This window comes from Aliirhizobium cellulosilyticum, assembly GCF_014198105.1.
GTDB lineage: Bacteria > Pseudomonadota > Alphaproteobacteria > Rhizobiales > Rhizobiaceae > Neorhizobium > Neorhizobium cellulosilyticum.
Map to the genome: position 1 here is coordinate 1 of NZ_JACIGW010000013.1, position 48,368 is coordinate 48,368.

The window sequence follows — 48,368 nt, forward strand, 5'->3', positions numbered from 1 at the left end:
GCAAAGACCGAGGTCTGCGAGACCGGCCTCTGGCGGTATTCGCGCCATCCGAACTACTTCTTCGAGTGGATGTTCTGGTGTTGCTGGTTTTTGTTGGCCGCCTCGCCGAGCTGGCTGTCCTTGTTGGCGCCGCTCCTGATGTACTGGCTGCTTGTGCATGTCTCCGGCATCCCGCCCCTCGAAGATCATATGCTGCGTTCGCGCGGCGAGAAATTTCGCGCACTTCAGCGGCGTGTGAATGCTTTTTTCCCCGGCCCGAGAAGGCAGGATATCCACCCAGAAGGAGAGTTGAAATGAACATGCTGGCCTTCGCTATCAACACCGCCGAACGCGCGCCTCTGACCGACGGCATGACGCTCGCGGGTATCGACTTCCTCTGTGGCCGCACCAAGCGCCGGCTGGCCGCCACGGCAGCAACGCAGGAAAATCTGTTTGTCGACGCAATGAACCAGTACCCCGTGGCGGTTCATGCGGACGAGGCCAACCGCCAGCATTATGAAGTACCCGCGGCTTTCTTTTCGCGGGTTCTCGGCCCAAGCCGAAAATATTCCTGCTGCCTTTATCCAACCGAACATACGACACTGAAGGAAGCGGAGGTTCATGCCCTCGCCGAAACGGTGAAACATGCCGCGATCGAGGATGGCATGACGATCCTGGAACTCGGCTGCGGCTGGGGCTCGCTTTCGCTTTATCTGGCGGCGCAGTTCCCGAACTCGCCTATCGTCTCCGTCTCCAACTCCGCCTCGCAGCGCGCCTTCATCCTGGCGACGGCCAATCAGCGGGGGCTGAACAATCTGTCGGTGGTCACAGCAGACATGAATGATTTTTCGATCGACCAGCGCTTCGATCGTGTCGTCTCGATCGAAATGTTCGAGCACATGTCGAACTGGCGGAAACTTTTCGAGCGTGCCCGCGACTGGGTGAAGCCGGAAGGTCGGCTTTTCCTGCATGTCTTCACTCACAAGGACCGCTCCTACCGCTTCGACCACGACGATCCGGCAGACTGGATCGCCCATCATTTCTTCACCGGCGGTATCATGCCGGCGCATGACCTGCCTCATCGTTTCGAGGATCTGTTCGCGGTCGAGGAGGAATGGCGGTGGTCCGGAACTCATTATCGTCGTACGGCGCTCGACTGGCTCGCCAATTTCGACCGGGAGTCCGATCAGATCGAACCTATTTTCGCAGAGGTTTACGGCAAGGACGCACCGCTCTGGCTACGCCGCTGGCGGCTGTTCTTCCTCGCGACCGCCGGTCTGTTCGGTCACGATGACGGCGATATCTGGGGTGTAGGCCATTATCTGCTGAAACCGGCAAGGCCATGAGCGCGCAACGAGTTCCTCTCGATCCTCTTACCCAGGCGACTGTTACGATCGCTTGGGTCATATGTCTCAACAAGCCATTTTACCCGCTCTATGTCTGGTATCTCGTCGGTGATGGCATGGCCGCGTCACTTGGTTCGCTGATCGCGGCTCCGCTCTTTCTGGCAATTCCGTTCATCGCCCGTCATTCGCCGATCATTGCGCGGATTTCGCTTCCCCTTGTGGGGGCACTCGACACTTTCTTCGAGACGCGGTTGTTCGGCCAAAGCTCAGGAACAGAATTGTTCTTCGCTGCCTGTATCATGCTCGTCGCAGTTTCCTTTCGGGCGGAAGAGAAATGGACCCAACGCAGCCTGGCAGCGCTCGTTTTCGCCATCTTTCTTCTGTCACGCCATACCGGTGGACCGCCGTTGCATGGCTGGAGCGATGCCGATCTTGCCATTTTTCTCGATCTGAACGTTTTCGCGGCCGCATGCCTGATGGCTTTCATCGCCATTAGATACGCGGGGGGTGGCGATAAGCGCGGCCCCCACGAGCCGGACGAATTGATAAGGAAATAAACCGGAGGATCACATGCTGAACTTTTGGAAATGCCTCGTCGGCGTTCTCTTGCTCACCGGATCGCTCGTATCGCATACCGCCACAGCAGCAGAGCCTGAAGTGGCCAAGGTCGGCGCCGACCACTACCGCGGGACATGGCTGGAGATCGGCCGTCGGCCAATGTGGCTGACCGACGGCTGCGTCGCCGGTTATTCGACCTATCGCCGCGGCAAATCACCTGATGAAGTGCTTGTCGAAGATGGTTGCCGCATCGGAAATCCGAAGGGTCGATTAAAGACTATCCAAGGAACAGGGCGCATAGTCGATTTTGACAGCGAAAAGGCGAAGATGCGTGTTCGTTATCCTCTGCTGATCACCTTCAACTATTGGGTTCTTTACAAATCACCGGACAAGAGCTGGTTCATCAGTGCCGATCCGGACATGACCAATCTGTGGATCTATGCACGCACTGTACCTTCCAAAGCCAAACTTGACACAATGGTTCGAAAGGCAAGCCAGCTTGGTTACGATGTGAGAAAGCTGGAATTTCCCGAAACATGAAGACACGCTCCGGCCTTCTATCGCCGGAACGTGCAACCTTTGCCAAATGCTCACATCGGAGGAACGACGCCGTTGGTGCCGACGACGACGCGTGAGGTGGAGATTGAACCGTCCGATGCCTTTTCGGAAGGGACGAAGACAGTTGCACCGCTCTTCAGATCCGCCACTTCGGCCGGAGCGAACGTAACGACCGGCGTGTCCTCCGGGATCGAAATCTTCTTTTCTCCGCCCTTGTAGGTCACGGTCAGCGTATGGCCATCGACCGACTTCACGGCATTGGCGACCGTGGCGTTTGTCATCGAGCTGTTGGGTTTCAGATCCCAGGCATAGCTGCCTTCGCCGGTGCCCTTCATGGCGGCAGGGAAGATCAGAACCTCGAGAGCACCGTTGCCGCCATCGGCAGTCGGCAACGAGGCGATGCCGACGAAATCACCTTCCTTGATGTCGTTGACCGAAGCCTTGGCGACGCTCGAAACCTTCCAGCCGTCCTTGAGCATGATCTTGGCGTCGGTGCCTTCGCGGGTCTTGACGGAAAGGGTCGAGCCGTCAAGGCTTTCGACGGTGCCGCGGACACGGATCTGGTCGGCAGCATGGGCGGAGAAGCCGATCGTGGCTGCGATCAGCATGCCGGCGAGCACCGGAAAACCGGCCTTGTAAATAGAGGACATTGTCTTCTTCCTTGTTGAAAAACCCTGTCGTTTCAATCGCCGGCGAATGCGGGATGAAAATCCGCCGGCATCGTGGGACAAAGCCTTCGCGGCCTGCCCCGCGAACTCTCAGATCCCGGCGTACCATTCGTAGCCGCGGTCTTCCCAGAAGCCGCCATTGCCACCGTAAAGGCCGGACAGATCTGCAACAGCTTCGATGCGCATCAGGTACTTGGCCTGTTTGTAACCGAGCTGCCGCTCGACCCTCAGCCGTAGCGGCGCGCCGTGCGGAACCTCCAGATCACGGCCGTTCATCGAATGGGCGAGGATGGTCTGGGGGTGGAAGGCATCGACTAGGTCGATGCTCTCATAATACCAGCCGCTGCCATCAAGCGTCTTTTCGTATTCGTCGGCGCAGTGGAAGACGATGTAGCGCGCCTCCGGCTTGAGGCCGACCTTGTCGAGAACGGCGCCGAGCGGCACGCCGGTCCACTGACCGATGGCGCTCCAGCCCTCGACGCAGTCGTGGCGGGTAATCTGCGTACGCGACGGCATCGCCTTCAACACTGCAAGCGACAATTTTGTCGGCCGCTCCACAAAACCGCCGACCTCCAACTGCCATGTCGAGAACTTCCGGCTGAGCAGATCCTGATATTGCTTGCCGTCAGGCATGCTCGTGCCGTTGGCGCGGAAGGTCGGCGAGATGTCGGCCATGGTGAACTCGCGCGCCAAAGTGTCGTCGCCAATCAGGGCGCGCTGTGTCTTCATCGTCAGGCCCTCGGCGACCTTCAGGACCGACTGGACCTTCGGGCTTTCGACCAGCGCATCACAGCCGCTGAGACCGAGTGCCGAGGCGGTGAGCGTCGAGCCGATCAGGAACCGACGGCGAGTGATGATGCGGCTCATGGCTTTACCTTCGAAAGGTCGTCGACATCGATGGCGTAACGGCCGGTGATCATCGAGCGCATGTTGTTGAAGACGCCGGACACCAGAACCATCGCCACATGCACGACGACGAAGGCGACCAGCGCGCTGGCGGTGATGAAATGCAGCGTGCGGGCCGACTGCCGGCCGCCGAAGAGGTCGATCAACCAGGGCGCGAAGGCGTCGAGACCGGGCGACATGGTGAGGCCGGTCGCGATCATCACCGGCAGGAGAAGGAAAATGACGAAGAGATAGGTGAGCTTTTGCAGTGCATTGTAATGCCGGGCCTTTTCGCCCTTTGGAAAACGCAGGCGTGCATGATCGACGATTTCGTGCCGAAGATTGCCCGGCGCAAGTTCACCCTGCGCGGGCAGAAGATCCCGTTGAAAATGACGGGCAAAGAACCCGTAGGCCATGTAGATCAGCCGTTGATGACGAAAAGCCAGGCAAAGAAGAAATGCCAGCGCCGCCCGGTCGCGAGGTCCTGATAGCTCGGCAGCGTGATCCAGGCCGGGAAACCACGCGCCGTCGCCTCGCCGTCGACATTCGAGACGCCGAGGACGCCGGTGGTATCGAAGGACAAGCCGCCGATCCGGGTCTTACCCTTGATCGCATCCCTTTCTTCGACCGCTTCCATCGACAGGACGGACGGATCGTTGTCGGCGCCATACTGACCCCAGTACAGGGCCGGATGCGCGTTGAAAATCTGCAAGCCGCTGAACAGCAATACCGTCATGCAAAGGACGTTGAGCCAGTGCGACAGGCGCACCGTAAGGCTGTGCCGGCGGATCAGCACGCGCCTGCCGCCGATCCTGTGGGTTAGCGCATCGATGTTTTCCATGAGTGGCCTCCGGGCAGATGGTCTTCATGCTGTACGGTGACGCCCTCGCCGAAGTTTCATTGGCGAGGGCGCAACCAGCTTATTTCATCGCGTCGCAATGCTTCATCATGTCGGCCTTCTTCATGCTGTCCTTCTCCATGCCGGCCTTGTGCGTGCAGTCGGCTTTGCTGCCCATCTTCATGCTGTCGGTCTTCATCGGATCGGACTTCATGGTGTCTGTTTTCATCGTGCCCGATTTCATGCTGTCAGGCTTGCTCATGCTGTCCGTGCTGGTCTGCGCGCTGGCGCTGCCGGCCGTGACACAGAGGCCGAAAAGGATTGCACCGGCTGCGGTAGCGCATGAACGAATGGTCATGTTGATTCTCCCGTTTTTCATCTGCTCGCCGCAGTCTTGCGGTGGGCGTTACGGAAGGCTCATTCGCTGCCGGCCAGGATCGGTTACAGGCATCATTCCGATAATCACGCCCATGTGATAGCAGCAGCTGTCTCGCTTTTATTTCGAGCGGCGTGTAACGGTTTCGCGCTGCCTGCGTATGAGGCTTCGATAACATGAAGCAACTGACCGAGCCCGAGCTGAAAGCGCTGATGCTCTCGTCCCTCGACGGGGACGAGCTGGCCTACCGTTGCCTGCTCGACATGCTGAGGCACCTTCTCGTGAACTACTACGGTCGGCGGCTTGTCCGCTCGGCGGCCGCGGACGTGGACGATCTGGTTCAGGACACCTTGCTGGCGCTGCACCAGCGCCGGATCACCTATGATCGTGGACGGCCCTTCACCGCCTGGTTCTTCACCATCGCCCGCCACAAGCTGGTGGATCACTTCCGCCGGTCGGGCGACAGGCAGAATGTCGGAATGGAGATGCTGGAGGACATGGCCGACGAATACCGCGAGGACGCCGTCTCGGCCGGCATGGATGTCAATCGTCTGCTGGCAAGCCTGCCCGCTTGGCAAGGCGAGATGATCCGCCAGGTCAGGCTGGAGGGACATTCGGTGGCCGATACGGCAATGAGGAGCGGGCGCAGCGAGGCGGCGGTCAAGATCAATGTTTTCAGAGGCATTCAGGCGATGGCCGCGAAACTGAAAGGCGAACGCAGTGAAGACGGATGATCTGATCGACAGGCTGGCAAGTGATCTGCGGCCGGTGCCGCGCGGCGCGCTGGGGCGTCTGCTGTTTTTTGTTCTTATCCCAGGCCTCGTGTTGTCGGCGGCGATGATCCTGTTCGGACATGGACCGCGGCCCGATCTGGCCACAGCCATCCATCTGCCTGCCTTCTGGGTAAAGTCGATCTATCCGCTTGCCCTGACCGTCATCGGTATAACAGCGCTGATGGTGGTTGCTCGCCCAGGAGGCCGACCCCGAAAGGCAGGCCTGGCATCGCTCGCCATCTATCTCGTACTCGTCGCACTCGGTCTTTGGCAGCTCCGCATGGCGCCAGCCGAAGACTATCCGAGACTGATTTTCGGAATCTCCGCCTGGATCTGCCCGTTCATCATTGTTGCAGCAGCGCTTCCCGTTTTTGCCGTAATTGTTTTCTTCCTGCGCCGAAGTGCCCCAACGAACCTGCCTTTGGCGGGCTTTATCGCTGGATTGGTCGCAGGCTCAGTAGGTGCTTGGACCTACTCCTGGGGCTGCATCGAAAACGGGCTTCCTTTCGTCGCTCTCTGGTACACGTTGGGGATCGCTCTATGCGGCATGCTTGGGTTGGCTTTGTCGCGCCCTCTACTTCGTTGGTGAATGGCGGGCGGGAACTAACTCGGTCCGCATTGATCGCCGGTCTAAGGTCTTGAAGGGAATCGAACCCTAATTCCTGAATCCGAAAAATAACGTATTGAAATCGTGCAGGAATCGAGTCTTCGTGATCCTCAGCACTTTATGTGTGACAGGCTCCGTGAGCATAACGGCCACCGCGGCACCAGGCGCGGCCGGCTTGTGAAACGAGTTGATTGCGGTTGTCCAACTGGGTGCTGTAATGCTTTAGCCTTCAGAAGCCCGAATCTTTTACATAGGCCGGATACCCGCGCGTCGGCGCCGAGATCCGGGCCGCGCCAATCTCTAATGAGATCGCTCGTTGCTCGGCAGATGTATTAGCAATCTGAAATCCGTCAGAGTCGACAGTGAAGTCGCCTCCCCTGAAGGTATCTTGATATCTGGCGCAGCCAGCAGATCACCCCTGTACTTTGTCTGGATAGGGCTCGATGTCTACTGACCAATGCTGCCTCAGTGATTACTTGCAGATCACTGTTATGTGATGACTGGCTGCATTTTACGCCCACGCAAGTTTGATCTACCTCAATGGAACATATCTGATATGCAAGATATATAAGGGTGAGGATTTTTAGCATTGGGCGTGTAGAGACGCGCCTGAATTCGTGGGGGCGAATGGGAATGCCGGGAGGATCGTCTGCAAATTCAAGGAGAGCCGGTCAGGCCGCTGGCACCGGCCATGCGATGAATGCCTCGCAGCTCATCCATCTCCGACTCCGCAACGAAATCATATCGATGAGCCGGCGACCGGGCGAGACCGTCCACGAAAAGGACATTGCTCAGGTTTTCGGCGTCAGCCGCACGCCGGTCCGAGAGGCGCTTTTGCGCCTGTCTGAAGAGGGACTGGTCGATATCGTCGCCAAGTCCGGAACGATCGTTTCGCGGATACCTGTCGATGAACTCCCCGAAGCAATCCTGGCGAGAAAAGCCATCGAACAGATGACGGTGCGCATGGCGGCGGAATTTTCCGTCAAGAGCGACATCCTTACGATGCACGCCATTGTCGAGCGCCAGACCGAAGCCCTGAGGTCTGAAGACGTCAACGGTTTTCACGAGGAAGATGAAGCTCTGCACCATGCGATCATGGCTGCGGCAGGGTATCCCGGCATCTGGCGTTTCGTCGAAGAGATCAAGGTGCAGCTCGACCGGTTCCGGCGGCTGACACTACCGCAGGCGCACCGAATGGAACGGGCGCTGGCCGAGCACATCGAACTGGTGGCCGCCATCGATGCCAGGAACCAGGAAGCCGCGGCGGCGGTGATGGGCAATCATCTCGATTGGCTCGGAGAAAGTCTAGCCGAAATTCAGGATATCAACCCGGACTATTTTTCCGGAAACCCTCGGGATGCGCATTTTCGATGGACCAAAAGGTCACGTGCGCAGGCTGCACAGCCAATGGAATCTGGAGGCACCCTTTTCAGCGAAACCAATCGTGATCCTCAGATGAGGCACGTGCAAATCAAGGGCCAAGAAGGCGCTTGAACCGAGCGTATGCCCGCCTCAGGCGCCGGCTGCGCTTCTTTCAAAACGACTGCACTTAAGCGGAGGAATAAATGAAGTACACATCTTATATTTCAATGATTGCAGGGGCCGTTGCTCTTTCCGCCATCATTCCAGCCGGGATCAGCGCCGCATCGGCCGCATCGATGAACTTTGAAATAGCCTTCAACCAGACGGAGACTCATCCTCAGTTCAAGGCGTTGCAGATGTTTGCCGAAGGGCTCAAGGAGCGCACCAATGGTGAATACACCGCCGAAGTCTTCCCGAACGAACTTCTGGGCGCCCAGAAGGAAACCGTCGAGATGACCCAGACCGGCACGATCGCCATGTCGGTCGCAGCCGCCAGCCTGCTGGAAAGCTGGAACTCGGACTTCTCGGTGTTCAACCTGCCTTATCTCTTTAACAGCATCGAAGATCAGAAGAAGGTTCTCAACAACCCTGAGATCGTCGGCGACCTCTACAAGTCGGTTTCCGACCAGAGTGTTATCGTTCTCGGCTCCTTCACCGCGGGTGCACGTTCGGTCTATCTCAAGGACCGCTTCGTCAAGACCCCTGCCGATCTCGCAGGCCAGAAGATTCGCGTTATGCAGTCGGATACCAATGTCCAGATGATGAAGCACATGGGCGGCGTCGGTATCGCCATGGGTCAGGGTGAAGTCTACACGGCGATCCAGACCGGCGTTCTCAATGGCGGCGAGAATAACGAAATCGTCTTTTCGTCTCTGAAGCATGCCGAAGTGGCGCCGCATTTTTCCAACACGCGCCACCTCATGATCCCGGATTATCTGGTCATGAACGTAGACCTCTACAATGGCCTGCCGGAGAACATCAAGACGATCGTCAATGAAGAACTGGCCAAGGCCTTCGACTACGAGTTCGATGCTTTCGCGGAAGAAGCCGCAAAGGCTCGTGCCGATGCTGAAAAGGTCGGTGCCAAGTTCAGCGATGATGTCGACATGGAAGCCTTCCGCGCTTCGGTCAAGCCGCTCATTGACAGCAAGCTGACCAACGACGTCACCAAGACGATCTACCAGAAGATCGAGGCACTGCGCTGATCTTTCTAATTGCCCAGATCGCCGCAGCAACGCGGCGATCTGGGGGATCGTACGCTTCTCTTCGCCACACGAAAACTGGCAACCCCGGGCATTTGCCGTTTCCGGGACAGGGATTAAAACAATGGAAACTATCAAGCGCAGGGTCGATCAGATCCTTGCTTTCTGCTGCATATTCCTATGCGGGCTCCTCACGGTCATCGTGACCTGGCAGGTGGTCGCCCGCTATCTCTTCAACAGCCCCGGAGCCCAATCGGAAGAACTCGCCAAGATTTTGTTCGTCTGGCTGACATTATTCGCCGCAGCGCTGCTGTTCGGCGAAAAGGGGCACATGAATATCGGCATCCTCAGCGATGCGCTGCCTGCACGCTGGAACATTTCGCTCCAGATCCTGAGCAGCGTGCTGATCTTGATCTTCTGTGTCGCCATTCTTGTTCTCGGCGGCTGGGACGCGGTTGGCCGCACCATGCGCCAGACCAATGCCGCCATGCCCTTCCTGACCACCGGTCAGATCTACATGGCATTGCCGATCTGCGGTTTGTTCTCCAGTTTTTATTGCATTTACAACATCATCGTCGACGTCAAGCGCCTTGCTGCCGTCAAATCGGGCGCAAGCCCGCAGCAGGAGGGTTGATCCATGGCGAACGCAGCAGACATTGGCCTGATCATGCTGATCAGCATTCCGATCCTACTTGCCATCGGCGTGCCGATCAGCATCAGCATGGGTATCGGCTCCGTGCTCGCCATGAGCACGGTCTTCACCTTCGACCGGATGGCGATCACAGCAGCGCAGCGTATCTTCAGCGGCGTCAACAGCTTCTCACTGCTGGCCATTCCCTTCTTCGTTCTTGCCGGCATCATCATGACCAATGGAGGCATAGCCCGAAGGCTGATCGATTTCGCCAAAGCCCTGATCGGCTTCATTCCCGGCGCGCTGATGCAGACGAACATCGTGGCCAACATGCTGTTCGGTTCGATCAGTGGTTCCGGCGTGGCAGCAGCGGCAGCAATCGGCGGCGCGATCGGCCCGCAGCAGAAGGATGACGGTTATGATCCAGCAGCCGCGGCAGCAGCCAATATCGCATCTGCCCCCTCGGGCATGCTGATTCCGCCCAGCAACACTTTCATCATCTACTCGCTCGCAAGCGGCGGCACTTCGGTCGCAGCATTGTTCCTCGCCGGTTATATCCCCGGCATTCTGTGGGGTCTCGCTTGTATCATTCCGGCGATGATTTACGCGGTGCGCGCAGGCTACAAGGCGCAGGGCTTCGCTAAATTCCAGGAGAATTTGCGCGTTACCATCGACGCCCTGCCGGCGCTCTTCCTGATCGTATTGATCGTTGGCGGCATCATTTCCGGCATCTTCACGCCGACCGAAGCGAGCTGCATCGCCGTCGTCTATGTGCTGGTTCTTTCCTTCGCCTACCGCACGATCACGGTACAGATGGTCCCGGGCTTCCTGCTCGATACCGCCAAGACGACCGGCATGATCATCTTCATGATCGGCATTTCCGCAGTGATGGGCTGGATCATGGCCTATGCCAAGATCCCTAACATCATCGCGTCCTCGCTTCTGGGCTTTACCGACAATCCAATCCTGATCATGATCATGATGAACGTCATCATGCTGCTGCTGGGTTGCGTCATGGACCCGACGCCAGCGATCCTGATCTTCGCGCCGATCTTCCTGCCGATCGCGATGTCGCTTGGATTTGACCCCGTACATTTCGGCGTCATCATGGTCTTCAACCTCTCGATCGGCACGATCACGCCACCAGTCGGGCCAATCCTGTTCGTTGGTTGCCGAATAGCCAAGCTAAAGATCGAGGACGTGTTCAAGCCGCTGCTGATGTATTTCCTGATCCTGATCGCAATGCTGATCGTGGTTACGTTCACACCTGCACTTTCGCTGCTTCTGCCCCAGGCCGCAGGCTTGATCCGATAGTGGGAAAAACGCTTAACCCCGTCGCGAAAGGAATTGGAGCCCAACGCGTATGAAAACCGTGCCATCACCTGCAAGGGTGGTGGCACACCTCTCTCAATGTCAAACAGGCATGGGCGACTTAAAAAATGTATCGGCAATGACTTCATCTAGCTGGGCGATCGTTCCAGAACCGTCGCCACAACTCATCCAGCAAAACCTGATGAACAGCATTTTCTCCACGCTGCAATGGTATTAAGCGATACACTTGTCCGTCGTGGGCGACGTTATCTTGTTCGTTCCATATCAAGGAGCAAACGACCGGAGGAATGTGTGTATTCTTTAGCTAAAAGTCATTCGATTATGAATTTTTCCCGGAACCTGCAACCACGCTTATTTTCGTGGACCCTTTCAGCCTTTCGCACCCCTTGTCGGATATCGACGTTCATTGGCGCGGCGTCTGCTTCGCTTGTTCTGTCATCGCCAACGCTCGCCGCGGACACGCATCTGAATATTGACGGCGGTGCGCTGGGGCTGATCTGGGCCGTTCCATTTGTCGGTATGCTTCTGTCAATCGCCCTGCTGCCGCTTTTGGCTTCGCATTTCTGGCACCACCATTTCGGCAAGGTCGCCACATTCTGGGCTCTGGCGTTTTTCGTTCCGTTCATTGCCACGCATGCGTCCGGTATCGTCGCCTCGGAAATGACGCACGCGATCCTTCTGGACTACGTGCCGTTCGTGATACTGCTGACAGCCCTGTTCACTATCGCCGGCGGCATTCTCGTGACCGGCAATCTGCATGGATCGCCCCGTCTCAACACGGCCTTGCTCGCCATTGGAACTTTGCTCGCGTCGGTGATCGGAACGACCGGCGCTTCCATGGTGCTGATCCGTCCGTTACTTCGAGCCAATGATGGAAGGCGGCACAATGTCCACGTCGTCGTATTCTTCATCTTCCTCGTTTCGAACATCGGCGGCTCGCTGACACCGCTTGGCGATCCGCCACTGTTTCTCGGTTATCTGCGCGGCGTGGATTTCTTCTGGACCACAGCACATATGCTGCCTGAAATGGTCTTTGCCGCATTGGTCTTGCTGGTATTGTTCTGGTTCCTCGACAGTTATCTCTACAAGGGCGACACAGATTTTCGCGGTGTTTCCGATCCCACGCCGGATACTCCGAAAATGGGTATTTCCGGCAGGATCAATTTCGCATTGCTGGCAGTCGTTATCGGCGCGGTGCTGATGTCCGGCTCGTGGAAACCCGAAATCTCCGTTCCGGTCTTCGGCCTGCATTGGGAGGTGCAGAATATCGTCCGCGATCTCATCCTGATTGCGGCCGCAATCGCTTCGCTCATCCTGACGCCGGATAGTCTTCGCAAGGAAAATGGCTTCGAATGGGGGCCGATGCTGGAAGTCGGCAAACTGTTTGCCGCGATCTTCATCACCATCATCCCGGTCATAGCCATGTTAAAGGCAGCCGAAAACGGCGCATTCGCGCCACTGGTGGCGCTGGTAACCTCGCCGGATGGCGCGCCGATCAACGCCATGTATTTCTGGATGACCGGTATCCTGTCGTCCTTCCTCGACAATGCGCCGACCTATCTGGTGTTCTTCAATCTGGCAGGCGGCGATCCTGTCGAATTGATGGGGCCGCTTGCCAGAACTCTGGTCGCCATTTCCTGCGGTGCGGTGTTCATGGGCGCCAACAGCTATATCGGCAATGCGCCGAATTTCATGGTCAAGGCGATTGCCGAAAGTGCTGGTGTGAAGATGCCGAGCTTCTTCGGCTACATGGCCTGGTCGGTCGGCATTCTCGTACCGGTCTTCATTCTGGTGACACTGGTCTTCTTCCGCAGCTGATGCTGCGGCAGTCCCGGAGTCATTGCCCCATTAGACAAAAGTCCCGGCCGCCAACTTAGGCGGCCGAGAAATCGATCGAGAATCTTCGATGCGGGATTGCCATCAGGGCCGTTGCAATCGCAGCGATGCAAAACAGAGTGGCCCGGAACCAGATCTGGCGGGCAAGCAGAGAGATCTGCCAAATCAGTTTTGAGCTCATACATCTATCTCCTTTTCATGGGAGATAGATGGAGGCGGGAACAAGGCAATCGGAACATACAGATGTCTTTGCCTTGCGAACGCTTGCCGTTAATGGCCGGTCATTCGTTCAGACGAACGTTTGCCTCGCAAAAATCGGATTTCGTATTCGATCGACGCAGGATCGGGCGGACATACCGCGATCAGCATTTTATTGTCAAGCTGGGCGACAACCTCCGGGACGCCGTTATCGCGAGTCGCTTCAGCCACACTGATTTTGATGATTCCAAGTCCGGCGTATCGCGAGAACTCCGCGACAGACAGTCCGAGCCTTGCCGCCATATCATTTACCGACACACCAGCCTGCGCCGCTCGGATGACGGCATCGTCGTAATTCGATGATGGGTGCCCTCTCAACCGGACGATACTGTCCCCTCTTTTTCTCGCCAAGATGAAGGCTTAATGTTCGCGCCCGCTGCAGCGACGTTCAGCCTTGCGGCTTATGTCCAGCCCGTTCGCCGCGCGCACGCGAACAGTGCTCCCAGTGCGGACTGGGGAATATTATATCACGACATGATGTATTGAAAAGGTTATTGATGGCGGTGGCAGAAGAGACGATCAAGGAAACGGATCTGCCGTCAGCGCTTTACGACGGACTTGCCGGGTTTCGACTTGCCATGCGCCGATTTTTGTCTCTCAGCGGAGCAGCACTCGCACAAGCCGATGTCACCTCACAGCAATACCACGCAATGCTGGTCATCAGGACGGCGCCCGGCGGGCAGATCAGGATGCGGGAGCTTTCGGAATAAATGCTGATGCGCGCCCACGGGGCGATCCAACTGGTCGACCGTCTTGCGAACGCCGGACTTGTCGAACGCAAGCCATCGCAAACCGACAAGCGCAGCATTCTTATCGAGCTAACGCCGGATGGGCGCTGCCTGCTGCAGGACCTGGCACGGATTCATGTGAAGGGTCTCTTGGAAAATCAGGCGCTGCTTGTGGAGTCACTCGGCAAGCTCGGCGACCTTCGCGAACTCGCCTAGCCGCGAGAATGGCAGGTTCTCGTCTGCTTGTCATATACCGCGGATGAACATTGCCATCTGATTGACGATGAGCGCAAAGGGCACAGCCCATACCGCTGTCAAAGCCAGTCCAGTCACCCAGAACAGCGCTCCGATGTGGCGTTGCGGCTCGAACGGTAGCTCACGAGCCGTCGTGGATGCGCTCGATAGCTTCCACGTCAGACCCGCAAAGAACAGAGTGCTGAAGAAGCCACCGAATGTGACGACAAAGCAGTTCCCGGTGACAACCATCCCGGCGAGGAAGCGCAAGCCGAATGAACTGGACGTGGCATCGAAGCCTGCGACTATAACCGCACCGCCGATCAGGATGACCGGCACAAGTGGTAACCACAGAACGAGCCATCCATAGGCATCATCGAGCGCCCTCGCGGTTGCCTTCACGGCCGCTGACAGGCGCGTCGAGCTTGTCGAGAAAACGATCATTCCAGCCTCCTCCCAATCGCGCATTAATATCACGACGTGATGTATTTCGCCATCGAAGCACTGTCGATCCTGGACACAATTCGGTCACAATGAGTTGTGCAGGATATTTTGGAACGATGCCGCTTCAGCGCTGTTGGCTCTTTGTGACCAACAACAAACCTGGAGGCATCCCTATGAAAAGGCTCACGCTTTCCGCCCTCGTCCTTTCCGCCGTGATTCCGGCTGCGGCACTCGCTCAGACGAGCGCGACGACACCCGCTCCTGCAACCGAAGCGCCTGCTGCGACCAACCAGAACAAGGCGACCGGTGGAATGTCCGATCAGAAGCCGATGGATATGGCGAGTGACCAGAGCGCCGAAACGGCGGGACCATTTATTACCGTCCCGGAAACGGGCGCTTGGCGTGTGACCGATCTTGAAGGCAAGGCCGTCTACGGAGCTGAGAACGAGAGCATAGGCGAGATCAATGACGTTCTCGTCAGCCAGGACGGCAGCATCAATGCCGTGATCATCGGTGTCGGAGGTTTCCTGGGGATCGGCGAAAAGAACGTCGCCGTCGATATGAGCGCGCTTCAGTTCGGCCCGGGCGCTGACCAGCAACAGGCCGATGCGGCAAGCGCGGCCGTCTCATCGGAAACCACGGCGTCCACGACCACTGGCAACCCGACAGGCGCCCCGGCCGCAACCACGCCGGCTCCTGGTGGCACAACAGTTCCGCCAGCCCAGGCGCCAACCACGGAAGAAACGGCAAGTGCTGACAACATCAAGATTGGTGAGGACGGCTTGCCGGAGCGCATCGTGCTTAATGTCACGCGCCAGCAACTGGAAGATGCCCCCGCCTTCGAAGGCGTCGAGGCCGCGCCGAAACAGTAAACGTTCAGCGTCACTCACCCCTTCGCGCCATGGCGCGAAGGGGTGTTGGAGGAGATTATGTCGAATATCTCGAAAGCATACATGCGATCGGCCATCTTGGCCTGCGCCTCGCATGCTCTGGGGCCGCAGGTCGCCGCGGCTCAAGATCAATCAAGCTCCCAGGCTTGCAAACAGGGGCAGTTTGCCGGGAGAGAAGGTGACGAAGCAGAGACCAAAAGCGAGGTTCTCGCTAAGTGCGATAGCGTGATCCGTCCGCCTCAGGTCGGGGATCAGGAAATGGTCGAGCCAGCCCCGCCCGTCGGTCGCACACCGGTCATCAAACCGGAGCAAAGTCGATGATGAGGCTGAAAGCGACTGATCTGCTCGGATCCCCGATCCGGGCTGCCGATGGCGATGCTGGCACCGTCAGTGACATTCTGTTTGACGATCGGTCCCTCGCCATCAGATGGGTGGTGGTGCGCACGGGGTCATGGCGGAGCGAAGAGCAAGTTCTCGTAATGCCCCAAAACCTGCTTTGGTCGGAAGCAGATCCCCGGATTTGGGAGACCAGGTTGACGATCGAAGATTTCAGGAAAGGTCGGCCGCTTGAGGATGATCTTCCGGTATCCTTGCCGCGCCTGCGGGAGGCGAAAGTGGAATCCGGTATCTCACCTTTCCACATCGCTCCCTTGGGCATGCCCCCAGTCGTCCGACTGCATTCCTGGCCGACAGGTGACCGCAATCTCCGCTCCATCAGTCATGTGACAGGCTACGACATTCTGGCGGATATTGAATTGGTTGGGCGAGTTGCCAACCTCATCATCGCTCTCCCCGAATGGACGATCGCGGAAATCGAGATTTCGCAGTCCGGCGGCCAAGAGCCGCAGTCTCAAGACCTGAAACCGCCATTGCACATTGATGCCGATCGCAAGGTGGTTGATCTAAGGGACGTTGGGGGGCAAAGCTGCCACCTTGCATGATCAAAGCAGTTCCGGAAGCTTGAAAGCAGGTCGGCGGCCGTTCGGCCACTGACCCATACTCTTTTTCAAGCCGATATCACTGCGGCTTGGTCTGACACCTGCGGCTGAACTGACCGATCACGGGCTCCCAGCAACAAGTCCATCTCTTTGCGATTGCATCCGAACCGCGCAATCAGCCGCGTCGCCTCTGCGATCTCGATCGCATAATGATCGGACAGCGTTTTCGCTGTGTAATCTATATCTGTCTCGCTCTGCATTCGTTGCACTCCTTTCACATGAGAAAGGAACGGCGCGTGGTTGCCACCGTTCCTTCAAGCCTTGCAACAGAAAGCAACGCACGGTGAGCGGGGTACCCCGTCGCCACCGCGCTCCGTCAGACTATACCCCGGATTGGTGCTCTGGTGCGCTGTGAACGAGCTGAAACTCGGGCGAGTGAACCAGATGCAGATATCGTTCGAACTGGGCGAGCACATCGCTGTGTTGATTTCCACTGAGAGCTGGCTCTGACGCACATTTGCTGCTGTGCAGGTCTACGACGCACCGATCAACCGCGCCTGCAGGAGATCGAGTTTTGCTCTTCCGTACATCTGGCGCTTAATGAGCTTCAAGCGTGTGATCTGTCCTTCCGTTTGCCCATTTGACCACGGTGATATGATTGCATTCCTGACGGCTTCGAGGTCTTTTTCGACGCCGCCGGCAAACGATCCGACCAAGCTGTCCTTAGCGGCTTCCAACCACTCGTCGAGCTTCCGCGCTGTCTTCGAGCGGATCATGGACTGGAAGTCACCAATGGCCGTACGGGCGACCACAAGCTCCGGGACGTTCACTTCGATCGCCGCCACCAGGATCGCTTCGGATTTTGCAAGGTCGTCGCGCGCGGTGGTCATGAGCCGTGCGATAACCCGTGCGGACGGCGTTCTGGCGAGCCCGCTCTGATTGGCCTTTTCCGCAAGACGTCGGCGTTGAGCCCATTGCGATACGACACCACTCTGTCCCGCAAAGCCCTTCGTCTTCATCTCACGCCAGAGTGCCGAAGCGTTCCGTGCCCCTTCGTCCCAGCGGCTGTTGAGCCAAGGCAACCAGCTATCCAGAGAACTGGGCCGCGTTCGGAACACGTCGAGACGCTGCCCCCTTAAAACGTCGCGAACGAGCTTCCGGCTATGGCCGGTTTGCCGCACAATCTGCCGAATTGATGTTCCCTTCTTCGACAGCTCCCGAACCGCCTCGTTCGTTTCCTGGCGGCGTAGATACCCCTCATACTGCAGCTTCTCAGCGTAGGTCAGAAGCTTTGGATCAACGACATTGCTGCCGACAGCCTGTCTGATCTGCCTCATCGACTTGCCGACGGCGTCGAGGAAGGCCCGGCTGGAATTCTCCATCAGGTGCCACCGATCGGCGACCTGTTCAGCATTGGGCAACGCCTTCGCTATGGCCTCGCCATAGCCGCCACGCCGATCGCGAGCGACGATGGAGATAGACTGATGCCCAGCAAGCCACGCTCGAGACGTATCCAGCGCACGATCCGGCAACAGGGTGACGGGCTTCCGCCGCTCCAGATCGCAGACGATCGTCCCATAGGTTTGGCCCCGCCGGAAAGCAAAATCATCAATGCCGATGACGGTGAGTTCATCATCCTGGTCGGCAACACGGCGGCGAACCACCCGCAGCAGTGTGTCATTGCTCACTGGTACCATCAGCCGATTGGCAAAGGCCGCCGCCGGTCTGCCACCGAGCGCCAAACCAAGATGGTGAACAATGGTCTCCAGCCGCTGGGTGCGCCGACCGTAACGTGCCAGCACGCCACTATCGAACTGTTCGCAGAAGATACGCCGACCGCACAGAACGGCATCGCACCAGAACCGACGCGTCACGATCGCCAGCTCAACTCGCCGACCGCCAAACGGCAGGTCAGCGGGCCGACGCAGATATCGGCTTTGAACTCGTCGGCTCTGTCGGCCACAGGCTGGACACGTTCCTAAGAGGGCGCGCGATCGCAGCCGAACTTGCACACGCTCTGCGATAATCGTCACATCATCAACTGCAAAACCGGACGGAGCGAGGCTCGCCCGTTGAAATCGTTGCTGCATAGCTGATCCTCCGATGAACCAGCAGAAGCATTATCTTCAACAGCAGCAAATGTGAGTCAGAGCCTTTAATGCTTATAAATTAGGCCAAAGCGGCTCAACGGAAACCCAAATCGTCAATCACATATCAGCTTTGCCGACCCTGCTTGACTTCCGTGATTAACGGGCACATCTTAAAAAGATGTTGATCGAGCCCCTCCACAATATTCCCAAGCGAGTATGCCTTATCGCAGGCATATGACCCCCGGCCCGGTCGTGTCTCACCCCGGTCGAGGGGCATAGGTAGCTTTCCGCAAGTCGGTTGAGGCAGCCCAAAGAGGCGACAGTCTTTCCAATTATTTAATCGAATGCAACGCGCTTTGTGCGTGGCTGCGTACATGTATAGGAAACCAGCAATGGCTGCCGAAAAGAAAACGCATCGCAAGCCGGCCATCATCGTTACCCATTCCGACCACGAGAGGCTCTCACGACTTGCCGAGGCGCACGCAGCGCGCAATCCGGAGGTGTCCGAAGAACTCCTCGCCGAGCTCGACCGCGCCCGCATTGTTCCCGACAACAAGATCGGCATTGATGTCGTGCGTATGGGGTCTACGCTCCAGTTTGTAAGCGACCTCGGCGATGAACGCCTCGTCATGCTCGTTTTCCCCGGCGAAGCCGATATCGCGGCCGGTAAGGTATCCATCCTTACGCCTATTGGCGCCGCCCTGATCGGCCTTTCCACGAGTCAGTCGATCGATTGGACCGCTCGAGATGGTCGCGTCCATCGCCTCACAGTAAAGAGCGTGGAGGCGCCGGTTGTAAGCTTTCCCGCCTCCAGGGGCTTGGTCGAACTGCGGTCCGCATTATAATGCGCTGTCCGCTGCCCTGCCGCCTTTCCCTTTATGGAGGTTGCCTCATCGCAGGATAATCGCCCCCTGCTCCGCCTCAGGCGGACAGGGGATCTCCAGTTCATATTTCATATATGTGCTCCCGATGGAGCAAAGGAGAACTGCGATGTTAGACGATCACTTCATCCTCACCACGAAAGATTTCTCTATTTTGGAGGCGATGGCTGACGACCCGCGCGGTCGCTACCAACTGCTTCTTCCGCTTATTCGCCGTAAAATCGCCAAGGCAGTCGTCGTTTTTCGCGAGGATCTACCAGACGGGATCGCCAGCATCAACAGCAGAGTGAGCTTCCGTGTCAATGGCAGCGCGAGGGATACCCGCGTACTCTCGACCGGTCAGGTCACCGCGCCGATTGGCATGTTCCTGTCCATCACGACTACGCGCGGTCTGTCACTTCTCGGCCTTACGGAAGGCCAAGATATGGCGTTGACCGATCCAAATGGACTGGAAGACCGGATTTTACTCGAGAAAGTGGAATATCAGCCGGAGGCTTCATTGCGCGAACGCAGGGCGCTTAATAAGGCAACCAATGCCTTAAGGCAGAAGCCACTGCTGCGCATAGTGTCCAGCGGGACGGGTCAAGCGCGCCACAAGGTTCCCGCCACACCGGATGCTACTGATGATCCGGGCCCGTCAGCGGCCTGATCCGCCTGATCGTTTGACGCAGCGCGCGTCTGCGCAATAACATGAAGAAGGCTCCAGCATGTCGAATAATTCCCCCCCGGCACAAGAGTTGCCGCATAGTGCGTTCACGCAAGGGCTCCTATGGATGGGCCTCAGCATGATCTCTTTCATCGGCATGTCAGTCGGCTCGCGCGAGCTTGCGAGCACACTGTCCGTCCAGCAGGTGCTATTCTTCCGCGCGATCGTGGGCCTTTTCGTCATCCTTACGCTCGGCCGTGCGCTGCTGCCCGAACTGCGGACAGGCAAGTTGATTAGGCTGCATTTGGCGCGAAATGTCGTGCATTTCTTTGCCCAATACCTATGGACGATCGGCGTCGTGATGCTGCCGCTCGCTTCAGTGTTCGCTCTGGAATTTACCATGCCGATCTGGGTTGCCTTTTTCGCCTTTCTGTTCTTAAAGGAACAGCTGACCAGATTGCGGATACTTGCCACCATCGGCGGCTTCATCGGCGTCCTCGTCATCGTCCGCCCGGGCATCGGCGTGGTCGATCCGGCCGCAGGGCTCGTGCTGATTGCCGCCGCCGGCTACGGTCTGTCACTGATCTTAGTCAAGCAGCTGACGCGGGAGGTTTCGCCGTGCGCCATCATCGTCTGGATGATTGGCATCCAGCTGCCGCTCGGCTTCCTTGCCTCGCTAACAGACTGGCGTCCAGTGAGCTTCGCCGACATCCCCTGGATGTTGGTCGCCGGACTCGGCGCGCTCGCCGCCCATTACTGTCAGGCCCAGGCACTCAAACGTCTCGACGCATCCGTCGTCATGCCAATCGACTTCCTGCGCGTGCCAATGGCTGCTATCGTCGGCTATTACGCTTACGCCGAAGCCATCGATCTTTGGGTCTTCCTCGGAGGTGGGATTATCTTGTTTTCCAACTATCGGGCGGTGATGGTGGAGCGACGGAAAACGACGCTTTGAGAGGCTTCAGCATCGTAGACATCTAGCCGGTGATGTCACGGTAACGCCATTTGAGGAGCGGTTGCGATAGACGCACTTGCATGAACACCTCGCCGATCAGCTACAAGCGCCATCGCTTCCCACCCCAGATCATCGCCCATGCGGTCTGGCTCTACTTTCGGTTTCCGCTGAGCCTGCGCCTTGTCGAGGAATTGCTGCTTGAGCGCGGCATGACCGTCTCCTATGAGACGATCCGCCGCTGGGGAAAGAAGTTCGGCCCGGATTATGCGCGTCGCCTTCACCGCAAGAGGCCTAGTAGGAACGATGTGTGGCATCTGGACGAGGTCGTCATCACCATTGCCGGCAGGAAACACTGGCTATGGCGGGCCGTCGATCAGGACGGGTACGTGCTTGACGAAATCGTCCAGAACCGCCGTAACACCAAGGCTTCCAGGCGATTGCTGACTCGCCTTCTGAAGAAGCAACGTATCGCACCGAAGCGGATGATCACTGACAAGTTGCTCTCCTATGGAGCAGCCCGGCGACAGGTTATGCCGCACGTAAAACACCGATCCCACAAGGGTCTGAACAACCGGGCCGAGAATTCTCATGTGCCGCTGCGAAAACGGGAGCGGATGATGCAAGGCTTCCGATCACCGGGAGGCCTGCGCGCTTCGTCTCTGTCTTCTCCGCTGTCCGTAACCTCTTCGTCCCACCCCGCACACAGCGCTCCGCATTCCAAAACCGCTTCCACCGCATCCAGGCGATAGCAGAGTGGAAAGCTGCGGCCGGAGCCATGGCCTGAGATCAATCCACAATGCCGAACGTCTCCCGTGCATCCGAATTCAAGTTAAGGTGCCATCGCCGCTGCAGCACTTTAAATTATTCCCCACGCCCGAAACCTCCCCCTCCCCGTCATCTCGCGCAGGCCTAAGTCCTCGACGATCCGCAGCGCCGCCCGCGGCGTGACGGCAAGTTCCTTCGCGATCATACCGGCCGACACCAGCGGCCGCGAAATGACCAGCTCAATCAGCTCTGGCAGTTTTGACGATGTACGCTTCCCGACCAGCTTCCGCTCCATCATTGTTCGCGCCAGCGCCAGTCGGTCATGCTCCTTCAGCCCGATTTCGGCGGCCGCGATCAGCCCCTGGGCGATGGCGAGCAGCCGGGTCTCCCGATCACGATGCCGGCGCCGATCGACGGGAATGGTTTTGAGGCCGAGATTGATGGCGGCGAGATGAGCGCCAGTGGTGATGCCGGCCTGCCGCAAGATCGACGCGGCCAGCAGCCGGCCGAGCCAGGGCGCATGTTGCAGCACCGACAATTCATTCCAGGCATCAAGGGCGACCAGCGCCTGCAGCACTGCGGGTAGGTCTTCCGCCTGCCGCAACACGCCGCGCCATTCGTCCAGCCGCTCGTCCTCGTCCCAGTCGAGATCGTAAACCAGTGGATCTTTTTCCAGCGCGCCGGTGTGGACGGGCCGTTTTGCCTGCTCGATTGCGGCGTCGGAGCTAGCCAGCACCGCATCAATGGCGGCAAATTCGGCGTCGAGCGGGCATACTCCATCTTCGACCTCATCTCCCTTCCCTTCTCGGATTACCTCGTCGTCAGCCGACGTGGTGTCGCTCCCGCCCGCAATGCCGGCAGACGCCTCCGTAGCCGCTTGGCCACGCAGGCTGCGAAAACCGTCCGGCGACAGCGCCCAGCCAGATGGCTGAGAGGCTACGCGCCGGCGGGTGCGCAGCACGTCGCGGGCGATTGTGAGCTCATGGGTGGGTGTGCGAATATCGCGGGTGGCGTCATGGAGAACGAGGTCTTCGAGATGAACCAGTTCACCATCGATCCACAGCGATGCGCACGCGTCGGTGAAGTGCGAGCGTTCGATAAAACCCTCGCCCACGGGCGAACGGGCAATGCGCTCGTCGAGCCGGGTCAATGCAGAACCGGCGTCTGAAATCGGCCCTAACAGCGCTGAAATGGGCAATCTGGCAAGATCGTAAGACATTGAAATCATGGTAAATGATACTCTAAGCGGACGCCAGTGGATAGTTTGTGTCCGTCACTGCGTGGTTTCGGTTGGTAGCGTTCTAACCTTCGATAAGTAATGCTTATCGGAAGTGAATAGACCAACTACTTGACCAGCCTCGGAGAGGCGCCTATTTTGTGTCCGAAGCCAACATTAAGGGCGCGCCGATGACGACCACCGTCAAGATTTCCGAAGCGAAGACCCATCTGTCCGACCTGCTGGCTCGCGTCGAGGCCGGCGAGGATTTTGTCATCTCCCGCGGCAATGATCCCATCGCGCGCGTGACCCGCATCGCGAGGGAAAACGACCTGCAGCTGCTGCTCGCCGAAGTTCGTGCCGCCCGCCTCAAAGCGACCGCTTCGACCCATGACGAGATCCTATCGTGGCGTGACGAAGGCCGCCGCTGATGTCTTTCGTTATCGATGCCTCGATGGCGGCCGCCTGGCTGCTGCCGGAAGAGTTTTCCGACGCGGCCGAGGCTGTGATCGCGACGATCGACGCCCCCTGCCCTATCCCGTCGCTGTTCTTCTTTGAAATCCGCAACATTCTGGCGATGTCCGAGCGTCGGGGCCGGATTGCCGCCGGCGCCGCGCTGGTCAACATGGAACGGGTACGCCGGCTGCCGCTCGACGATGCCGGCATTGGCGGTGACGGCTATGTCCTGCTGCTATCGGCAAGTCACGGGTTGAGCGCCTATGACGCAGCCTATCTGGCGCTTGCGCTTAACCGTAGCCTTCCGCTTGCCACGCTCGACCGAAAACTGGCCTCCGCCGCCCGCAAGGAAGGTGTTCCGGTGCCGGGGCCGTTTGCCCATGGCGACTGATTTTTTCACGCTGTCACGGATGGTTTGATGGGAGCGGTGATCAATCGCACTCGAGCGAACAGGCACGACCCCGTGGCGTGTTCCGGTGACTGTGCTCTTTACGGATCGCCGTCTTTTTCAAGAGGGATGAGCAGGCTGGGGAATTCGGTTTCGGCAGGAAGGTCGGCAATTCTCCGCATCAATCGGTCCAGTCGATCTGTCGTAAAAGCCTTGTCTGCGAACCAGATCTCGATTTCGGCCGGATCAAGCGTATCAACCATCGAGGGTGTCGGGACAACGCAGCCCGACGTCCGGATGGTGCGGATATTGTGCTGGTATCGCCGGATGCGCTCCGCCATCGGCAAATCCGGGCCGGTTTTCAAAAGCTTGTCCTTAGGCCATTCGGGCATTGGCATCTCCTCGGGTTCAACGGATAGTAGCAGCATCGCCCGGCCACGCCATTGGCAAAAGACAGGTTCCTGCCGCATTCATCCGCCGGCGACAAGCATCAGCGTCTCGTTGAAACGAAGCCTGGCTGATACTGCGCTATAACCAATCTACCCAGGCCACCTATACAACGCCAGCAAAGGCACTTTCCATGGAAGATCGCATCCGCTTCGCCCTCGAAAAGCTGCTCAACATTGCCCATCAGGATTCTGGCCAGGGCCGGCGGGTGGCGAACTTTCTGCTCGCCTGGTGGAATGCCGAAGTGCATGGCGGCTTTGACCTGACAGAGCTGGCCAATGTCGATCGCGAAGTATCCGAGGACATGGCGACGATCTTTACCTGGCTCGCGCGTGAGGAAGATGTGGTTTACCCCTACGAGTATCGCAGCGAAATCGAGCAGGTGATTGCGCGCTGGCGGCCCCAGGCGGCTGTGGAATGATGGCAAAGTCCCGCAAGTCCGCTCAGGATCTTTCTACCGTTGAGGGACGGATCGCAGAGCTCGACACGATCGCTGCCGTCCTGCCGATGGAGCGTCGCGACGAGCTCGCCGAGCTGTTGACCGACCAGGATGTCGAAACCCTGCGCCATCTCGTCAACGAAGGCATGGGTGAAAACACGCTTCGCGCGCTTACCTCCGATCTGGCTTATCTGCAGGCCTGGTCGCTGGCAGCCACGGGAAAGTCTTTGCCTTGGCCGGCGCCGGAAGCGTTGCTGCTGAAATTTGTCGCACATCATCTGTGGGATCCGAAGGAGCGCGAAACCGATCCGGATCACGGCATGCCGGCGGACGTAGAGCAAAATCTCCGCGGCCAGGGTTTCCTGAAGGTGGTTGGTCCGCATGCACCTGACACGGTGCGCCGACGGCTGGCGACCTGGTCGACGCTGACGAAATGGCGCGGTCTCACCGGTTCCTTCGCCTCCCCTGCCCTCAAGTCAGCTATTCGTTTGGCCGTCCGGGCCACGCCGCGGCCGCGTAAACGAAAAAGCGCCAAGGCGATCACCGGCGATGTGCTGGCGAAAATGCTGGCGACCTGTGCGAGCGGCAGCCTGCGCGATCTCCGCGACCGAGCGATCCTGATGGTGGCGTTTGCCTCCGGCGGCCGCCGGCGCAGCGAGATTGCCGGACTGCGTCGCGAGCAGCTGACGGTGGAACCGCCGATCGTTGTCAACGATGGCCCTCCCCTCCCCTCGCTCGCCATTCATCTCGGACGGACGAAAACATCCGGTGCCGATCACGACGAGGTCGTCTATCTTACCGGCCGGCCGGTCGAGGCGCTGGAAGCATGGATGACGGCGGCAAAGATCGACGCGGGATCCGTGTTTCGAAAAGTCGATCGCTGGGGGAATGTGTCCAAGCGGGTGCTGGATCCGAAATCGGTCAACGATATCGTCAAGCAGCGGGCGGCGATGGCCGGGTTGGAGCCGGGAGAGTTTTCGGCGCATGGACTGCGCTCGGGTTATCTGACCGAAGCTGCCAATCGCGGCATTCCGCTTCCTGAGGCGATGGAGCAATCGCGGCATCGCTCGGTGCAGCAGGCATCTAGTTACTACAATAGCGCGACCCGGCGGAGTGGCCGAGCGGCTCGCCTTCTCTGATGACTGCAGTCGGCCCAAACCGGTCATTGATGTCGTCCATGTAGGAACGCCAAAACCGCAAAACACTGCATCGTCGCCGCCAGGATAAACACGGCGGGGTCGGAGATTGTCCTCACAAGGCCGAACACCGCAGGTGCGAGGGCATAGGTCCCCTGGCTTAGCGCGACAATCAGTGGCACCACACGAGTGACATCGGCCTTGTCGAACTCGACTTGGGCGATGAGGGGCGGCAAAGATGTTGCGTTGCCAATGCCGAGGCCAAAAAGCAGGACCCCGATAATAATCTTTGCGGCATTGTCGCCGCAAGCCAACAGCAATGTCAAAGAGCCGAGTATTTGAATGCTGTAGCTAGCCGAGGCCACCAAACGACGATCTGCAGCTGCTGGCATCAGCCAACCGATGCTGCTTCGCCCGGCTATTGCCGCAACGGTCGCTCCGCCCATGACCAGCCCAGCCGTTTGCGGCCCAAAGAGTGGCACCACCATTGAAAATAGCTGAGATAGCAGTCCTATCTGGGCGAACAATCCCGCAGCCATTGCTATTGCAAGCGTTAGGAAACGGCGGTTCCTCCACAGATAGCTCCTCGGCCCCGACGAAACCAGTGGGGCCGAAGTCGGCGAGATCACCACGTGCGACCCGGTTCCATCCGGTGATTGACCCATAACTTCGGGTGATTTGGAAAAGACCAGGACAGATAACGCACCTATGGTGAGAATCATCGAAATCCCGACGATGATCGTGGCCTGCGCAAACCCGCTCGACACGATGAGGATAACCCACAAGGGTGAGAATATCACGCCACCCACACTCGCGCCATTGTATGCCATGGACAGGGCTGCCGGGCGTCTGCGGACGAACCAGGGAGAGATAATGGCATTGACCGCCGCAGCGCCCAAAGCAACCCAGCCTGTGCCGCTAAGGAGAGCGGCCGCAAACAGATGCCAGGGCTGGAATGCCAAAGACCAGCCGACGACACCCGTTGCGAGTAGAACCGCTCCGGCGACGGTTATGATTGAGATGTTCCAAAGCCGATATAATCGAGGGAGGTTTGCTACAACCACCGCGCCCACGATGAAATGCAGCGTTACGGCGCTCGATACGAGTGCAACAGACCAACCCGTTCGCTGCACCACCATCTGCAGATAAATTGGTGGCCCGTAAAAACCCACCCCCCAGCCGAACGTCGCCAGAACGAAGGTCGCCGCGACCACGTACCATCCAAAAAAGGGCACGGTCGCGGATGTTAGTGGAGATGTCATGACTTGGGCCTCATTGTTGTTTGACCCTTGTCGCAGGTTCAGCGTGTCGAAGCTTCGATCGCGATCGAAGTGTTCACGTTTGTCCGCGTATGGCGATTTAGCGCCATGCCTACCTTCGGCCCAAAGCCGCCGCTCAGGCGGAGATAACCCCGCCTAGCCGTTTTCGCGGGTAAGGCATCGTAATGATGGCAAGGCATCCCGCCACCAGCGCTACGCCGATCCATCCGAGGACCGGCAGTCTCTCCCCTACGATGATGACGGCCAGAACTGCCGCGATAACCGGCTCCAGCAACGTGATCGTCGTCGCCATGCTCGCCTGAACACGGGCGAGGCCATAGCCAAAGCACAGATACCCGAGCATCATCGGCACTGCGGCCATGTAAATCCCGACAGCTGCATTGGACCAAGAGGCGAGGAATGGCCCACCTGTTGCAACAAGCACAGGCACGAGCAGCAACCCGCCAAGCCCAAAGGTCGCGCCCATCGCTACCGATGACCTCATGCCCTGAAGCATCATCCTGCGCGCGGTCCATGAGTAGAGGGCGTAGGTCAGACCTCCGATAAGGCCGAGGACGACACCGAGAGGCACGGATTCCCCTCGCACCGCCTCGCCATGCGAAGCATTTTCGGCCACGCATATGAAGACCATGCCGATCACGCCAACCAAAGCCCCGATGGTCCATCGCGTTGTCAGGCGCGTTCGGTCTAGGAAATATTCAATAAGCGCCGACAACAGCGGGGCCGAACCGATGGTGATGACCGTCCCGACCGTCACCCCTGCCAGCCGCATCGAGCCATAGAACGCCAGCGGATACACCGCCACCGCTAGCGCCCCGATAGCGAGAAGGCTGCGCTGCTCCCAAAGTGCGGCACGGGAACGGTTGATCTTACGAAAAGCGATTAAGGCCTGCGCGATCCCGCCAACACCCATTGCCGCCGCACCGATGGCGGTGGCACTTACATCCGGCGCAAAGGTTGCGGCGGTTCCGGTTGTGCCCCAGACGACAGCGGCAAAGAGGATCGCGGCAACGCCTCCGACATATCCCTGCATCATGTCAAAGCGTCCTCAGCATGTCGGATGCCATAGCCCGCGCGGATAAAACTCTTGCGCTGTTACCTTCGAGGCCCGCCCGCGCCATAGCGCCTTCTAGCAGGAAGGCGATATGTGCTGCGAGGGAAGTCACCCGGTCGGCATCGTCCGGCACAAGTGCGGAGAGATGTTTGGCGAGGATACTTTCGACCTGTTCTTTATGTTGCCTGACCGCAGCGCGACCTACATCGCCAGCTTCAAGCTCGGCCGCCGCGTTCAGCAGTCCACATCCCCGGAACCCACGCTCATAGGCGAATTCGGCGTGATCCTGATAAGCATCGAAGACGGCCAGAATGCGCTCTTTAGGATGGGATGCCGTCGCCTCTCGCGCGTCGTAAAGCGCCAGCCATTCCGCATGCCGCGCTTCAAGATACTGGTTCACCAAATCCGCCTTCGAGGCGAAGTTGTTGTAGAGGCTCTTCTTCGCCACCCCCGCGCGCTGCACGATGGCGTCGATCCCGGTTGCGCTGATGCCATGATTGTAGAACAGCATCATAGCAGCTTGCATGAGACGGTCGTGAGCACTGCTTTTTGCTATGGCATCCGGCATGGTCATCAGCCTTCCTTAGTTAGTAGGTAGCTCGGTATACCTACTAACTAAGACAGCATCAATAGCAATGTCTCCTACTGGCGCAAAGCGGCCGTCGATCGCTCAAAGGATTTCCGGGCGATCGGGTTAGACCTCAATCTGGTGTGAAAAGCTGAATGCTTTTTCCATTCGCCATCTGCCCCCAAAATTGCGGCCGGTTCTTTCACCTTGCTAAATTAGTAAAAAGAGCGCGTGGTGTCCGATAGGGCGTCATGCCCATAGGAAACAAAATGTCCAACACGTGGAAAAATCCGGTGCGGATACATACGGGGACAGGTGCCCCCGACATTGTCTTTGGGCCAATCCAGGCTTTCGAGGCTCTCAACAACCGATGGCCGGCATCGCGAGGGCCTAAGTATAACGACGCTAAGCGGATATGCCGTTTGGCTGCCGCAGGGGAAATCTCGATAGATTTTGCCAGAATGGCCTTCATCTCCGCAGCCGTGGAAGCCTCAGTCTTCGACGAAGTCGGGGGGCTCATCAAGCCCACCCACTAAAGCGCCTACTTGGACCATAGAGTGGGTCGCTGTCTGAACAGCGGGTACGAAAGGACACTTTCTTGGAATATGAGGCTTCACATGCTTTTCAACCGCTTCAATTGGCTCAGGATAACAGTAACCCCGGCAGAGCCATCAGTTCCGTAGAAGACGCCGCTCGAGCGCTCTTGACGAATTGGCCAGGGGATGAGGGTGACCGGTTCTACGAGGCAGTGAAAGCTTGCCTCGATTGCCTTGATCATGTCTTGGACCCAGCATCCGCACGCATGGCTTTCGCTCTGGCTGCACAAGAGGCAGGTACCCTGGCTAAATACTAGGTGCGGTGTGCCCTACCAATGTCAGGGCGGCTAACCCTGGACATTTCTTCCTTACCCCCACGGAACTACGCCGCTTTGGGCGAGTTACTGACCGCCCACCTGTTGGGGCCATGGAGACAAGGGCTCGTCTTACACCCCGAGCGAGTCTTTGACTTCCGAATTCAGCCCAGTACTCGGGCCGCCGAAACCGCAGGCCAAAGGCTTACCCCTCTGCGGGAGAGGTCAGCGCTCCGACCCGCCGTCGTCGCTGGCCTCGTTATAGGAACGCTGACGTAAGGGCGCTGTCCTTGACCTGCTATCGGCGTATGTCCTGCCCCCGTTGCTCCGATTTACCTTGCTATATGACTGAACAAAGCGGCTAGCTGGCTTTTAACGAGGAGAACGCACATGGCCAAAGGTCGGGTACGCGGAAACAAAGAAGCTCGGAAGGCAAAGAAGGACAAGCCGACCCCGAAAGAGGCGACAGCACTTGGATCACAGGTCAAAGACAGCCAATCTTCTCTGAAAAAGAAGTGATGGCTCGCGGAGAAGGCCGCGCTGCCATCTTCTCAATCATTTTTTCAGTTTTGATCTTCGCCATTGTCGCTGGAGGCCTATGGTGGATGACAGATCATGCCGGAAACCTCGATACCAAAAGCAGTATTACCAACCCTCCCGAGCAGTAAGCATTCTGGCATCCGACCCGTCGGCAACATAGGTGTTGCCATTATTTGGCATTCGGCGCCTTGTATATGGCGCGAGGCGCTCGGCCTCCGAGGAGAACCCTATGTCCGTTCAATGGAGAAATAATTCAGGGGTACTGACCAGAAAGCGGTATTTGCTCGTTAGGGATGGAAGCGCGAGTTTAGTCCCTGAGAACGACGAGCTCAAAGAGAGAGTGGCTCGTGAAGCATCGCAGCATGAAGAACACGAGACCCGAGAAAGACATGCGGAAGCGCGGATCGCTCGCTTCCAAAAAGGGATGACCGGTGCCGGCATCTCCCTGTCACAGCCTTCAAAGCCATCCGATCCTCAATACGGCAAAAACAGTGCATCGCTGAGTGAGCGCCGTGACACTCAGGAAGAGCGTTAGATGTCAAGGCGGCGGGCCCCATTCGGCCCGAAGCGGTAAAAGGAACGACCTGGTCATGTTTACAATGGAGACTTCGGACCGGCGGCATCCTAGGATGCTCTGACAGATTGTAGCCGAGCGACCGCGTCGCCCGACGAGCTGCCATAAGCCGACTAACCGCAAATGGGCATTTTCGAAGGGATAACCTTCATCGTCTGTCGAGCGACGGGAAAGCTTCTGAAAGCCGATTGCTCTAGAGAAGCCCACCGTCTGCATGTTTTCAGTGTAGGCTTCAAGCGAAAGCTCGCCCTCCAAATTCAGCGCGTGCGAGACGAGATTACGCCCGATTCCTAGGCCTTGACGGCACGGGGAAACAAATAAGCCGCCGATAAAAGTATTTATCAGACTGATAATACCCGCAGGTTGACCGTCTAAGGTTGCGACCCACGTTTCGGCGCAGGCGGCCAGCTATTACAAAAGCTCAACTCGTCGCAGTGGCTGGGCAGCGCGGCTACTCTAACGATCGACCGGAACAATTAGCGTCCCCCGGCTGTTAGCCTTCGTGCCGCTGCACCTGTCGTAGTTCTCACGTCATAGACGACTGAAAGAGCGGCGAACCAACGCTTTCATGCTGCCGTTGGACCTTAGCGCGTCAACCGCAGCACCGCGTTGCCCTTGTCCCCAGCACCCTGTTGGGGCAGCTCTCACTAAGGAAGCCGGTATATGACTGACGGCAAAACATTCTCGCTTAGCGCCAATGGAGATAGCTGGTCGCTCGAGACCGATCCATCGACAGGTGAGGCGATCGTTCTTCACACAGCGAACGCATCGTCTGGCGGATATAAGACCAGGAGCACCATAGAACGGTTTCTTGAGGTGAGCGTCGGCAAGCCCGAGCACGACTCCCTCCTCCAGATCCTGGGCAGGACGGAAGATCAAGACCCACAGCCCAACGATAGTCTGCAGACACCATCTTACGGTAAGGCGATGCGATATCTGGAGCTAGGTGGACGACGGCTGGCGAAGGTGGACGACAACATCGTCAATATTCGTGAATGGGAAATGGACCCGATGGATGCTGAAGCATTCTGGCAAGCGAACGTCGAGGCCTTGAGCGAACGCGAGAAGCGTGAGGTCTTTCTACATCTGCCGTCTATCAGCGATGCGGACACCGACGAAGGGCGTCAAACATTGCGGAGCCCTACGCAGGAGACACGCGACACGTCAGCCGGTGGCGTCCAGCGGCAGAGGCAATCCGGCGGCAGAGACGATAGGCCTGCAGGTGAAGTGGCCAAACCAACCGACCAGCCCGCGGGCGGCCCTGAAGCCGCCGAGCCATCGCCAGAGTGACATAAAAATGGCCCGCATTTGCGGACCATCTCTCATTCTGTGGCGGGAACGATCAGGTCTTGTCGACGACCTCTTTCACCGCGTTCTTGGCTTCACCCTTGGCCTGCTGTGCATCACCCTTTGCTTCCTGGGCGGCACCCTTTGCCTGGAGCTTGTCGTTGTCGGTGGCGTCGCCGACGGCCTGCTTTGCCTTGCCAGTCATTTCATTCGCCTTGCCGGAAACTTTATCAGCTGTGGAACCCATAATGGGATCTCCTGTATCGAGCGGGGACGCACGGTCTTCCAAGTCGCTATCCGGTCATCTGCCGGGGAAGTCCATTACCAGACCGTTTAACGATCCGCCTAATGGGAGAACCCTCGGGGGGACACATCGTTCCCAATTCAGCTGGCCAACCCGCGAAAGGACGACGTTTGGTGAGCCACCAACCGTTGTTTGCATGGACGAGCAACCCGAAACGCAATAGTCTGATTAGACTTTCCATCCGAACCTCGAGAGGTGGCAAGATCCTCTTGATGGCAAGCCAGTGTCAGTTCTCAGCAGAAACAGCGTAAAAGTCGCCGGCTCAGGCGATCGCACCATGGTCTTCGCCCACGGGTTTGTCTGTGACCAGGCATGTGGCGGTTCGTGGTGCCTTATCGCTACCATTTCGAACTGAAGAGGATTGCACGAGCGAGCCGGTGAAGGAATAAATCCTAAGGGGCCGAATACAATCACATTGTCTATAAGCTACGAACCCTCATTTCCACAAATTACGCTGTGGAATGGTTTCACTTTTGTTAGCCTTTGGCTGCGTTCGCGTCGTCGCCCCCTGCCCTTTCAGCCCAAATGCGGACAAGGGCGTCCTCCAATGTTTGATTGAGTGCTCCATACCTCTCCGTGCAAGAAAAGTCGGTGCCGTAAAGCGTCTCGGGTGAGCTAGTTGTAAAAATGTAGTTTTTCGACTACATCAGATGCAATGATCGAGATTAGGCAGACGGCGACCTTCGCCAAATGGGAAGCTCATCTTCGCGACAAGCGAGCTAGAACCATCATAGCGTCTCGACTGATGCGGTTAGCCGAAGGCTTGCCGGGTGATGTGGAACCGGTTGGCGAAGGCATAAGTGAACTGCGAATACATTACGGCCCTGGATATCGCGTTTATTTCCAAAAACGCGGCGATGTCTTGATCGTATTGCTGTGTGGTGGAGACAAGGGGTCGCAAACCCGAGACATCGCCGTTGCAAAGAAACTCGCCAAGGAATGGAGCGTGTAAATTGACTGAACAACTCACAGCTTACGATCCCGCTGCTGCGCTTGTCGACGATGAGGAGATCGCCGCGTTCATGGCTGACGCTTTTGAAACAGGCGATGCGGCTTATATAGCCAAGGCTCTAGGTGTCGTCGCCCGTGCAAAAGGAATGACCGAAATCTCTCGCAAGTCTGGGCTTTCTCGTGAGCAGCTTTACCGTTCATTTAGCGAGCGTGGAAACCCGACGCTGAAGACAACCCTTGCGGTTATGCGCGCACTGGGTGTCGATATGACTGCCAAGGTTCATCCGACACAATAGTCTTCAGCCATCTTAGTTTAGTCCGGAAACTGAGAACCGGTGCCGAAAGTGGGTCTTTTTTTCGTGTAGAGCTGTCGGCATACCCCACTCGTATCAACGAACGAGAACCGTGATTCTCGCTATTCACGAGATCGAAAAGAATCATTGACGGCTGCCGCCGAAACTCTATCCTCCGTTTTGCAGCTCTTGCTTGGTGAAGCGGCCCCTGGGCCTTCCTCAGATAGCCAAGATCGCCGATATGGCGGGCTGCACCTAATAATAAAGCTTAGTTCCGTGCTTCCACATGTCGAACTCGTATGTGATCCGATCGGCTATGAGGTCGTAAGATTTCGTATCCCCACGCTCCCATTTCCTCTGGATAGCCCAAGCGCAGTAGTCAGCTAGCTGGAGACACGGGTCCGCTTGTGATGGCCTGAAATCAACGGCCCACTTACCGTTTCGTACTGTCTGTCGCATTACATCGTCCAGCGCATTGGTGAAAGTCAGCTTCTCTCGCTTAGTCCCAAGCGAAGCCGTTGTCACAAGTAGTTCCGTGTCTTCAGGGATGTGTCGGGCCAGACCATGTTTCAGGTGATAGAACCAGGGATATTTGTAGAACCGCGCTTTGTCGGCACGGACTTGCGGCTGGGCCTTCGCCTTTTCGCAGATCGTCGCTTGCACCATGAATTTGTGGCCGAGGATAGTTTCGAAGACGCGATCCCTGATTTCTTGTTTCTGGACTGTAGCGTGAAAGAAGTCGCCAGCGTCTTTTCCCTCCCAAATTAGCTTGTGTCTCAGACGATGCAGCGCGTCCCCTACATCGAGGCTCGATGTAGTGACTGTGCAGAGAATGAAATACCTGCTGATGTTCGGCTCACGGTTGAAGGTGAAGCAGCCTGCTTCGTCCGCAAAAAGGTAACGCTCTGTCACTGAACCGCCTGCTGGTTAATCTTCTATCCTCAAAGACACTCTTACAAGCCGCTGATTCGACCAAGCCCAAGTCTCATTGCGTCCCGTTTCCCACAGGTCTCCACAGCTTGACTCTGCTTTAGCTGAAAAGAGTCCATCACAATGAGGGTTCCGATTGACACGCATCCGGCGCGACTCGTTGTCCGCAAACGATAATGGGCATTATCACTATTGGTCGACGCTCCGCAGAGTTGTTTGATACTGGAAGACAAACGGAGCCGTGCAGTAGTTGTCCGCGGACAACATTCTCAGGTGGTCCAGCGGCGGCCGCGTTTATTCCGCCGGTTGCCCGCGGACAACCGCGATGGTTACCCATTTGTAAATCATTTACGAATCGGAGAATATGCTAGCAGCGCAATTCGGACCTGAATTGCCGAAACTGCGCTGTTGAGGGCCAAAATGCTGCAGACTGTAAACACTCGTTTCGAGCATCTTCCGTCGACGCTGGCCGCCGATGCGGCGGAGCTTCAGCGTCAACTGCAACTTCACCAAGCGCGTGTTTTCCCTCCTACGTCTCAAAAGACCATTCGGCAATTCAGCCCAAGTGAGGCAGCGGGCTTCATAGGAATTGGTGAAACATATCTTCGCCAGATTGCGGCCGAAATCAACGTTCCTGAACCTTCGGCGAATGGAAGGCGGCTATACAGTCTCTCAGACATGGATGAGATTAGGGCGGCGCTCGACGTCAAGAATGGCGCTCCGAAGTACGTTCCGCTTCGTCGAGGGAATGAAAAGCTCCAAGTTATCGCTGTGATGAATTTCAAAGGCGGTTCGGCAAAGACGACCACGTCGGCCCACCTCGCGCAGTATCTTTCTCTCCGGGGCTATCGAACGCTTGCGATCGATCTAGATCCGCAGGCCTCGCTGAGTGCTATGTTTGGTCACCAGCCTGAATTGGATGTAGGGGAGGGCGAAACCCTTCACGGCGCAATCCGCTATGAAAACCCTCTTCCGATTTCCTCAATTGTCAGATCGACCTACACACCAAATTTGCACATCATTCCTGGCAATCTGGAACTCATGGAGTTCGAGCATGAGACGCCACGTTACATGGCGGGGGGTGACGCTGCGACAATGTTCTTCGCGCGGATCGGCGAAGCCTTGGCAGATATTGAAAGCTTGTATGACGTGGTGGTCCTAGATTGTCCGCCACAGCTTGGCTTCCTCACTATGTCTGCTTTGTGTGCGGCGACGTCAGTTCTGATAACCGTGCATCCTCAGATGCTCGACGTCATGTCTATGAGCCAGTTCCTCTCGATGACGAGTGAGCTAATGAGTGTCGTGGAAAAGGCGGGCGGGCGCACAAGTTATGATTGGATGCGATACCTATTGACGCGATATGAGCCGAACGATGGCCCTCAGGCTCAGATGTCTGGCTTCATGAGAGCAATCTTTGGCAACAGGATGCTTCACAGTGCGATGCTAAAATCGACTGCTATTTCGGACGCAGGCGTTACCAAGCAGACACTTTACGAGGTTGATCGCGCGCAGTTCACCAGAGGCACCTATGATCGCGCCATGGAGTCCCTGGGTGCTGTAAATGGTGAAGTTGAGGAGCTCGTCCGATCGGTTTGGGGGAGGAAGTAACACATGGCTAGGAAGAACCTTATAGGTATCTCTGAAGAACTGGCTCCTGGCACCCAGCCTACGTCACCCAGCAGTTCAGCTAGGCCGCTAGAGGGGTTCGTCCCGCCTCCGCGGGCGGCTACTCCGATCGGCGGCATCACGAAATCCTTAAGCAACATCACTTCTACGATGGAGCGTGCCCAAGGTCTGGAGAGGCAACTTGCTGAAGGCCAAACTATCATAGATTTGGATCCAGCCATCCTCGACTCGTCGTTTGTAAGTGATCGACTTGCAATCGATGAAACGGGCCTTTCTCAGCTAATCGAGCAGATCCGCGAGAATGGGCAGCAGGTCCCAATCCTCGTGCGTCCGCACCCTGAAGCGAAGGGACGCTACCAAGTTGCCTATGGTCATCGTCGATTGGCCGCGGTTCGTGTGCTTGGACTTAAGGTGAGGGCAGTCGTCCGGGACCTTACTGATGACCAGCTCGTCGTAAGCCAAGGGCAGGAAAATAACAGCCGCACCAACCTCTCGTACATCGAGAGAGCTCTTTTTGCGTCGCGGCTCGAAGAGCGCGCCTTCACGCGCGATGTCATCATGTCCGCGCTCGGCGTAGATAAGGCAGCGCTATCCAAGATGCTTTCGGCGGTGAAGCAGGTTCCCCTCAATCTCATCGAGGCAATTGGCCCCGCGCGAGAGGTCGGCCGGCGCCGTTGGATGGAGTTTGCTGAAAAACTGGATCATGCAAAGGCGATCTCGATACTGAAATTGCTGGCATCTGATGAGGCGCGAGCAAAATCCAGCGAGGAACGCTTCCAGCTCGCGGCAGACGAGCTCTTTAAGAAGGATTTGAAGACCTCGACCCGTCAAAATGACCGGTTAGCGGAGGCGTGGGTTCCCACTGACAAGTCGGTCAGCGTTACGCTAACTAAGACAGCCAAACGGGCGACTATCGCTGTTGAAGCCAAAGATGGCCCGGAGTTCGCCGAGTTCATTACATCGCAGCTTGAGAGCCTCTATGAGGCATTCAGGAATGTGGGAAAGAAAGTAACGGGAGACTAACCAGCAAAAGAAAAAGGCCCCCAAACGACCAAGTCGTGGAAGCCCTTCTCGTATTCCCTAAGCAAGAATGAGAATCGCATTTCCACGAATCCCAGTCAAGAGTCTTTGGCACCGTTTTGGTGAGCGGATTTCTTTTGCCTTCTGAAAGGTGAGAGACAATGCAAATTGGAAATGTGACGACGCCTTTCGGGCGGCGGCCGATGACGCTTGCCTTAGTGAAAGGGCAGCTCGATGCGCCGGTGCCGAGACAGGGCAGGACAGTAGAAAAATGGAAAGTGTTCCGCGACGTCGCTGAAGCACGGCAACTGCTCGGTCTCCAAGACAGAGCGCTAGCCGTTCTTGATGCTCTTCTGACGTTCTACCCGAGCAATGAGCTAAAATCTGATGGGAGCCTTGTGGTCTTCCCCTCTAACGCTCAATTGTCTGTGCGCGCTCACGGCATTACAGGCTCGACGTTACGCCGCCATCTTGCTGCACTCGTAGACGCTGGCCTCATTCATCGCCGAGATAGCCCAAACGGCAAACGATACGTCCACCGCGACGGCAATGGGCAGATTGAGCAAGCTTTTGGCTTCGATCTTGAACCGCTCATGTCGCGTGCCGCAGAGCTTGCCGGCCTCGCGCAACAGGTTGCGGAGGAGGGGAGGGCATTTCGACGCTCGAAGGAGGCTCTAACCCTCTGCCGCCGTGACGTCCGCAAATTGATCAGCGCGGCGATGGAAGAGGGCGCGGACGGCGATTGGGAAGCGATCGAGGAGATGTATGTCTCCATCCTTTCCGCGCTTCCACGCTCCCCCAATCGTCAGCAGTTAGAAAATGTGCTCGAAGACATGGGACTTTTGCGCGAGGAAATCATCAACCGTCTGGAACTTCAACTAAAATCAGAAAAAACAGACACCAATGATGGCCATAGTGGGCGCCACATACAGAATTCAAAACCCGAATCCATCTATGATCTTGAACCTCGCTCAGAAGAAGAGCAGGGCGCGACGGTCGAGCCAACCAAGCCACGTGTAGTCGGACCGATAAAGGCCTTTCCGCTGGGGATGGTGCTGCGGGCCTGCCCACAGATCTCGGACTACAGTCCAGGGGGTGGCATTGCGAGCTGGCGCGACTTGATGGCCGCTGCCGTGCTCATTCGATCGATGCTTGGTGTCAGTCCGTCCGCCTATCAGGAAGCTTGCGAGGTTATGGGGCCGGAAAATGCCGCTGCGACCATGGCCTGCATCCTCGAGAGGGGAGGGCATATCAATTCGGCCGGCGGATATCTGCGAGACTTGACGGCGAGGAGCCGGCGAGGGGAGTTTTCGCTTGGGCCGGTGTTGATGGCGCTTCTACGATCTCATCCGGCGAGCGCGAGGAGTGCTTGAGTTATCGCTGTTGGTTCAACCCGATGCGAGACTGCGATACGAAGGGGAGACCTGTGTTGGAGGCGGCGAGGGTACCCACCACCTCCCTCAATGCTTCTGACCATCACGTGTCGTCAGGCCGTATACTTGAAGACCTTAAGCTTGGCCAAATGCTGCAAGCCTGCCTTAATTTCTCGAAGGCTCTCTTCGGAGTCACCGCGGATGATATCGGGCCCAGCAGAAGGAAAGGGATAGTTCGCGCGAAGATCGAATGCGACATAAAGCCAGCCATCCTTGGTCAGAAGGTAGAGCCCGAAACGCAGGCCTTTCACGCGACCAAAATTACCCCACCATCTCCAAAAGGTCGCGCCGATGATCTCGCGCCGTTCATCTCTGGCCAAGACTGCGCAGCAGCCATCACTAAAGTGGTAATATTTGGTCGGTATAGCCTTCCCATCTTTCCCCACACGCCAATCCCTTCGAGCCTCAAAAATCACTTGGGGAGAGATCAGGCTTTCTGCCGGCAACATCGGAGGGAAAAAATGCCTGTCTTGCGTCGAGAGAGCACGAGATTCCCAGCATTCTCGCCACGGCGCAAGTTCGGGGATCTTTCGCAGCTCAGTCGGAAACGGGTGGGGTATCTCTTCCTCGAGATCTAAGAAGCTGCCAGGCAGTTCAGCCTCGGGGAATAAAGCTGCGAAATCAGTGGCAGCTTTCACGCGTCGCTGAACCTGATGTGTCTTCGGCCCGGTTCCAGTGTGACTGGTGCGTTTCAACTGAGCCCGAAGCCTGTTCCAATTCGAATGCCCAGTTAGCTCGGCGATGATTTTTAATCCCTCGCCGAGTGATATATCGATATCTTTCTCGCGCAAGGATGACACAAGAACCCTCGCAAGCGGAGTCGCGTTTTCGGTGATCTTCATTGAGTTTCCCTTCAATGGGCCAATCTCAACGTCAGTGCTCACGTTGCTGACGTGATCGACCCGTTCAAGGAAAATCGCCGTCGTCATTGCGATGCTTCTACCATTCCCTGCCGGGTGTGAGCGGTCGGCAGCATCAGCCTTGTCGAGACGATGAAAGCGCAAGCGCGATATGTCAAGGCACCGGCCTGTGGATGTCGGATCCTATCGAGTTCCCGATTGTTGCCGAATCGCTCAGCATCATGATAGCTAATCATCGATGCGCAAGACGTGCTGACCCTTAAACAGGAACAAGGTCACGTCATGCCCGAAATTCAAGTGTCGTTCATTGCAGCATCGCAGGACGATCAAAAGTCGCTTCCCTCCGTCGAGGGACAGAACGCCAACAACTCTACGCTACCTCAGTCTAAGCCGATTCAGCGCAAGTTGAACGAGCCGGTCTTCCGGGATCGACTGCTTTCCGACAAGGATGTGGCGGCCCGTTATCAGGTCGAAAAGCAGACGATCTGGCGCTGGGCCAGGACGTCGACCACGTTCCCCAAACCGTTCAAGATCGAGGGTACCGCCCGCTGGTCGGAAAACGAATTGGATGAGCATGATCGCAAGCTGAAGGAGGCACGCCAGTGACTTCTTTTAATCGACGACCAGCTCTGCCGGCTCCGATCAGTGATTTTGCGCTTCGTCTAGCAGCAAAAAACAAGCGCTGCGAAGCCGAAAACGCTCGCGAAATGGCAGGGGTGGTGGTGAACCAGGGTTCGCGGGCACTCACCTTCAATTCGGAGGTTGCTGCAGCCGACAACAGGAGCGATAAAGCGTCCCGCTCCCGGCCCCCGGTTTTGCCGCTTGAGGTCGTTAATCTGCAGGACGTGTTCAAAAATCTCAAGAAGATTGCACCAAAGCTTCGTTTAAAGCCTGGCCCTTTGAGGACGCTCGAGGCTCTGGCATTTTCGCATCGGACCCAAAAGATTGCCATCGGTGAACCCTTCATTGTTTTCCGATCCAACCGAACACTTTCCACCAAAACCGGAGGAACGCCCGAGTCGACGCTGCGGGATCACTTCAAGGTGCTCATTAAACTCGCCTTTATGGTCCGCAAGGACAGCCCAAATGGTCAGCGACGTGCGCCTCGCGGTAGTGAAGGAGAGGCTTGCGGCTTTGATCTTTCGCTGCTGATCTCGCGAGCTAAGGAATTTGCCGAACTCGCCCGCGATTTCGACAATGAGGAGAGGGATCTCCCGTCGGCAATACGTACCCTGGACAGTTGTCGTCGCGAACTTGAGGGAGTTATCGCAAATGCGCTGGCGGAGCACCCGAGCGAAGAATGGCGGAACCTCAGCCTGCGGTTCGAGGCGTCGCGTGCGAAGCGGATACGCAACCCAAGCCTCTCCCAACTAAGAGACAAACTAAGCGAGCTCCATCAGCTCCGTGAAGAGGCTAATGCCCTGTGGATAAAGTCTGGTGAGGCACCGGAATCCGGTGCCAATGGCAACGAAATCCGGCGGCATATACAGAGTACAAGTCTAGAATCCTTGTTTAAGGAAGAGGTGTCTTGCGAGGAAGTGCCGGCCTTTAACTCAGCGATCAGTTCGGAGACGGTAACCAGCGCGCATAAGGGTATAACTTTGGACCAGATCCGCCGTGCTTATCCTTCTTTGGTTGATTATGGGCCGAATGGGGCTATCTCGAGCTGGCCCGATTTTGAACGCGCGGTGGAGACGGTCAAAAATATGTTCCAGATCACCACTAACGGCTATGAGAAGGCTTGCCAGATCATGGGGCATAACAACGTTGCCCTCACCATCGCCTATATCCTGCAACGAGGGACAAAGGTTGAGTCGGCAGGCGCATATTTGCATGGGCTGGCCAAGCGATATCGGCAGGGGAAATACTCACCCACCCTAACCGTCAGCAAATACCTGGGTCGGCCGCGCGCGTAGGCCATCGTTGCTGCGCGACACCGTCCACGCCGTGTGAGTGCGGATAACTATTTGGGTGTCGGCGTTGTTGAAGGCCGACACCTGCTATCTCTCGGACTTAGTCAGTGGAACGTCGGACCGATGATAAGTTGCCATACATCAACGTCATCCTCTTCATCCGTAGCCGGACGATCGTTCATTGTTAGGTCGGACGCGATCTCATCGGTAAACCTGAATTCTCGTAGACGGCTTTCAACAAACTCAAGGTGGACGACCTGCTGCATGCAGATTGCCTCGAGGAGGCGCCACAGCGGTTCCCGCATTGGTCTCTCGCCCTTCGCCAGCTTGCGCATGTATTCCGGCGACCTGTTCATATGAAATGCCAGGCGTCCGGTCCACGCCTCCCCAAACAATGCCGTGCCAATCGCTGCAAAGTCGCGTCCGTCGAGCGTATTAAGGTGTGGGAGAGTATGATCGGCCTGCGAAGTTTGTGGTCTCTTGCGGTGTTCAACGAGCTTCTCATGCCAGCGAAGGATGTGGGTCATCCTTTCTACGGTAAGCCTCTCCAGATCTGGCCATAGGGAAGGGGGGATGGGAGCTCTTCCGTTGATCAACCTTGTGACGTATTGGCGGCTCAAGCCAAGATGTCGAGCAAGCGAGCTTGCGGGACGGGCTGGAAACATGAAGCGTCCAGCAACCTCGAACATTGTCGAATTGAATTTCAGCATTTCACCCAAGGATTGTCGAAGTTCGATCGATATGGCTACAAAAAACAAACAACAGTATAAATGCAATCATAGGGTGTTAATTTGAGCAACCCAAAGCATCGCCTGTCGATAAAACGACTATAGACCTAAATACCTAATTATGATACATAAAATAGTGGCGACGCAAAGATTTTTGAGCTGATACCCACTCCTCTGACGCGCCTGTCCTGGCGTGAATAAGCAACCAGTGATTGAACACGCAAGATGATGAAATATCGGCATTCCATCTACAACCAGCTCGGCGAATTCGTCCAAGAGCCGGTGTTTCTGTCCTCCGTAACCGGCGGTTTTGACGAAGCGACCCATCCGGCCTCGACGACTGCTCGCTGGGGTAGTTCGATTTTGGACTCCGGGAGCGAGGCTTTTAAGACGTCGTCTCAACTGCGGTTGATGTAAATGGGACAGCAAGGCAAGTCGAAAACCTCTCTCCCTGAGCCACGACGCAAGACGAAAGGAGCTCAGGATTACCACCCACGTATGCTGCCGAAACTGCGTGCGTTGCTGGATGCGGGGCGCGATGAAAGCGAGATCGCTGCCTGGTTCGGCGTGAATGTTCGAACGATGCGAAAATGGGCCGATGAACATAGCCCGCTCAAACAAGCGCTAGATAGTCGAGAAGATATTCGTGAGTGGGACGAGGCACGCAACCTGAAAATGGCCTATGCGCTCTCCTCTCGAGGGGCCACGTCCGTTGAAATCGCGCAGGCATTCAATGTCTCTACCCGTACGCTAACCCGGTGGAGACAGAGATGCGCGGAATTCGACCAGGCGCTTACCATGGGCGTCGAAGCTCAGCTGAAAGTCGCAGAGCAAACGCTCTTTAACGTGGCGACTGGCTACGTTTATGAGCAGGAAAAGATCATTTCCACGAAGGAAGGCGTGACGACGGTCATTGAGCAAAAGATTAGCCATCCCAACCCGGCCATGCTCCGGCTGTTTCTCGAGGCAAACAAACCCGAAAAATACCGTCAAAACGCGAAACAGGCGGATGATGATGATCTCGGCGACTTCATGCGCGAGATTGCGGAACGAGGAGCCGGAACGGTTAAAATCTGCCACAAAGATGCAGGGTGACAGGTTTCGGTTGGGGGGATCAACGCTGTGTTGGAGCCGACACCAAGCCTTGAAACTTCGTTTGGGGTATGAAAGCTATAGTTCGCTGGCTAGTCACCCAGCGAACCTCGGGAGTGGTGCGTGAACAGGCACTCTCGGTATGTCGCAATCGCTTGCGACTGCGATACGATAGCTGGTCTTCGGCTAAGTTGTCTCCCGGAGAGCAATTGGCAGCGGAGTCTGAAATGGCGCTGCCCCAGCGGTCGGAGTCAACGTGATTGACGACCTGGGGCTTCGATATGGTTGAGCGTCAGGGACTTTTCTGCGCGAGGGATTTCTTTCGTAATACAGTCTTGCCGCAATCTCCGAAAAGGGGCCGCCTGCTGACTGTCCCGTTCTGGCCGAGAGACTGAGATAGCTGACGTTAGGTCAATCGCCCCGAAGCAGTCATTTCAACCTTCTTCGCCGCGTGTGCGATAACGCTGATAATAGTCGCGATCAATCCAATCTCGATCAAAAGCTGCGAAAAGAGAGAGGTGACTGCTATCCAGCGGGAAAAGCGAACGGCGAACCTCGATCAACTGACGAAACTCGGGCCAACGCAGTTCGTGGATTGCCAATTCAACAAGCTCAAGTGGGACACCATTGCTACCTGTGTCCCAGACATCTGCTTTAGTCAGCGTAATGCCAACGCGCCGCAAGAATTCAGGTCTGAGGTTCTTCTCTTCGCGTAGTAACTCCACTGTTGCGAACATTGCATTTTCGGCGCGATCACATCCAAAGCCTCCGCGGAAGATGCGAACCGTATTTTCGATGTAGATATCCAAGAGCTTAACGGCGTAGCATCTTCCAATTCGGTGCCTTTTTCTTGATCTTTGGGTCATACGTTTAGCTGGCTCACCCTATGACTGCAATTGGCGCTTCTGCGCCATGACGGCAGTCGGCCCAAAGCAGACTTCTACTGACATTTGACGCATCACCTTAACCCGCCGAGAACGCGCAGCCTCTATGGATGTGTGACGTATGGCGTGAGGTGACCGTTGAATGCTTTAACTCGTCGAGGCCTGTTGGCTTCATTTGCCGTCCTTCCGCTTGCTGGGTGCCAGTCCGGTGAGAAGGCGAAGCTGCGCTATCGGGTGTCCGCTTCCGGGCAACGGCCATTATCGCGGCAATGCCCGAAATGAAGGCGCATACCTGCCGCACCAGGGCTGTGCCACTACGCGTGAGACGATAGTTTGTTCGCGAGTTTAGTCGTTAGCCGGCTACCAAAAATCGCGTAAGACGGGTTATGGAACCGATGTCTAGGGGGACGTTTCTTCATAAAATTCGAACCGACGGCCTAGCTATTAAAGCATGAATTTATTGAAGCGCTTGTTATCCCAGAGTTTTGTAGGTTACTTTTTCCGATGACTTTTTGGGTGAGATCAAAATGGTACGGGAGAGCTGGCAGGCAGCCGGCACTCCCGTTTGGATTGGCGTTAACTACATTTTCGGCAGAAGGACCTTGTCGATCACATGGATCACGCCGTTGGACTGCTTGACGTCGGCGATCGTCACATGCGCCACGCCGCCGGTTTCGTCGGTCAGTGTGATCTTGCCCATGCTCTCCTTCGCCTTCAGGATGCAGCCGCCGACAGTCTTGACGTCGTGCGTGCCCTTGTCGTCCTTGATCATCTTCTCGATAGTCTTGGACATGGCGTCGGCGGCAACCACATGGCAGGTGAGAACCTTGGTAAGCTGAGCCTTGTTTTCCGGCTTCAGAAGGTTGTCGACCGTGCCTTTCGGTAGGGCTGCAAAGGCTTCGTTGGTTGGCGCGAACACGGTGAACGGGCCTTTGCCTTCCAGCGTTTCGACGAGGCCGGCGGCCTTGACCGCAGCAACCAGGGTTGTGTGGTCTTTCGAGTTCACGGCATTTTCGACGATGTTCTTGTTTTCATACATGGCGGCGCCGCCGACTTTCGGATTTGCTGCAAATGCGCTGCCGGCTGCGATCGAGAGCACGGCGATACCTGCTGCGAGACGGATTGCGTTGCGAGACATGATCTTCTCCTCCTGCCGACTGCCCAGGCACGCTGCGTGCCTCCTAAAGCTCGGCCTCCCTATGCGGGACAGGACAAGAGACGAGAACTGCGGAAAAATAGTTTCAGCCAAAGCAGGTCGGGGCGGATTTATTTGATGTCTCGAGCTTGCTCCGCATCTCGTGAGCCAAAGGGCCATGTCACGATCCCTCCGCCGAAAAGTGCTGCCCAGACGATGACAGGCTGAAGCGGCAGGCGAACGAGATGATAGGCCCACTGCCAGAGGGACGGATCACTGGTCCCTAAGCTATCCAGTGCATGCTTGATATTGGCCGGAAAAACGCAAAATGCGTAAAGAGCCAGAGCCGCCGCGGCAAACCGCTTCAGTCCTGGCACCCAGAGACCGACAGCACCGGCAACCTCGCAAAGCCCCGTCAGTAAGATAATGGTTTCAGGATGAGGAACCCATGCGGGTGTGATCGAAACAAAGGGCTGCGGCAGCGTCAGATGCAATATCCCGGCTACGCCATAAAAGATCGACAACGCAGTGGCCATCCGCTGACGACAGACGCTAGTCGCTGCTGTCATTCGCAATCCTCTTTTCGACTGCGCGAGCCTTGCCGAGAAGATCCACCTTGCGACCTGCGACGCGCTCGATGGCGGCAACCGCGAGATCACTGGCAATGTAGTCGGACTTGTGTCCGAGGTTACGGACCACGATCAGTCTGGCGCCGGGAATATCGCGCGCCAGATGCCGGGCATGAATATCCGGTGAAACGATCTTGTCGGTGTCGCCGGTAATGATGATCGTCGGGGCCCTGATATGCCGGTATTGCTTGTCAGCAACCTCGGCCCAATCGCTTAGAGCCGCAATTTCCTTGGCATTATGTCGGAAAGCCTCAGGACGAATGGCCTGCAGCACCTTCGTCTTTTCGATATAACCGGCGGGTGGTTTATTGGGAGCGAAAACCGCCTTTGTGGCTCGGTTGATTGCAAGAAAGCCCAAGGGCGGAACGATGAATGTGCTGAATAGCGCCCCGGCTACCGGGGCGCTCGCTGCATCATAATACCAGGCGACACCGCTGGACCACGGGTAAACGGCCGGGGAAAGGAAAACGAGACCGCGGACCTTGTCTGGATGCCGGATCGCCAATGCAGCGGCAATTGCGCCACCGAACGAATGTCCGACAATGATGGCTCTGCCGATACCCCGCTTCTCCATCAAGGTCGAAATTGCATCAGCCTGTCCGTCGGGAGATACGTTCTCACGCCCACCCACCTCCGATCGGCCATGACCCGGCCTGTCCACGAACAAAAGCGTGCCTCTGCCTTCCAGCTTTTCGCGGAAAGACAGCATCGGATCGTAAAGGCTCGTGCTGGCACCGTGGATGAAGACGATCGGCGGAAGGTCCTTCCCGGCCCCAGCTTCGATGAGAATGCTGTTGAGCCGATATCCACCGACATCGATCAATACTGGCTGAGCTCCAACGTCGCGCGCCGCAGCCGATCCGAAACTCGCAGAACACCAGATCAGCAGAGACATGAAGAAGATTCCGGAATTTCGGATTTTGGCCTCCTCGCCGCTCTTGATCACGCGATTACAGATTGCGGGCCGAGCCGCTTGCGATCACCGGACCTGTCGGCAGGCCGGTTGGCGAGCCTCCGAGCGGCTCGACACTGACGGCAAGGGTTGCACCTTGGCCGATCCGGGACCGAATTTCTCTCGGGATCAATAGCTCTCCATCCGTTCCCGGCTCGAGGACGCCAAGCGAAGTCGGATTGCCGCTTCCCGGCACGAGCCAGAGCTGTAGGGATTTCTCGGTGCTTTGATCCGCAACCGGAATAATGCGCAGACGACCATCGGCCGGATTGAAAGATACGCGAAGCGCAACCGGATCATCCGGCGCACTGAGTTCCGCAACGATGCGGTTGGTGGTCGTTGGCCTGAGCTGCACCGTCGCGATATAAAACACCGCTACTGCCGCAATCGCGGACGTTACGAACGACAAGCCGCGCCAGAAGCCGACCGTGTCCCACAGGCCCTGTTTCACCTCGACATCACGGCTTTCTGTAAAGAGGCGTCTCTCTATTGCCTGAAAAACAGCGGCGGACGGCTGTTGTTCCTGATAGTCTACGTTGAAAGAGGCCATGTTCGACTGCCAGCGCGCAACCAGCCGCGCAAATGACTGATCGGAGGCCATCCGTGCCTCTACCCGATTACGAGCCTCGAGGGACAAAACGCCAAGCACATATTCACCGGCCAGAATTTCATCATTCTCCGGCCTGCCTCCATCTGGCGGATTTCTGTCGAGTGGTTCCGTGGTCATCGCTGCATGCACTCCCGCAATTTCAGCAGGCTGCGCCGCAACCAGGTCCTGACGGTATTCAGCGGCACTCGCAGATCCTCTGCCAGTTCGGCATAAGTCAGGCCTTCGACATAGGCTCGCCGGACCGATTGCGCATGGACCTGATCTAGTTCGCCCATACAGGCATCGATGCGGCGCCCATCGTCCGCCATTGCGATGGACTGCTCAGGATTGGGTATAGTCTCGTCGGCCAGATCGAAAACCTCGTCGATATCGTCATTGACCGGTTTCCGCGCGCGAATGATGTCGATCGCATGGTTACGCGCTATTGTCGCGAGCCAGGTGGTCGGCACTCCGGAGCCGATCGCGAAGGACTTCGCCTTCTGCCAGACCTTGATATAGATTTCCTGAAGCGCCTCTTCTGCCTCGCCTCTGTCTTTCAGGATCCGCAGGCAGATTGCGAAGAGTTTCGGGCTCGTCACGCGATAGAGATCGGTGAACGCTTGGCGATCACCGATTGCGACGCGATTGATCAGACCAGCCATCTCACTATTTTGCATTCGAAATAACCTTGAAGACCTCAACGTATAGAGATCGGCAATTCTAAAAAACAAGGAGTGCCCCGGGAAACTGTTGTCGCTATGGACGCCGCCCGGCATTGCCAAACAACCAACGTGGACAGGTGATCCGGTCACAACCTTTGTTCTCCCGAAGTCGGGCCACCGAATAGACGCGCGGTTATCCAGTAACCGGCACCACTCGCAATGGCAGACAGGAACGTACCCCAGCAAAGATCAGCGATCGTCAATGCTGTCGACCAGCGTATCAATGTTGCCTGATTGGTCAGGTCATAGGTTGCATAGGCAGTAAAGCCCAGGACGGCACCAGAGAGGACCG

59 protein-coding genes and 2 pseudogenes are annotated in these 48,368 nt (G+C 57.1%); 37 read left to right on the top strand and 24 right to left on the bottom strand.

Annotated elements, in window-relative coordinates; genetic code table 11:
• From GGE33_RS25890 to GGE33_RS25905, 4 genes are all read left to right on the top strand, one after another.
• Nucleotides 1–297, top strand: a 297-nt coding sequence (locus tag GGE33_RS25890; protein ID WP_183829984.1) for a DUF1295 domain-containing protein, incomplete at its 5' end; no start/stop codon positions are given.
• A complete protein-coding gene (locus tag GGE33_RS25895; protein WP_183829987.1) occupies nucleotides 294–1,325 on the top strand; it encodes an SAM-dependent methyltransferase in 1,032 nt (343 codons plus the stop codon). The genes GGE33_RS25890 and GGE33_RS25895, both read left to right, overlap by 4 nt.
• Complete coding sequence (locus GGE33_RS25900) at nucleotides 1,322–1,882, top strand: hypothetical protein (protein ID WP_183829990.1); 561 nt, start codon at nucleotides 1,322–1,324, stop codon at nucleotides 1,880–1,882. The genes GGE33_RS25895 and GGE33_RS25900 overlap by 4 nt, the downstream gene beginning before the upstream one ends.
• Before the next feature lie 13 nt (nucleotides 1,883–1,895).
• Nucleotides 1,896–2,423 (top strand): lipocalin family protein, encoded by a 528-nt coding sequence (locus tag GGE33_RS25905; RefSeq protein ID WP_183829993.1) that lies wholly within the window; start codon nucleotides 1,896–1,898, stop codon nucleotides 2,421–2,423.
• Nucleotides 2,424–2,473: 50 nt separating this feature from the next.
• On the opposite strand, the gene GGE33_RS25910 is transcribed toward GGE33_RS25905, so the two are convergent.
• The 4 genes and pseudogenes from GGE33_RS25910 to GGE33_RS25925 form a co-directional block, all read right to left on the bottom strand.
• Nucleotides 2,474–3,091, bottom strand: a complete 618-nt coding sequence (locus tag GGE33_RS25910; RefSeq protein ID WP_183829997.1) for a DNA binding protein — start codon at nucleotides 3,089–3,091, stop codon at nucleotides 2,474–2,476.
• A gap of 108 nt (nucleotides 3,092–3,199) precedes the next feature.
• Nucleotides 3,200–3,976, bottom strand: a complete 777-nt coding sequence (locus GGE33_RS25915; protein ID WP_183830000.1) for a molybdopterin-binding protein — start codon at nucleotides 3,974–3,976, stop codon at nucleotides 3,200–3,202.
• Nucleotides 3,973–4,835 (bottom strand): annotated as a pseudogene (locus tag GGE33_RS25920) (cytochrome b/b6 domain-containing protein). Before GGE33_RS25920 ends, GGE33_RS25915 begins: the two are co-directional and overlap by 4 nt.
• Before the next feature lie 79 nt (nucleotides 4,836–4,914).
• Entirely contained in the window at nucleotides 4,915–5,190 is a 276-nt protein-coding gene (locus GGE33_RS25925; protein WP_183830002.1) for a pentapeptide MXKDX repeat protein, read from the bottom strand.
• Between the two features lie 194 nt (nucleotides 5,191–5,384).
• Here GGE33_RS25925 and GGE33_RS25930 point away from each other — a divergent pair, with 194 nt between their 5' ends.
• From GGE33_RS25930 to GGE33_RS27640, 10 genes are all read left to right on the top strand, one after another.
• Nucleotides 5,385–5,942 (top strand): sigma-70 family RNA polymerase sigma factor, encoded by a 558-nt coding sequence (locus tag GGE33_RS25930; protein WP_183830004.1) that lies wholly within the window; start codon nucleotides 5,385–5,387, stop codon nucleotides 5,940–5,942.
• A complete protein-coding gene (locus GGE33_RS25935) occupies nucleotides 5,929–6,570 on the top strand; it encodes an NrsF family protein (RefSeq protein WP_183830006.1) in 642 nt (213 codons plus the stop codon). The genes GGE33_RS25930 and GGE33_RS25935 overlap by 14 nt, the downstream gene beginning before the upstream one ends.
• 714 nt (nucleotides 6,571–7,284) lie before the next feature.
• Nucleotides 7,285–8,082 (top strand): GntR family transcriptional regulator, encoded by a 798-nt coding sequence (locus tag GGE33_RS25940; RefSeq protein WP_210303939.1) that lies wholly within the window; start codon nucleotides 7,285–7,287, stop codon nucleotides 8,080–8,082.
• Between the two features lie 71 nt (nucleotides 8,083–8,153).
• Nucleotides 8,154–9,155 carry a TRAP transporter substrate-binding protein gene (locus GGE33_RS25945; protein ID WP_183830010.1) on the top strand — a complete coding sequence of 334 codons (1,002 nt, stop codon included), beginning with the start codon at nucleotides 8,154–8,156 and terminating at the stop codon, nucleotides 9,153–9,155.
• Between the two features lie 121 nt (nucleotides 9,156–9,276).
• The gene (locus tag GGE33_RS25950; RefSeq protein ID WP_183830012.1) at nucleotides 9,277–9,786 is read left to right on the top strand and encodes a TRAP transporter small permease; all 510 of its coding nucleotides are present in this window, start codon (nucleotides 9,277–9,279) and stop codon (nucleotides 9,784–9,786) included.
• A gap of 3 nt (nucleotides 9,787–9,789) precedes the next feature.
• Nucleotides 9,790–11,097 (top strand): TRAP transporter large permease, encoded by a 1,308-nt coding sequence (locus GGE33_RS25955; protein WP_183830014.1) that lies wholly within the window; start codon nucleotides 9,790–9,792, stop codon nucleotides 11,095–11,097.
• A gap of 49 nt (nucleotides 11,098–11,146) precedes the next feature.
• On the top strand, nucleotides 11,147–11,332 hold the full coding sequence (locus GGE33_RS25960; RefSeq protein WP_183830016.1) for a hypothetical protein: 186 nt from the start codon (nucleotides 11,147–11,149) through the stop codon (nucleotides 11,330–11,332).
• 302 nt (nucleotides 11,333–11,634) lie between these two features.
• A complete protein-coding gene (locus GGE33_RS25965) occupies nucleotides 11,635–12,933 on the top strand; it encodes a sodium:proton antiporter (protein WP_394353700.1) in 1,299 nt (432 codons plus the stop codon).
• A gap of 773 nt (nucleotides 12,934–13,706) precedes the next feature.
• The gene (locus GGE33_RS27635) at nucleotides 13,707–13,919 is read left to right on the top strand and encodes a hypothetical protein (RefSeq protein WP_246436481.1); all 213 of its coding nucleotides are present in this window, start codon (nucleotides 13,707–13,709) and stop codon (nucleotides 13,917–13,919) included.
• Nucleotides 13,920–14,153, top strand: coding sequence for a winged helix DNA-binding protein (locus tag GGE33_RS27640; RefSeq protein ID WP_246436482.1), 234 nt, complete (start codon nucleotides 13,920–13,922; stop codon nucleotides 14,151–14,153).
• A 30-nt stretch (nucleotides 14,154–14,183) separates the two neighbouring features.
• Here GGE33_RS27640 and GGE33_RS25975 read toward each other — a convergent pair whose 3' ends face one another.
• Nucleotides 14,184–14,615, bottom strand: a complete 432-nt coding sequence (locus GGE33_RS25975) for a hypothetical protein (RefSeq protein WP_183830020.1) — start codon at nucleotides 14,613–14,615, stop codon at nucleotides 14,184–14,186.
• 173 nt (nucleotides 14,616–14,788) lie between these two features.
• Between GGE33_RS25975 and GGE33_RS25980 the strand changes: the two genes are divergently transcribed.
• Nucleotides 14,789–15,487 (top strand): PRC-barrel domain-containing protein, encoded by a 699-nt coding sequence (locus tag GGE33_RS25980; protein ID WP_183830022.1) that lies wholly within the window; start codon nucleotides 14,789–14,791, stop codon nucleotides 15,485–15,487.
• Nucleotides 15,488–15,822: 335 nt separating this feature from the next.
• Nucleotides 15,823–16,446, top strand: coding sequence for a PRC-barrel domain-containing protein (locus tag GGE33_RS25985; RefSeq protein ID WP_183830024.1), 624 nt, complete (start codon nucleotides 15,823–15,825; stop codon nucleotides 16,444–16,446).
• Nucleotides 16,447–16,511: 65 nt separating this feature from the next.
• On the opposite strand, the gene GGE33_RS25990 is transcribed toward GGE33_RS25985, so the two are convergent.
• Entirely contained in the window at nucleotides 16,512–16,703 is a 192-nt protein-coding gene (locus GGE33_RS25990; RefSeq protein WP_183830026.1) for a hypothetical protein, read from the bottom strand.
• 273 nt (nucleotides 16,704–16,976) lie between these two features.
• The gene (locus GGE33_RS25995; protein WP_183830028.1) at nucleotides 16,977–18,533 is read right to left on the bottom strand and encodes an ISL3 family transposase; all 1,557 of its coding nucleotides are present in this window, start codon (nucleotides 18,531–18,533) and stop codon (nucleotides 16,977–16,979) included.
• A gap of 392 nt (nucleotides 18,534–18,925) precedes the next feature.
• On the opposite strand from GGE33_RS25995, the gene rnk reads away from it, so the two are divergent.
• The 4 genes and pseudogenes from rnk (at nucleotide 18,926) to GGE33_RS26015 (ending at nucleotide 21,799) form a co-directional block, all read left to right on the top strand.
• On the top strand, nucleotides 18,926–19,378 hold the full coding sequence (gene rnk / locus GGE33_RS26000) for a nucleoside diphosphate kinase regulator (RefSeq protein WP_183830030.1): 453 nt from the start codon (nucleotides 18,926–18,928) through the stop codon (nucleotides 19,376–19,378).
• 145 nt (nucleotides 19,379–19,523) lie between these two features.
• A complete protein-coding gene (locus GGE33_RS26005; protein ID WP_183830033.1) occupies nucleotides 19,524–20,063 on the top strand; it encodes a GreA/GreB family elongation factor in 540 nt (179 codons plus the stop codon).
• A gap of 124 nt (nucleotides 20,064–20,187) precedes the next feature.
• Nucleotides 20,188–21,015 carry a DMT family transporter gene (locus tag GGE33_RS26010; RefSeq protein WP_281388897.1) on the top strand — a complete coding sequence of 276 codons (828 nt, stop codon included), beginning with the start codon at nucleotides 20,188–20,190 and terminating at the stop codon, nucleotides 21,013–21,015.
• Nucleotides 21,016–21,095: 80 nt separating this feature from the next.
• A pseudogene (locus tag GGE33_RS26015) lies at nucleotides 21,096–21,799 on the top strand (IS6 family transposase).
• 72 nt (nucleotides 21,800–21,871) lie between these two features.
• On the opposite strand, the gene GGE33_RS26020 reads toward GGE33_RS26015, so the two are convergent.
• The gene (locus GGE33_RS26020) at nucleotides 21,872–23,008 is read right to left on the bottom strand and encodes an RHE_PE00001 family protein (RefSeq protein ID WP_183830039.1); all 1,137 of its coding nucleotides are present in this window, start codon (nucleotides 23,006–23,008) and stop codon (nucleotides 21,872–21,874) included.
• 179 nt (nucleotides 23,009–23,187) lie between these two features.
• Here GGE33_RS26020 and GGE33_RS26025 point away from each other — a divergent pair, with 179 nt between their 5' ends.
• Together GGE33_RS26025 and GGE33_RS26030 are read left to right on the top strand one after the other, a co-directional pair.
• The gene (locus GGE33_RS26025; protein WP_183830043.1) at nucleotides 23,188–23,427 is read left to right on the top strand and encodes a type II toxin-antitoxin system Phd/YefM family antitoxin; all 240 of its coding nucleotides are present in this window, start codon (nucleotides 23,188–23,190) and stop codon (nucleotides 23,425–23,427) included.
• On the top strand, nucleotides 23,427–23,843 hold the full coding sequence (locus GGE33_RS26030; protein ID WP_183830045.1) for a type II toxin-antitoxin system VapC family toxin: 417 nt from the start codon (nucleotides 23,427–23,429) through the stop codon (nucleotides 23,841–23,843). The genes GGE33_RS26025 and GGE33_RS26030 overlap by 1 nt, the downstream gene beginning before the upstream one ends.
• 98 nt (nucleotides 23,844–23,941) lie before the next feature.
• On the opposite strand, the gene GGE33_RS26035 is transcribed toward GGE33_RS26030, so the two are convergent.
• Nucleotides 23,942–24,232 carry a hypothetical protein gene (locus GGE33_RS26035; RefSeq protein ID WP_183830048.1) on the bottom strand — a complete coding sequence of 97 codons (291 nt, stop codon included), beginning with the start codon at nucleotides 24,230–24,232 and terminating at the stop codon, nucleotides 23,942–23,944.
• Between the two features lie 188 nt (nucleotides 24,233–24,420).
• On the opposite strand from GGE33_RS26035, the gene GGE33_RS26040 reads away from it, so the two are divergent.
• The gene (locus tag GGE33_RS26040; RefSeq protein WP_183830051.1) at nucleotides 24,421–24,708 is read left to right on the top strand and encodes a DUF7673 family protein; all 288 of its coding nucleotides are present in this window, start codon (nucleotides 24,421–24,423) and stop codon (nucleotides 24,706–24,708) included.
• Nucleotides 24,708–25,865, top strand: coding sequence for a site-specific integrase (locus tag GGE33_RS26045; protein WP_183830125.1), 1,158 nt, complete (start codon nucleotides 24,708–24,710; stop codon nucleotides 25,863–25,865). Before GGE33_RS26040 ends, GGE33_RS26045 begins: the two co-directional genes overlap by 1 nt.
• A gap of 23 nt (nucleotides 25,866–25,888) precedes the next feature.
• Here GGE33_RS26045 and GGE33_RS26050 read toward each other — a convergent pair whose 3' ends face one another.
• The 3 genes from GGE33_RS26050 to GGE33_RS26060 form a co-directional block, all read right to left on the bottom strand.
• Complete coding sequence (locus tag GGE33_RS26050; RefSeq protein ID WP_183830054.1) at nucleotides 25,889–27,124, bottom strand: MFS transporter; 1,236 nt, start codon at nucleotides 27,122–27,124, stop codon at nucleotides 25,889–25,891.
• Nucleotides 27,125–27,257: 133 nt separating this feature from the next.
• Nucleotides 27,258–28,178 carry a DMT family transporter gene (locus GGE33_RS26055; protein ID WP_183830057.1) on the bottom strand — a complete coding sequence of 307 codons (921 nt, stop codon included), beginning with the start codon at nucleotides 28,176–28,178 and terminating at the stop codon, nucleotides 27,258–27,260.
• Between the two features lies 1 nt (nucleotide 28,179).
• Nucleotides 28,180–28,770, bottom strand: a complete 591-nt coding sequence (locus GGE33_RS26060; RefSeq protein WP_343062695.1) for a TetR/AcrR family transcriptional regulator — start codon at nucleotides 28,768–28,770, stop codon at nucleotides 28,180–28,182.
• A 263-nt stretch (nucleotides 28,771–29,033) separates the two neighbouring features.
• Here GGE33_RS26060 and GGE33_RS28075 point away from each other — a divergent pair, with 263 nt between their 5' ends.
• From GGE33_RS28075 to GGE33_RS26075, 4 genes are all read left to right on the top strand, one after another.
• Entirely contained in the window at nucleotides 29,034–29,300 is a 267-nt protein-coding gene (locus GGE33_RS28075) for a DUF982 domain-containing protein (protein ID WP_183830060.1), read from the top strand.
• Between the two features lie 101 nt (nucleotides 29,301–29,401).
• Nucleotides 29,402–29,617 carry a DUF982 domain-containing protein gene (locus GGE33_RS28080; protein WP_394353701.1) on the top strand — a complete coding sequence of 72 codons (216 nt, stop codon included), beginning with the start codon at nucleotides 29,402–29,404 and terminating at the stop codon, nucleotides 29,615–29,617.
• A 387-nt stretch (nucleotides 29,618–30,004) separates the two neighbouring features.
• A complete protein-coding gene (locus tag GGE33_RS27770) occupies nucleotides 30,005–30,133 on the top strand; it encodes a hypothetical protein (RefSeq protein WP_281388895.1) in 129 nt (42 codons plus the stop codon).
• A 250-nt stretch (nucleotides 30,134–30,383) separates the two neighbouring features.
• The gene (locus GGE33_RS26075) at nucleotides 30,384–30,689 is read left to right on the top strand and encodes a hypothetical protein (RefSeq protein WP_183830066.1); all 306 of its coding nucleotides are present in this window, start codon (nucleotides 30,384–30,386) and stop codon (nucleotides 30,687–30,689) included.
• A gap of 3 nt (nucleotides 30,690–30,692) precedes the next feature.
• On the opposite strand, the gene GGE33_RS26080 is transcribed toward GGE33_RS26075, so the two are convergent.
• Complete coding sequence (locus GGE33_RS26080) at nucleotides 30,693–31,136, bottom strand: GNAT family N-acetyltransferase (RefSeq protein ID WP_183830131.1); 444 nt, start codon at nucleotides 31,134–31,136, stop codon at nucleotides 30,693–30,695.
• Between the two features lie 255 nt (nucleotides 31,137–31,391).
• On the opposite strand from GGE33_RS26080, the gene GGE33_RS26085 reads away from it, so the two are divergent.
• Complete coding sequence (locus GGE33_RS26085; protein WP_183830134.1) at nucleotides 31,392–32,018, top strand: hypothetical protein; 627 nt, start codon at nucleotides 31,392–31,394, stop codon at nucleotides 32,016–32,018.
• Between the two features lie 52 nt (nucleotides 32,019–32,070).
• Here GGE33_RS26085 and GGE33_RS26090 read toward each other — a convergent pair whose 3' ends face one another.
• Complete coding sequence (locus tag GGE33_RS26090) at nucleotides 32,071–32,262, bottom strand: CsbD family protein (protein ID WP_183830069.1); 192 nt, start codon at nucleotides 32,260–32,262, stop codon at nucleotides 32,071–32,073.
• 712 nt (nucleotides 32,263–32,974) lie between these two features.
• On the opposite strand from GGE33_RS26090, the gene GGE33_RS26095 reads away from it, so the two are divergent.
• Nucleotides 32,975–33,271: a type II toxin-antitoxin system RelE/ParE family toxin gene (locus GGE33_RS26095; RefSeq protein WP_183830072.1), complete on the top strand. Its 297-nt coding sequence runs from the start codon at nucleotides 32,975–32,977 to the stop codon at nucleotides 33,269–33,271.
• A gap of 1 nt (nucleotide 33,272) precedes the next feature.
• Entirely contained in the window at nucleotides 33,273–33,566 is a 294-nt protein-coding gene (locus GGE33_RS26100) for an addiction module antidote protein (protein WP_183830075.1), read from the top strand.
• Nucleotides 33,567–33,818: 252 nt separating this feature from the next.
• On the opposite strand, the gene GGE33_RS26105 is transcribed toward GGE33_RS26100, so the two are convergent.
• Nucleotides 33,819–34,475 (bottom strand): DUF3800 domain-containing protein, encoded by a 657-nt coding sequence (locus tag GGE33_RS26105; protein WP_183830078.1) that lies wholly within the window; start codon nucleotides 34,473–34,475, stop codon nucleotides 33,819–33,821.
• Nucleotides 34,476–34,913: 438 nt separating this feature from the next.
• Between GGE33_RS26105 and repA the strand changes: the two genes are divergently transcribed.
• The 3 genes from repA to repC (GGE33_RS26120) all read left to right on the top strand — a co-directional run bounded on the left by repA (nucleotide 34,914) and on the right by repC (GGE33_RS26120) (nucleotide 38,512).
• On the top strand, nucleotides 34,914–36,101 hold the full coding sequence (repA, locus tag GGE33_RS26110; RefSeq protein ID WP_183830081.1) for a plasmid partitioning protein RepA: 1,188 nt from the start codon (nucleotides 34,914–34,916) through the stop codon (nucleotides 36,099–36,101).
• A gap of 3 nt (nucleotides 36,102–36,104) precedes the next feature.
• The gene (gene repB, locus GGE33_RS26115) at nucleotides 36,105–37,142 is read left to right on the top strand and encodes a plasmid partitioning protein RepB (protein WP_183830084.1); all 1,038 of its coding nucleotides are present in this window, start codon (nucleotides 36,105–36,107) and stop codon (nucleotides 37,140–37,142) included.
• 158 nt (nucleotides 37,143–37,300) lie between these two features.
• Nucleotides 37,301–38,512 (top strand): plasmid replication protein RepC, encoded by a 1,212-nt coding sequence (gene repC / locus GGE33_RS26120; protein ID WP_183830087.1) that lies wholly within the window; start codon nucleotides 37,301–37,303, stop codon nucleotides 38,510–38,512.
• A gap of 113 nt (nucleotides 38,513–38,625) precedes the next feature.
• Here the strand turns inward: repC (GGE33_RS26120) and GGE33_RS26125 are convergent, their stop codons facing one another.
• On the bottom strand, nucleotides 38,626–39,501 hold the full coding sequence (locus GGE33_RS26125; protein WP_183830090.1) for a hypothetical protein: 876 nt from the start codon (nucleotides 39,499–39,501) through the stop codon (nucleotides 38,626–38,628).
• A gap of 213 nt (nucleotides 39,502–39,714) precedes the next feature.
• Between GGE33_RS26125 and GGE33_RS26130 the strand changes: the two genes are divergently transcribed.
• Nucleotides 39,715–40,038, top strand: coding sequence for a helix-turn-helix transcriptional regulator (locus GGE33_RS26130; RefSeq protein WP_183830136.1), 324 nt, complete (start codon nucleotides 39,715–39,717; stop codon nucleotides 40,036–40,038).
• Nucleotides 40,035–41,348 carry a plasmid replication protein RepC gene (gene repC / locus GGE33_RS26135; RefSeq protein WP_183830093.1) on the top strand — a complete coding sequence of 438 codons (1,314 nt, stop codon included), beginning with the start codon at nucleotides 40,035–40,037 and terminating at the stop codon, nucleotides 41,346–41,348. The genes GGE33_RS26130 and repC (GGE33_RS26135) overlap by 4 nt, the downstream gene beginning before the upstream one ends.
• A gap of 101 nt (nucleotides 41,349–41,449) precedes the next feature.
• On the opposite strand, the gene GGE33_RS26140 is transcribed toward repC (GGE33_RS26135), so the two are convergent.
• Nucleotides 41,450–41,872, bottom strand: coding sequence for a hypothetical protein (locus tag GGE33_RS26140; RefSeq protein ID WP_183830096.1), 423 nt, complete (start codon nucleotides 41,870–41,872; stop codon nucleotides 41,450–41,452).
• 699 nt (nucleotides 41,873–42,571) lie between these two features.
• Here GGE33_RS26140 and GGE33_RS26145 point away from each other — a divergent pair.
• The gene (locus tag GGE33_RS26145) at nucleotides 42,572–43,168 is read left to right on the top strand and encodes a helix-turn-helix domain-containing protein (protein WP_183830099.1); all 597 of its coding nucleotides are present in this window, start codon (nucleotides 42,572–42,574) and stop codon (nucleotides 43,166–43,168) included.
• A gap of 431 nt (nucleotides 43,169–43,599) precedes the next feature.
• Here GGE33_RS26145 and GGE33_RS26150 read toward each other — a convergent pair whose 3' ends face one another.
• The 7 genes from GGE33_RS26150 to GGE33_RS26180 form a co-directional block, all read right to left on the bottom strand.
• On the bottom strand, nucleotides 43,600–43,974 hold the full coding sequence (locus tag GGE33_RS26150; protein WP_183830102.1) for a hypothetical protein: 375 nt from the start codon (nucleotides 43,972–43,974) through the stop codon (nucleotides 43,600–43,602).
• A 655-nt stretch (nucleotides 43,975–44,629) separates the two neighbouring features.
• Nucleotides 44,630–45,187 (bottom strand): fasciclin domain-containing protein, encoded by a 558-nt coding sequence (locus GGE33_RS26155; RefSeq protein ID WP_183830105.1) that lies wholly within the window; start codon nucleotides 45,185–45,187, stop codon nucleotides 44,630–44,632.
• A gap of 128 nt (nucleotides 45,188–45,315) precedes the next feature.
• A complete protein-coding gene (locus GGE33_RS26160) occupies nucleotides 45,316–45,708 on the bottom strand; it encodes a DoxX family protein (protein ID WP_343062696.1) in 393 nt (130 codons plus the stop codon).
• Between the two features lie 28 nt (nucleotides 45,709–45,736).
• Nucleotides 45,737–46,708, bottom strand: coding sequence for an alpha/beta fold hydrolase (locus GGE33_RS26165; RefSeq protein ID WP_183830112.1), 972 nt, complete (start codon nucleotides 46,706–46,708; stop codon nucleotides 45,737–45,739).
• 55 nt (nucleotides 46,709–46,763) lie between these two features.
• Complete coding sequence (locus GGE33_RS26170; RefSeq protein WP_183830115.1) at nucleotides 46,764–47,492, bottom strand: anti-sigma factor; 729 nt, start codon at nucleotides 47,490–47,492, stop codon at nucleotides 46,764–46,766.
• Nucleotides 47,489–48,031 carry a sigma-70 family RNA polymerase sigma factor gene (locus GGE33_RS26175; protein ID WP_183830118.1) on the bottom strand — a complete coding sequence of 181 codons (543 nt, stop codon included), beginning with the start codon at nucleotides 48,029–48,031 and terminating at the stop codon, nucleotides 47,489–47,491. Before GGE33_RS26175 ends, GGE33_RS26170 begins: the two co-directional genes overlap by 4 nt.
• 131 nt (nucleotides 48,032–48,162) lie before the next feature.
• A partial coding sequence (locus GGE33_RS26180; RefSeq protein WP_183830121.1) for a DUF2177 family protein occupies nucleotides 48,163–48,368 on the bottom strand: 206 nt, incomplete at its 5' end.

Bases quoted from the DNA above. Each gene is read 5' to 3' on its own strand.
- GGE33_RS25965 (WP_394353700.1), top strand. From the start codon at position 11,635: ATGCTTCTGTCAATCGCCCTGCTGCCGCTTTTGGCTTCGCATTTCTGG.
- GGE33_RS26090 (WP_183830069.1), bottom strand. From the start codon at position 32,262: ATGGGTTCCACAGCTGATAAAGTTTCCGGCAAGGCGAATGAAATGACT.
- GGE33_RS25895 (WP_183829987.1), top strand. From the start codon at position 294: ATGAACATGCTGGCCTTCGCTATCAACACCGCCGAACGCGCGCCTCTG.
- GGE33_RS26030 (WP_183830045.1), top strand. From the start codon at position 23,427: ATGTCTTTCGTTATCGATGCCTCGATGGCGGCCGCCTGGCTGCTGCCG.
- GGE33_RS26025 (WP_183830043.1), top strand. From the start codon at position 23,188: ATGACGACCACCGTCAAGATTTCCGAAGCGAAGACCCATCTGTCCGAC.
- GGE33_RS25995 (WP_183830028.1), bottom strand. From the start codon at position 18,533: ATGCAGCAACGATTTCAACGGGCGAGCCTCGCTCCGTCCGGTTTTGCA.
- repA (WP_183830081.1), top strand. From the start codon at position 34,914: ATGCTGCAGACTGTAAACACTCGTTTCGAGCATCTTCCGTCGACGCTG.
- GGE33_RS25905 (WP_183829993.1), top strand. From the start codon at position 1,896: ATGCTGAACTTTTGGAAATGCCTCGTCGGCGTTCTCTTGCTCACCGGA.
- GGE33_RS26075 (WP_183830066.1), top strand. From the start codon at position 30,384: ATGTCCGTTCAATGGAGAAATAATTCAGGGGTACTGACCAGAAAGCGG.
- repB (WP_183830084.1), top strand. From the start codon at position 36,105: ATGGCTAGGAAGAACCTTATAGGTATCTCTGAAGAACTGGCTCCTGGC.
- GGE33_RS25915 (WP_183830000.1), bottom strand. From the start codon at position 3,976: ATGAGCCGCATCATCACTCGCCGTCGGTTCCTGATCGGCTCGACGCTC.
- GGE33_RS25930 (WP_183830004.1), top strand. From the start codon at position 5,385: ATGAAGCAACTGACCGAGCCCGAGCTGAAAGCGCTGATGCTCTCGTCC.
- GGE33_RS26170 (WP_183830115.1), bottom strand. From the start codon at position 47,492: ATGACCACGGAACCACTCGACAGAAATCCGCCAGATGGAGGCAGGCCG.
- GGE33_RS25950 (WP_183830012.1), top strand. From the start codon at position 9,277: ATGGAAACTATCAAGCGCAGGGTCGATCAGATCCTTGCTTTCTGCTGC.
- GGE33_RS25975 (WP_183830020.1), bottom strand. From the start codon at position 14,615: ATGATCGTTTTCTCGACAAGCTCGACGCGCCTGTCAGCGGCCGTGAAG.
- GGE33_RS26125 (WP_183830090.1), bottom strand. From the start codon at position 39,501: ATGACGACGGCGATTTTCCTTGAACGGGTCGATCACGTCAGCAACGTG.
- GGE33_RS26010 (WP_281388897.1), top strand. From the start codon at position 20,188: ATGGGCCTCAGCATGATCTCTTTCATCGGCATGTCAGTCGGCTCGCGC.
- GGE33_RS26045 (WP_183830125.1), top strand. From the start codon at position 24,708: ATGGCAAAGTCCCGCAAGTCCGCTCAGGATCTTTCTACCGTTGAGGGA.
- GGE33_RS26040 (WP_183830051.1), top strand. From the start codon at position 24,421: ATGGAAGATCGCATCCGCTTCGCCCTCGAAAAGCTGCTCAACATTGCC.
- GGE33_RS26145 (WP_183830099.1), top strand. From the start codon at position 42,572: ATGCTGCCGAAACTGCGTGCGTTGCTGGATGCGGGGCGCGATGAAAGC.
- GGE33_RS26050 (WP_183830054.1), bottom strand. From the start codon at position 27,124: ATGACATCTCCACTAACATCCGCGACCGTGCCCTTTTTTGGATGGTAC.
- GGE33_RS26005 (WP_183830033.1), top strand. From the start codon at position 19,524: ATGTTAGACGATCACTTCATCCTCACCACGAAAGATTTCTCTATTTTG.
- GGE33_RS26095 (WP_183830072.1), top strand. From the start codon at position 32,975: ATGATCGAGATTAGGCAGACGGCGACCTTCGCCAAATGGGAAGCTCAT.
- GGE33_RS26035 (WP_183830048.1), bottom strand. From the start codon at position 24,232: ATGCCCGAATGGCCTAAGGACAAGCTTTTGAAAACCGGCCCGGATTTG.
- GGE33_RS27770 (WP_281388895.1), top strand. From the start codon at position 30,005: ATGGCCAAAGGTCGGGTACGCGGAAACAAAGAAGCTCGGAAGGCAAAG.
- GGE33_RS25955 (WP_183830014.1), top strand. From the start codon at position 9,790: ATGGCGAACGCAGCAGACATTGGCCTGATCATGCTGATCAGCATTCCG.
- GGE33_RS25925 (WP_183830002.1), bottom strand. From the start codon at position 5,190: ATGACCATTCGTTCATGCGCTACCGCAGCCGGTGCAATCCTTTTCGGC.
- GGE33_RS26165 (WP_183830112.1), bottom strand. From the start codon at position 46,708: ATGTCTCTGCTGATCTGGTGTTCTGCGAGTTTCGGATCGGCTGCGGCG.
- GGE33_RS26175 (WP_183830118.1), bottom strand. From the start codon at position 48,031: ATGCAAAATAGTGAGATGGCTGGTCTGATCAATCGCGTCGCAATCGGT.
- GGE33_RS25910 (WP_183829997.1), bottom strand. From the start codon at position 3,091: ATGTCCTCTATTTACAAGGCCGGTTTTCCGGTGCTCGCCGGCATGCTG.
- GGE33_RS25945 (WP_183830010.1), top strand. From the start codon at position 8,154: ATGAAGTACACATCTTATATTTCAATGATTGCAGGGGCCGTTGCTCTT.
- GGE33_RS25980 (WP_183830022.1), top strand. From the start codon at position 14,789: ATGAAAAGGCTCACGCTTTCCGCCCTCGTCCTTTCCGCCGTGATTCCG.
- GGE33_RS26155 (WP_183830105.1), bottom strand. From the start codon at position 45,187: ATGTCTCGCAACGCAATCCGTCTCGCAGCAGGTATCGCCGTGCTCTCG.
- GGE33_RS25985 (WP_183830024.1), top strand. From the start codon at position 15,823: ATGATGAGGCTGAAAGCGACTGATCTGCTCGGATCCCCGATCCGGGCT.
- GGE33_RS27640 (WP_246436482.1), top strand. From the start codon at position 13,920: ATGCTGATGCGCGCCCACGGGGCGATCCAACTGGTCGACCGTCTTGCG.
- GGE33_RS26130 (WP_183830136.1), top strand. From the start codon at position 39,715: ATGCCCGAAATTCAAGTGTCGTTCATTGCAGCATCGCAGGACGATCAA.
- GGE33_RS26020 (WP_183830039.1), bottom strand. From the start codon at position 23,008: ATGATTTCAATGTCTTACGATCTTGCCAGATTGCCCATTTCAGCGCTG.
- GGE33_RS25940 (WP_210303939.1), top strand. From the start codon at position 7,285: ATGAATGCCTCGCAGCTCATCCATCTCCGACTCCGCAACGAAATCATA.
- GGE33_RS25900 (WP_183829990.1), top strand. From the start codon at position 1,322: ATGAGCGCGCAACGAGTTCCTCTCGATCCTCTTACCCAGGCGACTGTT.
- GGE33_RS25990 (WP_183830026.1), bottom strand. From the start codon at position 16,703: ATGCAGAGCGAGACAGATATAGATTACACAGCGAAAACGCTGTCCGAT.
- GGE33_RS25960 (WP_183830016.1), top strand. From the start codon at position 11,147: ATGAAAACCGTGCCATCACCTGCAAGGGTGGTGGCACACCTCTCTCAA.
- rnk (WP_183830030.1), top strand. From the start codon at position 18,926: ATGGCTGCCGAAAAGAAAACGCATCGCAAGCCGGCCATCATCGTTACC.
- repC (WP_183830087.1), top strand. From the start codon at position 37,301: ATGCAAATTGGAAATGTGACGACGCCTTTCGGGCGGCGGCCGATGACG.
- GGE33_RS26060 (WP_343062695.1), bottom strand. From the start codon at position 28,770: ATGACCATGCCGGATGCCATAGCAAAAAGCAGTGCTCACGACCGTCTC.
- GGE33_RS28075 (WP_183830060.1), top strand. From the start codon at position 29,034: ATGTCCAACACGTGGAAAAATCCGGTGCGGATACATACGGGGACAGGT.
- GGE33_RS26085 (WP_183830134.1), top strand. From the start codon at position 31,392: ATGACTGACGGCAAAACATTCTCGCTTAGCGCCAATGGAGATAGCTGG.
- GGE33_RS27635 (WP_246436481.1), top strand. From the start codon at position 13,707: ATGGCGGTGGCAGAAGAGACGATCAAGGAAACGGATCTGCCGTCAGCG.
- GGE33_RS26055 (WP_183830057.1), bottom strand. From the start codon at position 28,178: ATGATGCAGGGATATGTCGGAGGCGTTGCCGCGATCCTCTTTGCCGCT.
- GGE33_RS26140 (WP_183830096.1), bottom strand. From the start codon at position 41,872: ATGACCCACATCCTTCGCTGGCATGAGAAGCTCGTTGAACACCGCAAG.